Here is a 57,671-nt window from a genome sequence, read left to right on the forward strand (position 1 = left end):
GTATTAGCATTCCTTTCGGAATGTTGTCCCCCACTAATAGGCAGATTCCTAAGCATTACTCACCCGTCCGCCGCTAGGTCGTATAGCAAGCTATACTTCCCCGCTCGACTTGCATGTGTTAAGCCTGCCGCCAGCGTTCAATCTGAGCCATGATCAAACTCTTCAGTTAAAAATCATTAGTAGCTTATGGCTACAAATCTTGGCTCATCAATTTTCTGACAAATATTTCTCAAATAAACTTCGAGTAATTTTTACCATTCAATCAATGAAATATTTTCGATCGATCAATCAGTAAAAATCCACACAAGTTGTTCTTCATAATCTCTTAATGATCTTCTTGCTGATTCGTCACCAGCAAGCTAGGTCGGCTATACTACTCTCTTTCCAGAGAAAGTCAACTGGTTTTGTTAATTATTTTTAAACTTATTCAAGACTTCCAGATTCTACCACTTAGGCTAAATCCTTGTTTCTCAACAAGTTTTAATCAACATCACCGCCGATGGATGTGCATTCTACAGTATTTCTAATCCCTTGCAACACCTTTTTCTATTATTTTATTTCAAGCGCATATTTTTTGGTCAAAAATGTGTTTTTTGTCGATTATTAAAGCAATTTTAACCATCACTGTTTATTTTTCGTTAAAATAAGCTCACTTTCGCTGCCAAGCAAAATGAATAATGACAGCTTTTAAATACAAAATTTATTTAACCCTTTTGTCCTGCTTAATGATTTCTCAGGTACAGGCACAGCCACAACTAAATCTCCCTGCAACCACGTTGACGATTTTGAGCTATGTGCGTTGGAATACACCCAATCCTATTTCTTTATGCATTTTAAATAACAGCCAATTATCCAATCAGTTCATTCAAGTCAATCAGCAACTCAAGAGTGCGTATCAAATTCAAGCTGTCAGTTTGTCTGAATTAAATAAGGTTATGTGCAATGCTGTTTTTTTCTCAACCTACACACCACGTGAAGAGCAAAATATTATAAATAACCTAAAAGATGCTCCACTGACTTTTAGCTCTAACAATACTGAATGCGAATTAGGTAGCGCATTTTGCTTATATCAAAACAAAACGCGAACTTCCTTTAAGGTAAACTTGGCCAGCCTGTCCCAGTCCCAAGCACGTGTAGATCCACGTGTTTTATTATTAGCAAAATCTACGGAGCCTTAAGTCAATGTTTCGTAAAAGCTCTAATACTTCCCTACAAAAAATTTTTAGTCAGTCTCAATTGCTGATTTTTGCTCTTACTCTTGGAATTTGTAGTTTAATTTTCGTGGTGATTTCCATCTACACCATGAATACCTACGCCAAGCAAAGCCTTAATATTTTTAGCGCAACCTTAAGTGAGCAAATTCAACCTGCTGTCATTTTCAATGATCCTATTACACTACAGCAAACACTGAACAATCATATTCAGCAATATCCAATTCGCGCTATTCAAGTCATCAACCTACAAGGGAAACCACTGGCCGAAGCATACAAACCTACACCTGAGTTTGCTTGGATGGAAAATCTGTTTGATAAGGTCTTCTTTAAACACCCTGTGACACGCACTATCAAACATCAAAATAACCAGTATGGGACATTGATCATTTACGGTAGTGCCACTCAACTCATGAGCTTTTTCTTTCAGCTCTTGATTTGTCTCTCCGCTGGAATTTTTGTCATTCTGTTGATTATGTTGTGGTTGGTACATTCAACCTATCAAAAACTAATGCACTCGATTCAACCCATGGTCAATACTGTTGAAAGCCTTAATCTTGATACTCAATATCAAGCACGTCTTCCATCATCCCCCATTTATGAATTTCGCGTCATCAGTGGTGCATTTAATAATTTATTAGATAAAGTGCAGCGTACCAATGAAAAACTACAAAGCGAAAACTCTCAGTTATCACATCAAGCATTGCATGATCAGTTAACTGAACTCCCGAATCGTCATTATTTTTACAATATTTTGTTTAATCAATTTGAACACCCTGAGAAAAACCAGACAGCTCTCTTTTTTATCGACAACAATAACTTTAAAAACATTAATGATGTTTATGGGCACTTAGCAGGTGATGCCGTACTCAAAGAAATGGCTCAACGCTTAAAAAAGAATGTCAGAAGCCACGATGTGGTTGCTCGTTTAGGTGGTGATGAGTTTGCAATTCTGCTTCGTAATATCAAACACTATGATCATTTAGAACTAATTTGCGAGCATTTAATCGAATGCAGTAAAGCACCATTATATTTTGATCAACATCAGATTCATTTTAGTTTCAGTATTGGCGTTGCTTTCTCAAAATGTGCAACAACGCCTGAAGATTTGATTGCTGAAGCAGACAATGCCATGTATAAAGCCAAAAACTTAGCTCAAGGGTGGTACATCACACCTTGCCTAAATCCGGATCAGGAACCCTCATGTTAAAACATCTTTGTAAATTTATACTTATCGCAGGTCTTATCACTGCTTTATCTGGTTGCCTGAGTTTAGGGCATCTCAACTATAAACAAGCACGTATGCTGAAAAAACAAGGCTTCACCTTGACTGAAGAAGGCTGGACACTGAGACTGCCTGAAAAGTTATTGTTTGGTTTTGACCAATCTGATATTCAAGCAGCTCAAAAACCTGCACTCGAAGCACTTTCTAAACAGTTGCAGCAGTATAATTTGAATAAAATTAAAGTAGTTGGACATACAGATAATATTGGTGACCCAAGCTACAACCAAACACTCTCGGAGAAACGCGCATCAACGGTTAGCCAGATTTTTATCGAAACAGGGTTTAAAACTCAAAATATTCAGAGCATGGGTCGCGGTGCATCACAACCTCTGGTAGAAAATAGCAGCGAGGAAAATCGAGCGCTGAATCGTCGTGTGAATATTATTATTATTACTTAAGCATTTATTTTTTATCTTTAGCCTTCGTTACGAAGGCTTTTTTATGTACTTTACTAAATTTCAGGCATAAAAAAACCGCTTAACGCGGTATCTTTATCTCGACCATTTCAATAAATGGTCGGAGCAGTAGGATTCGAACCTACGACCCCCTGGTCCCAAACCAGGTGCACTACCAGGCTGTGCTATGCTCCGATTTCAACTTTTTAAAGTTGGGGTGAATGACGGGATTCGAACCCGCGACAACTGGAATCACAATCCAGGGCTCTACCAACTGAGCTACATCCACCATAACGTGTCGGTTCTTAATACCAAGCTACCTAATGGCGCGCCTGACAGGATTCGAACCTGTGACCATCCGCTTAGAAGGCGGATGCTCTATCCAACTGAGCTACAGGCGCATGACCAATAATACGAGGTATTATGGATAACCTTGCCTTGAAGAATTGGTCGGAGCAGTAGGATTCGAACCTACGACCCCCTGGTCCCAAACCAGGTGCACTACCAGGCTGTGCTATGCTCCGATTCATCTCAGCTTTTGTATCGAACATCTCGTTCGGTACGGTGTGCATTCTAGGCGTGACGCTTGATAACGTCAACACCTATATTTAAAAAAAATAAAAAAATCACGTCAAATGTATATTAATCAAGCGTTTCAGGCATTTTTTATACAAATTTTAACGTTTTAGCGATGCACTGAAATCCAACATGCGATCTAAAGGTAATTTCGCACGCTCAGCAAGTGCCGGGTCTACAAATATTTCCTGATCTCCACGCTGTAATACCTCTAAAATACCATCCAGCTCATTCATTGCCATCCATGGACAATGTGCACAAGAACGACAGGTTGCACCCTCTCCGGCTGTTGGTGCTTCAACCAAAATTTTGTTGGGCACCGCTTGTTGCATTTTGTAGAAAATACCCCGATCGGTTGCCACAATCAGTCGCTCATTGGGTAAAGTTTGCGCAGCTTTAATCAGTTGTGACGTACTTCCAACAGCATCAGCAACATCTACCACCGATTCAGGCGACTCAGGATGTACCAGCACCGCAGCATCAGGATAAAGCGCTTTCATTTGCGCGATGCCACGTGCACGGAATTCTTCATGCACAATACATGCACCATCCCAAAGCAACATGTCTGCGCCTGTTTTCTTTTGGATATAACGGCCTAAATGCTGATCGGGCGCCCAAATAATCTTTTCACCCAAACTGTCTAAATGCTCAATAATTTCGACTGCACAACTTGAAGTCACCACCCAATCAGCACGGGCTTTAACGGCTGCTGAAGTGTTGGCATAGACCACTACTGTATGGTCCGGATGGGCATCACAAAACTGACTAAATTCTTCAACAGGACAACCCAAATCTAAAGAACATGTAGCCTCTAAAGTGGGCATCAGAATGGTTTTATTCGGTGATAAAATTTTTGAGGTTTCCCCCATAAATTTAACGCCCGCCACCACCAAGGTCGATGCTGGATGATCACGACCAAAGCGGGCCATTTCCAATGAATCAGAAACACATCCGCCACTTAACTCGGCCAATTCCTGCACTTCAGGATCGCAATAGTAGTGCGCTACCAATACCGCATCGCGCTTTTTCAACTCGTCCAAGATTAAAGCAAATTTTTCTTGCTTCAGTTCCTCACTGAGCTTTGAGTCTTTGGTTTCACCCAAACGGTCCAAATGCGCCTGCACAATTGATTTTGCGTCATTGGCAATTAAATTGGTCGCATTGTTCATCATTCATTCATCCCTTCATGCTTGTCGGCAAGCAAGTCCCGCACTTAATTTATTGGCCAAATGGCTTCTCGGCTTTTGACCAATCATTCAAAAGTTCTTATGGTAAAAAAAGCCTCCAAAGGAGGCTTTTTTTACACTTGTTAAGATTAAGAGCGATAATCCGCATTAATCTTTACATAGTCATAAGATAAGTCACAGGTATACACTGTGTCTTTCGCTGCCCCGCGTCCTAGATCTACACGAATGGTCATTTCAGCTTGTGACATTACACGAGCACCTTCCGCTTCCGTGTAATCGGCAGCCGCGCCACCATCCTTACAGATTTGCACATCATCTAACCAAACTTGGATTTTTTCAACATCTAAATTTTTAACCCCAGCATAACCAATCGCAGCCAAGATACGTCCCCAGTTCGGATCTGACGCAAAAATCGCGGTTTTAACCAAAGGTGAATGCGCAATACTATAAGCAATATCACAGCATTCTTGCGTGTCATACCCACCTTCAACAGCAACCGTAATAAACTTGGTTGCTCCTTCACCATCACGCACAATTAGTTGTGCAAGACGTTTCATCATACGCGTGAGTACATCTAGCACTACGGTATAGCGTGCATCTTGGGCTGAGCTAATTTCAACACCACCCGCTTGACCCGTAGCCGCAAAGATACAGGAGTCATTGGTTGAAGTATCACCGTCAATGGTAATTCGGTTGAACGAAACATTAACCGTTTCGCTCAACAGTTGCTGAACCAACTCGCGACTGATAGGTGCATCGGTTGCAACATAGCCCAACATCGTTGCCATGTTGGGACGAATCATGCCTGCACCCTTAGAAATACCCGTCATGGTATACGTGACGCCATCCAATTCGAATTGCTCAGATGCGCCTTTCGGTGTGGTGTCTGTGGTCATAATCCCAGTAGCAGCGTCACCCCAAGCATCAGCGCTCAAACTATTTAATGCAGGCTGTAAACCATTTAACAAACGCTCCAACGGCAATTGTTCACCAATCACCCCTGTTGAAAACGGTAACACTTCCGTTGCTTGCACACCGGCAAGCTCAGCCAATTTTGCACAAGTACGTTCAGCATTCAGCATGCCTGTCTTGCCAGTACCTGCATTGGCATTGCCAGTGTTAATAATGAGGTAACGCGGATTCGCCACGTGTAAGTGCGCTTTTGACACATGCACGGGCGCTGCACAGAACGCATTTTGAGTGAAAACACCCGCAACATTCGTTCCTTCAGCAAATTCGAAAATGACAAGATCACGTCGGTTCTGATAGCGCACATAAGCTTCAGCCGTTCCGATTCTCACCCCTTTCACCACGTGCATTTGTGGCATTGATACGTCACCTACTGGCATTTTAAACGTCCAATTCATTTGTTAGAAAAAACACAGCTTATTAGAATTTTCAGAAAAAATCGAGCAGAAGACTTTGTTTGCTTTAACTTTTCAATGCACACTCATTTTTGACATAAAAAAACCAATCCGAAGATTGGTTTTATGCAGCAGCATTTGATTAATTTGAAGCAAGCTGTGCTGAGCTAGACAAAAGCGCTTGTTTAGCATTTTCTTGACTTACAGGAGAAAGCGCTGGGTTTGAAGCCACAATACGGTTCACCGTTGCTGCATTTACAGGAGCAATAGCAGCCGTTTGCAGAACTACTGGGCGTTGATTTGGGTTGGCAAAGGTATAACGAATACCTGTACGCGGACTTTGTACCGTAATATTACCATTGGCTTGTGCCGCAGGTGCTGTGGTTGCACCGCGCGCTTGTTGAACTTTAGCTGCGGTAGTGGTATCTGCAAATGCAAAAGTTGGAAGCGCTAAAGCTATAATCATGATTGGTTTTAATACTTTTTTCATTGTCTTTCCACTTTAGAGGTTTAGATGATGAGCAACTAAATAGCATTTAATGCCTAACACTGCAAATGCTATTCACATTATGCAACGCTTTAGCTGTAATCAAAATTGTATTTGGATTGATCTTAACGTCAATTTTTCAGTCATACCAATAAAAAGCAGAACCGAAGTTCTGCTTTTTCACTCGTTAACAGTTTAGATTTTACCGTGACACTGTTTATATTTTAGGCCTGAACCACATGGGCAAGGCGCGTTACGACTCGCAGGTGCAGTAAACTCTTCGACTGGCTCGTACTGTGCATCTACTTCTGCGAAGTGGCTTTGATCATCGGCCAACAAACCATCAAAGTCTGCATGCGACAAGTTCAATTGCATCGCTTCAGCTTGAGCTTGCTTTTGAGCTTCCATTTCAGCCAGCTCTTCAGCCGTTGGTACATGTACGCGAGATAAATCAGTCACAACATCCGATTTGATAATCGCCAACATATTTACAAATAAGTTATACGCTTCTTTTTTGTATTCTTGCTCAGGATTTTTCTGTGCGTAACCACGCAAGTGAATGCCTTGGCGTAAATAATCCATCGCCGCCAAGTGATCTTTCCAGTGACGATCCAGCGAGTTCAGCATGAAGTGACGCTCCAGCATAACTGCAGTTTCATCACCCATTTGTTCACGGCGACTACGGTAACGCTGTACTACTTCATCGGTAATACGCTCAACCAAAGATTCTTCATCTAAACGACGGTCATCTTCTAACCATTGGTTGATTGGCAAATCAATCGCGAGGTCTTCACGTAACGCTTTTTCAAGCCCATCAATATCCCATTGGTCATGAATTGACTCAGGTGGAATATAGTTAGAAATCACGCCTTGCATCACATCACGTTGCATCTCTTCGATATAATCTTGCAATGTGCTTTCAGCCAAAACTTCATCACGTTGTGAGTAAATAATTTTACGCTGTTCGTTGTTGACGTCATCGTATTTCAATAAGTTCTTACGAATATCGAAGTTACGTGCTTCAACTTTACGCTGCGCATTTTCAATCGAACGTGACACCATTTTATGCTCAATGGCTTCATCTTCTTGTAAGCCCATCGCACGCATCATGCCCACAACACGATCACCCGCAAAGATACGCATTAAGTCATCTTCAAGTGACAAGTAGAAACGTGACACACCAGGGTCACCCTGACGACCTGCACGACCACGAAGCTGGTTATCAATACGACGTGATTCGTGACGCTCAGAACCAATGATGTGTAAGCCACCAGAACTCAATACCATTTCATGGCTTTGCTCCCATTCAGCTTTTAAGCGCGCTTCATCTTCAGGGGTTGGGTTTTCAATTTTTGCCAGTAAAGCTTTCCAGTTACCACCGAGCAGAATGTCTGTACCACGACCTGCCATGTTGGTTGCAATAGTTACTGCACGCGGTGCACCCGCTTGCGCAATAATATCCGCTTCACGTTCGTGTTGTTTCGCATTTAACACTTCGTGCTGAATACCAGCATCACGTAATTTATCAGAAAGAATCTCAGAGGCTTCGATAGTTGCTGTACCAATTAAAATTGGGGCTACACCAGACTCATGCACACGTTGAATTTCTTGAATAATTGCGTTGTATTTACCATTACGATTTAAATAGATTAAATCGTTTTGGTCGAGACGAATCATTGGACGGTGCGTCGGAATGATGACCACGTCTAGACCATAAATTTCTTTCATTTCCGCAGCTTCAGTATCGGCAGTACCGGTCATACCCGAAAGCTTTTTGTATAGACGGAAATAGTTCTGGAAGGTTGTGGTTGCGAGCGTTTGGTTTTCAGGCTGGATTTCTAAGCCTTCTTTTGCTTCAACTGCTTGGTGTAAACCTTCTGACCAGCGACGACCTGGCATGGTACGTCCTGTGTTTTCATCGACAATAATGACTTCACCATCATTGATGATGTAATGCACATTGCGTTGATACAAGTAATGCGCACGAATGGCAGCGGTAACATGATGAACTAAATTTAAATTGGTCGATGAATACAGGCTTTCACCTTCAGCCAACAAGCCCATTTCAATCAGTTCATTTTCAACCGTTTCAAAACCAATTTCTGTCATTTCAACAGAACGTTGTTTTTCATCAATCCAGAAATGACCACCATCCGCGACTTTTTCTTCTTTCTGCGCATGCAGCTTGGGCGGAATGCTATTGATTGCAGCATACAACTGTGAAGAATCATCACTTTGCCCTGAAATAATCAAAGGCGTACGCGCTTCATCAATTAAGATCGAATCGACTTCATCGATGATGGCATAGATCAAACCACGTTGTTTTTTCTCAGCAAGCGAGAACACCATGTTGTCACGTAGATAGTCAAAGCCAAATTCGTTGTTGGTACCGTAGGTAATATCGGCACGATAGGCTTCAGCTTTCTCTGTTGGATCTTGCATGGAATAGATAATCCCGATGCTTAAACCCAAGAATTCAAATAGCGGACGGTTTAATTCAGCATCACGCTGTGCCAAGTAGTCATTCACGGTAATGACGTGAACACCTTGAGCACTAATCGCGTTTAAATAACAAGCCAAGGTACCCATCAGGGTTTTACCTTCACCTGTACGCATCTCTGCAATTTTACCTTCGTGTAAGGTAATACCACCGATCAGCTGTACATCGTAATGACGCATGCCCATTACACGCTTAGCTGCTTCACGGCAGACGGCAAATGCTTCTGGGAGTAATTTATCGAGGCTTTCGCCCTTGTTATATCGTTGTTTAAATTCTTCAGTTTTTGCAGATAAGTCTGCATCGCCAAGAGCGGATATCGTCGGCTCGAGCGCATTAATCTTGTCTACGATTTTACGCATGCGTTTGAGTTCGCGCTCATTTTTGGTACCGAAGATTCCTCCGATCAGACTTGCCAACATGAATAGACTCTCTAAATCTTGCTTGTCAAATGAATATGTTTTCTTAGTCGTTATTATGGTGCTAGAAATTTGAAGTACAAGGGCTTTACACAAAACCATTTAAAAAATCTATTCATTGTTTCTAGCCCGTCGAATCTAAGGCAAACTAATGTAACAAATTTTAAACAGCCGACATAGAGATTTCATCCGAACTCATCAGGATTCAACGGTCTTTTTTAAAGTAGCGACTTTAATTGTTTGCAGTTGTTCAAGGTTTTGCTTTCAAGCGCTTGATTTTGCCGCAGCGAGGCTTTCACCCCGTTATTGAATTGACTTGGATTCATGCTCTGTAGAAAACCCAAGAGTTGTTCATCATTGACTCGCATTGCGGTAAGAATCGGAACAAGCTGTACACAAGCAACTTGATAAATATTATTCGCATTCTGATCTCGAGCTAACTCCTGTTCGAGAGCTTGAGACAGTGCCACTTTCCGCTGTGTAAGGCTTTTTTGAGACGCTAGATATTGATCTGTAATTTGTTGTGGCGTTTGACGAGCAGTACTGACTTAGGCTTGTTTCAATTGCTCACCATTCTGCGCATGGGTTACTTCTAGTCCCCATAACACTACAGTCAGGACGATACCTATTTTTTTCATTGTTCTAATACTCAAGTTTTTTATACTTTGTGGAATTACTTTAAAAAACAACTATAAGTCAATCATGAAAAGAATTATAGCCAATCATAAACCGATCGTATGCTCAATCAATTCTATAGAGCGATACACTTCACAGAAGCAGAAAAAATCTCGTCTAAACACCGTTACCAAATATGCAAATAAGCGGTCTCTAAAGCAACAATGAGGTCATCTTTGGCATACCCAAATACAGAATACCTATCCGACCAATTATGAATATTTTGTATAAACAAATAATAAAACACTATTTTTCATGCAAAAGAAATTGCGCCATAGTGATGTTCATTCCATAGACATAAAGATAATTTGAGGTTCAACATGAGTTTACGTTTAGGCGACATCGCACCCAATTTTCAACAGACTTCGAGCGAAGGCGAAATCGATTTTTATCAATTTTTAGGCGATAGCTGGGGAGTACTGTTTTCACATCCTGCTGACTACACGCCAGTATGTACCACCGAGCTTGGCTTTACTGCAAAACTCAAAGATGAATTTGAAAAACGTGGAGTAAAAGCCATTGCCCTCTCGGTCGATGATGTCGAGTCACATCAGGGTTGGATTAAAGACATCAATGAAACCCAAAATACCACGGTGAACTTCCCGATCATTGCCGACCAAGACCGTAAAGTGTCTGAGTTATATGGTTTTATCCATCCAAATGCCAGTGAAACATTGACTGTACGCTCTTTAGTGATTATCGACCCAAACAAAAAAGTCCGTTTGATTATCACTTACCCTGCATCGACTGGTCGTAATTTCCATGAAATCTTACGCGTGATTGACTCACTCCAGCTGACCGATCATCACAAAGTTGCAACTCCTGCGAACTGGCAACAAGGTGAAGATGTGGTGATTGTGCCATCACTCAAAGATGAAGCTGAAATCGCACAGCGCTTTCCGAAAGGTTATAAAGCAGTCACCCCGTATTTACGCCTGACTCCACAGCCTGAGCAAGGATAAAATACTCTGCTGTTGCAGCAGACAAGTGAAGCCCGAAGTTTTGACCGAGCAGCCCCATTGAAAACAAAAATGGGGTATCGAACTCCAAGCAATCCAAAAGAGGAACCTAACCCATAAAAATACGTTCTAAGCTATCTTGTATGATCGTTTCAAACTCCAATGACGAGCCGAGTTTGAACTTTTGAAAGCCTGTCAATCGACAGGCTTTTTTCCGCTTAAAGCAGGCACATATGACTCTTTAACAAAATCAAACTGTTAAAACTCAAATCTTCCGTTATAACAGTCAAAACAATACGATAAAAATGACTTTATGATTTATAACATACACCATTTACATTGCGGCACCATGTGTCCGGTTTGTGCTCCGCTCTTTGGCCAAACAGGTTTTCAAGCTAAGGTGGTGTGCCATTGTCTTTTGGTTGAAACAGATCAAGGCTTAGTCCTGATTGATACAGGCTTAGGCATACAAGACTATCTACACACCAAGCAGCGTTTGGGGCAGTTGGTGGCTCGGATTGGAAAAATTGAACAAGACTTAGAATTAACCGCAATTGCACAAATCCAAAAACTTGGCTTTAGCCCAAAGGATGTCAAACACATTTTGGTTTCACATCTGGATTTTGACCATGCGGGGGGTATTTCCGACTTTCCCAATGCAACAGTACATATCCTGTCTAACGAATATAATGCGGCACAAAACCTGAAATCATTTAAAAATAAAGCCCGTTATAAAACACAACAATTTCAGCAGCATCGCCATTGGCACTTTATTGAGCCGATTCACGGTGACGCATGGTTTAATTTGACTCAAGTTCAAGGGTTTGACTTATTTCATAATGAGATTCTTTTGATTCCGCTGTTCGGGCATACTGAAGGTCACTGTGGCATTGCCATTAAAACCCAACAAGGTTGGAAATTCTTCTGTGGGGATGCCTACTACTCCCATCTAGAACTTAACCCTCAAAATAAACTTCGCAGCTTAAATGCGTTGGAAGTATTTTTTGCCGAAGATAATTCACAGCGCTTAAGCAACTTGCATAAAATTCAACACTTGGCACAGTCTGAACCAAGTATCGAAATCTTTTGCGCACATGACCCTGTTGAACTTTCACACCATCAGAGCCTGATCCTATGACCAAATATCTTGTTATGCTTTCTCTGTGTATCAGTGTTTCTGGCTGTATGACTACGCCTGCGCTGCCCGAGACAGAGCGTCCAAAACACTGGGGGCAGTCGATCCAACCTGCGCATAATTTCTATCAAATCAGTGAAACCATTTTTCGTAGTGAGCAACCTGATCAAGATTTAATTCAGAGTTTAAAAGCACAGAAAATTGATGTAATTATTAACTTACGCTCACGCAATCAAGACCTGAAAAAATTGTCCAACCAAGGGTTTAAACTGGTGCATATCCCAATTCATACATGGGCAATTGACCGAGAAGACTTGTTAAAGGTGATGCAGCAAATCCAACTTGCAGAGCAAAACCAGCAAAAAGTTTTACTGCATTGCTACCATGGTTCAGACCGTACAGGCGCAAGTGTGGCCATGTATCGCATTATTTTTCAAAACTGGTCTACCACTGATGCCTTGGCTGAGATGAAACATGGCGGTTATGGTTTTCATCCGATTTGGCAAAATATTGAGCCTTTATTTTGCCCCGAAAATATAAAATGGATTCAACAGCAACTGTTGAATCCATTTTAGTGAAGGCAATTGGGTTAACCCCGATCTTAACGTTTGTCGAGTGGCACCCAGTCAATCACCCATGCGGACTTCATACCGAGGCTCGCATCTGAAGTAATCTTCTTGCGGGCTGCATCGGCAGTATCACGGTCTTTAGATGGCCCCACCATAATCCGTACGCCTTTAGAGGTTGGACTTTTAGTGACCTTATAGCCCTTGGCACGAAGCTTAGCGGCCAGTGCATCCGCATTGGCTTCATTGGCAGCCAATGCCACTTGTACCATCCATTGCTTATCGCCATGTTCAAGCAAATCACGCGCTTTCTCAGCTTCCGCCTTTTTCTTGGCTTCATCAGCTTTACGCTTTTCATCTGCCTTACGTTTGTCTTCCGCTTTTTTATCAGCATCTGCTTTACGTTCAGCTTCTTTTTTCGCTTCAGCCTTACGCTCATCTTCTGCTTTACGTTTAGCCTCTGCTTCTCGCTTAGCTTTATCTTCAAGTGCTTGCTTTTCTGCTAAGGCTTTTTGCTCAGCAAGTTTTTTTGCAGCCGCTGCTTTTTCTGCTTCAGTACGCGCTTGCAGCTTTTGCTGTTCCACCTTCTTTACTTCAGCCGCTTTGTCCGCAGCAATTCGCTGTTGTTTGGCTTTTTCATCTTCAACCAATTCTGGTGGAATGTTGTCCGAGCTTTGCTGAGCAGCATTACGGTGCGCATTCAACGCAGCATATTCTTCTGCTGCTTTACGTGCAGCATCTGCTTCGGCTTGCTGTTGCATTGCTAAAAATTCGGCCGCACGAGCTTCTTGTTCAGCAACCGATTTTTCACGTGCTACACGTTGTTGTTCCAGTAAACGCTTTTCTGTTTCAACATCAACCGTTAACGGCTGAAGTTGAACCAACTCACCTTCGGCATTGCGTTGCACATTTTGTGTGACTAGCTCTGGTGTTTTAATATTATTTTGATGTATTTCTTCTTTGCCTTTAAGCAGTAATGCCGCCAAAAGGACACCACCACCTAATAAAACAACGCCACCCATCCAACGTTGTTTGCTATTCATTGACATTCTTCCAAATACTCCCATACCGCTTCTAAGGTATGAAATGAACCACATACCAAAATCAGCTGATTATTCTTTGTTTCGTCGAGCGCTGATTTAAAAGCCAATTTCACACTGTCAAAGTGCTGCACATTCTGCCCTTGCAGCGCTTGATCCAATTGTTCAATCGGAGCTGCACGCGGGACAGTTAATACCGCAATTTTCCACATTTGTATGGAGTCTTTCAATAACTCTGTGACAGATTTCACATCTTTATCTGCCAACATCGAGAAAACACTGACTACTTCAGTGTACTGTTTATTGTATTTTAGGAAATTTCGCAATTGATTTAATAAAAAAGCAACACCATGCGGGTTATGCCCTGCATCAAAAATTACGGTTTTGTTCTGTATTTGGCGAATTTCAAAACGACCTTGCAATTTTGCGTTTTGAATTCCTTCAGAAATAGCATGCTGAGAAACAGTCAAGCCACTAAGAAGTACTGCCGCAACTGCTGTTGAAATATTTTCAACCGCCAATGTGCCAAGGGGTAAATTTAAAGTAGTGCCGCTAGATGCAAACATCCAAGACTGACCATGCTCACTACGTTGATAAAAATAGTCACGATTCACTGCATAAAGTTTTGCAGCACAAGCATCCACTTTATCGATAATCGCTTGAGGGATTTGTTGTAAGCCACCAAACACCACAGGAATATTGGGACGGATAATGCCAGCTTTTTCAAAGGCAATCTTTTCAATGGTATCGCCTAACCAGTCAGTATGGTCTAAACCAATATTGGTAATCACCGCAACATCGGGTTCAATCACGTTGACCACATCTAAACGACCGCCTAGACCCACTTCAAGCACCCAAACATCACAGGCTTGGTCTTTAAAAATGACAAAAGCCGCGAGTGTGGTCGCCTCAAAGAACGAAAGGCTTAAATCACAATCACGGCGCGCTTGATCCACTTGTACAAAAGCATCGACCAAGCTTTGGTTATCGACCTCTACACCACGCAATTTAACCCGTTCATTAAAACGATAAATATGTGGTGACTGATACAGTCCCACCTTATAGCCTTGCGCATTTAAAATGGCAGCCAGTGTGGTGGTGGTCGAACCTTTTCCATTGGTTCCCGCTACGGTTAAAACTTTAGCATCGGGACGCGTCACACCGAGCTTTTCAGCTACAGGAATGACCCGTTCCAATCCTAAATCAATCCCCGTAACGTGAACATGGCCCCAATAATCGAGCCATGTTTCTAAAGAGTCTGTTGCAAGTGGTGCTGTGTTCAAGACAAATTCATCAGTTTCGCGACAATACGATAAACTGTATCACGTAATGCGTGACGGTGAACAATTTGATCGATTACACCATGATCAAGCAAGTATTCCGCACGCTGGAACGGCTCTTCTAGCTTTTCACGCACAGTTTGTTCGATCACGCGTTTACCAGCGAAACCAATCATCGCTTTCGGCTCAGCAATATGTACATCACCGAGCATTGCTAAAGATGCGGTTACACCACCATAAACAGGATGGGTCAACACCACCAAATAAGGTAAGCCAGCATCTTTCATTTTTTGGATGGCCGCTGAAGTACGCGCCATTTGCATCAAAGACAACATGCCTTCTTGCATACGCGCACCGCCTGAAGCAGCAAAGCAAATCAGAGGTTGCTTGTCCGCAATGGCTTTTTCAGCCGCTTGCACAAAACGGTCACCAACAACCGTACCCATTGAACCACCCATGAAGTCAAATTCAAAGGCACAGGCAATCAAAGGAATACCTTTGAGTAAACCTTGCATCACGACCAAGGCTTCAGTTTCACCTGTTTTGGTCTGTGCTTCACTCATACGCGCTGGATATGGCTTCGAGTCGACAAATTTCAACGGATCTTTGGCTTTAAATTCTTGTCCCAATTCTGTTTGCACTTGGTCAAAGAACCAATTCAAACGATCACGGGCTTTCATACGCAAATGTTCATCACACTGAGGGCAAACATAAGCGTTAAATGACATTGCAGTACGTGTAACAAGTGCATGGCACTCAGGGCATTCAATCGTTGGTTCTGTAAACGTCGCCTTGAGTGAGGTTTGCTCATCAGGTACTTGAATACCGGGTACACCACGTTCAGTCCATGGCGTCGATGGGCTTAGGATTTTCCCTGATTTAACATCTTGACTCATACTAACTCATCGAGCGCTGCTCGAAGCTCCTTGACTTTATTAACCGTTTCAACCACGGCTTGTTCTGGTGCTAAGCTTGCAAATTGCTTAACAAAAGCACTACCAACAATCACAGCATCAGCCACTCCGCCCATTGCTTTAGCAGATGTCGCATCACTGATCCCAAAACCAACACCGACAGGAATATCTGTTTCTGCTTTAATTTTCGCAATTCGGTTTGCAGCTTCAGCAACGTCTAAAGTTGCTGCACCTGTGACCCCTTTTAAAGACACGTAATAGATGAAACCACTCGCCTGTTTCACCACATGTTTAATGCGTTCGTCCGTTGAGGTTGGGGCTAGTAAAAAGATTTGATCCATATCAAATTGCTTCAATACAACATCAAGCTCTGCTGCTTCTTCTGGTGGTAAGTCCACCAGAATAATGCCATCGACACCACATGCATGCGCAGTCGATACAAACTTCTCATAACCAATAACTTCAACTGGATTCAGATAACCCATCAATACGACTGGGGTCTCTTGATCCTTTTGACGGAACTCTTTGACCATATTCAAAGCGTCTAAGGTATTGGTGCCACCTGCCAATGCGCGTTCTGCAGCAAGGGCAATCACAGGACCATCTGCCATAGGGTCTGAAAATGGAAGACCGAGTTCAATCACATCTACACCCGCCTCGACCATCTGATGTAACAAAGGAACTGTTACCTGTGGATGAGGGTCACCAGCCATAACATAAGAAACCAAAGCTTTACGCTGTTGAGATTTAAGCTGTCCAAAACGAGTGGCTAAACGTGACATAGGGTTGTGCTTTCCTTAACTTGTTTAAAATTAAAACTACTGAGGAGTTGGCTTTGTAAAAATACAAGACGCTGCATTGTAACGCTATTTTTTACTCATTGAATAGAGCACATCGCGTTCGCGTTCCAATTCGTTTTTCGTCAAATATTTCCAGAACAACCGTAAAGCACCATTTACTGATATTTCGGTTTTTTTCTCAATGATCAAAGATGCCTAATTTTAGGAAATACCAAAATGTCTAAGTTTTAGATAAACTTATTTTTATTTGCAAAAAAATGATAAAAATAGGCGGCTTAGCTTTTACATTTAAAGTTTTATGAAATAGCAAAACCTGCATTATACTACGCACATTCTTTCATTTCCCTATCTCCTATGACCACCGATAACTCAGGTTTAGTGCAAGCACGTGCGCTTGCGCTGTTACCGCTTATTGTTTTTTTAGCCATTTTCTTAGGCAGTGGTATTTACCATTCTATGATTGGAACCGAGTTTGCGTTCTATCAAATGAAAGCGCCTGTTGCGGCCATTCCTGCCATTATTTTGGCGGTATTGATTTATCGCGGTGAGCTGAATCAAGGCATCGAAACCTTTCTGCGCGGTGCAAGTCACCCGAACCTCATCTTAATGTTCATGGTGTTCATGCTGGCAGGCGCATTTGCCAGTACCACCAGCGCCATTGGTAGTGTAGATGCCACAGTGCAAATGGGCTTGTCTGCGATTCCACCAGCCTTTGTGCTGCCCATGCTATTTATTATTTCAGCGTTTATTGCAACGGCAATGGGCACCTCGATGGGCACCATCGCGGCCTGCGCCCCCATTGCCTTTGGTTTCTCTCAAGCCACTGATATTGCCGCAGTCTATGCCATAGGTGCGGTCGTAGGCGGTGCGATGTTTGGTGATAACCTGTCCATGATTTCGGATACCACCATTGCAGCCACCACTAGTCAAAAAGTTCAGCTTCGAGACAAGTTTCGCGTCAATGTCTGGATTGCAGTACCTGCAGCTTTAGTCACGATCGCAATTTATGTCTTTAGCATCCATCAAACCGAAACCATTCAGTCAAAAGACTATAACCCTTGGCTAGTGTTGCCCTATGTCGTGGTGTTTTTCCTCGCCTTCAGTCGTTTACACGTGCTTGCAGTACTTACAGTCGGCGTGGTGCTCTCTGGGGTGATGGGACTGATTGCACAACCAGAATTTACGGTCATTCAACTCAACACAGCCATCTATGATGGTTTTGTCGGAATGTTTGAAGTCGCGTTACTGTCGATGTTTTTGGGCGGTCTTTCGACCATTATGCAAAAAGAAGGTGGTCTCGACTGGCTTATTCAACGCATTTACAGCCTAACCCGTTTATTTAAAGTTGGTCGTGAGCGCGCAGGTGAAATCGGATTGAGCTTTTTGGTGGTTTTCTCCAACATTTTTGTGGCCAACAATACTGTAGCGATTATTTTATCGGGCGATATGGCGCGCGAAGTCGCTAAAGAATATGGTGTAGACCCAAAACGTGCAGCCGCTTTGCTCGACATCTTTTCATGTGTTGTACAAGGGCTTATTCCCTATGGCGCACAGCTTTTATTGGCCTGCTCGATTGCAAAGCTTTCGCCAATTGAACTCATCGGCAGCATTTACTACTGTTGGATACTGGCGATCTTTGCCATCCTTGCGATTGTATTTCGTTTTCCACGACTGAAATCAATCTGATCATTGTATACATTTTAGCGCCTCCCCAAAGGCGCTTTTTTATGCCTGTTGTTATTTCAGTTGTCGTTTCAACTGTAATAAGGTCTGTCCACTGTACTGTTTATACGCACGTGCTAAAGCCGACTGCCCCGAATAGCCGAGTTGTAAGGCGATTTCAGTCAAACTCAAGCCTTGCTGTAATAAATATTCACATCTCTTCATGCGCTCTGACTCAAGTACTCGCTTAAATGAACTATCCCAGTCTTGCAACTGGCGTTGTAAGGTTCGCGTTGACAGGTGTAATTCATTGGCAATCTGTTCGATTTTAGGGGCTTCCGCATGTGCTTTAAGATAATCAGCCACGGCGCTATGAATCTGTTGTAATACGCTTTCATAACGAGGCTTGAGTGCGATTGCTACTTCTGCTTGTTTCAGTAAAAGCTGCGTTAAGGAAGGATCAGCAAAACCCGATTTTAAGATCAAACTGTCCGCACTCATCACATAGGCATAGCAGGCTTGATTAAAGCTCACTTCACAGCCATAAAATTTTTGATAATGATACTGTGCCATCTGGGCTGGATGCGCCATTTGGATTTTTAAGAACTGTAATTGATCGGGAAAAATTTTCTTGGCCAAATGCACAATGGATGCCATGGTCATTTCATTCAGTGAAGCATATTTCTCATTGAGAAAAGGCCAAGTCAGCCAAATCTCACCGCCCCTTTGCTGCATCTGCATGGGACTAACTTCAGCACCATCAATCACCAAACGACTAAAACGCATCACATAACTCAGTGCTTCAGCCACGCTATTACTGCGTGTGGCCATATAACCTAAAACACCAAAATGCTCAGGTTGAATAAATTTTGCCATCTCCATAATCAACTGAGGACAATCCAATTGTTCTCGCGTCAGTTGTAAAATCGTTTGAAAGAACGAAAATGGCGATTGGGTATCGATTGGCAGTTGTAATACATGCTCCAGTTCATACTGATATGGCGCTAAAAAACCGAGTTGATGAAAATCAATTCCTTGCTCTATAAGATACATATTCCAGAGCTGAAAATAACCATTGGGGATTTGTAATTCTTGCATGACGGCTCACCCGCTATTTGACATGCGATATTTTCACATTGGCGTAAAATGTATAAAAAATGGCAATATCTGTCAAAACAAACTGCATTTTCTCCGACATACTGCAATCATCCAAGGCAAATGAAGTAAAACAAAATGAATGCCATTGTTACAGCCCCTGTTGAACCGATTGTGCGAACCCAACTGAATTTTAAGCTCGATGAAGTACCCCGTTTTTGGTTTGGCGGCGACCCATTTCGGACGCGCATGTTCGATGCACTCAGCCTCACTTTCCCCGATGGAGAACGCTATTTTATTCAAAGCGTGCGTTTGTTTCGGGACCATATTACAGACCCAAACTTAGCAGCTCGTATCAGCGATTTTATTAAGCAAGAAGCACAGCATGGCATTGCCCATGACAAAATGAATCAGGTCATGCGAGAACAAGGCATGCCTGTCGATCAGTTTATTCAGCGTTTAAATAAAATTTTTAAGTTCGAATTAAGCAAACGCTCGCCGCAGTACAACATTGCCATGACGGCTGCGGCAGAACATTTAACTGCACTGATGGCCGAGACTTTTTATAGCCATAAAGCCACGTTGGCTGAGGCTCACCCTTATGTGCGTGCTTTATTTGCATGGCATGCCATTGAAGAAATGGAACACCGCGATGTGGCGTTTGATGTGATGAAACAAGTCGGACATGTACCCGAAACAACGCGTCTATTTGCATTGGCCTTTACTACGGTGATGATGTTTGGTTTCACCACCTATCGTGCAGATGTCATGCTTAAACATGATGGCTTTAACCGTATTCAGCGCTTGCAAATGATGCGTAAAGGGCTGCCCTGGTTTTTTGGGAAAAAAGGGATACTGTCTCGGATGCGTGGTCAATATCTCGATTGGTTTAAGAAAGACTTTCATCCCAATCAACATCCTGTGATTGAACAGTACGATGTTTGGATCGACACCCTAGCAGAAAGTCATGATCCGATTTTAGCGGGTGAAGCTTTTTGGCAAGCTGGGAAATAATTCAATAAGCGCAATGAATGATAAGAAAAACCGGCATGATGCCGGTTTTTCTTATCACAAGTGTTTTTACCACTTTGCATAGTGCTGTTCGAGCAGTCCATATTCATTTAGCAATACAACCTCTTGATCACCCTGCTGAATCGTACCGCTAATCTTGGCTTGCCACTGACTAAACTGACTACCGACAAGCCGTAAATTTAGATTTTCAAAACGGCGCCATCCCGTGGTCACTGTTAAATTTAAGCGTTCATCTAACGAGCGAATGCTCCAACGCCCTTCTTCTTCCATTTGAAACAGAACATCACTCACGGTATAGAGCTTTCCATTCATCCACAGACAGTTTTCATTGCCAAAACTTTCATTCACACCAGAAGCTAAATTGAGCCCAATGCGTCTGCCCTCAGCATCCCAAAAACTACAAGAGAGCCAAAACCAAGCTGTTTCCGGTCGGAGGAAACCACAGGTATCATCTAGCGCAGCTAAGGTCCGCTCATTAAACTGAATAATCTGCCCGGCTTTATTGGTAAAAAAACCCTCACAAGCTAAGGTGGTCAATTTCTGAGTATAAGTCCAGCCATTAATCCCTGTTGGACTACACATACTCAATGGATCAGTGCCTGCGCAGAAAATACGGGCACTCAGCTTAATTTCACCATACTTGGTGACTTGAACATAACGCACCCCATTGGCATGCTGAATTTCAATTTGAAAAGGTGAATTTGCAAATACACTTTGATTATATAAAGGCTGTTCATCTAATACGGTTTTACGCGCCAGAAAATTCACGGCGTTCCATTCAAGTACTTCATTTTTGAGATGATCATAAATATAAACGAAACCGTGTCCAGCCCAAGCAATATCAGCAATCGCTAAGCCAATGGTGTAGTGTTCATGTTGAATGCTACAAAACTTAAATTTCTTATATTTTAGCTTTTTCCGCCAGCCAGTGAGCACTTCACCATATGGGGTTTTATACTGATACTTATTTAAATCAATGGTTTTTGGAAGTTCGCTAAACCGACCATAATGTGGTTGTCCGTTGGACTGTATCAAATCCATTGATGCTTTATCCTTAAGCAAAAGTTAATTAATATCCATAAGCCTATTATGCCTATAATTTTAAAGGTGAAAAGTGTTTAGTTTGTTTTTTCATCAAATTATTCGTTAAACCTGCTTTTCGTTTTAATACATCACTTAAAAGGATTAGGAATAGTTCAAACTTAATTTAACATGAGATATGTATTTTCCCATGTGTTTACATCAAACTCAGCTTCAACCAATGCCACATAACGACCATGTACACAATCAATCGCAATACAGTCATCGACGTCTAAAACACGATCTGTATGTTGCTTTTGCCACTTTTGATCAAAATATTGTTTGCCAAGTTGTTTGGCTTCTGCGGCATACGGCGCAACGACGAGTACATAACGATGTAATTCACCAAATTCACGTGAGTCATAGCCACCTAAATTTATGAGCCACAGTTTTTCATCTTCTGCTTGGGGTTGGGCATCACTAAACTGTATTTGGTATTTTTTCCCTCGACATTCAATACCATTCACTTGCATCCAAGCATCAATATGTAAGCCTTTTTGTTCACCAAACCATGCATTTTTAAGTTGCGGGTAACTCTCTTCTAGACTGTCAGCGACTGCAAATACAACATCATGGACTTCGGTATTGGCGCGGGCATGACGACCACCAAGCATGACCATAAATAGGTTGGGCATTCTATTTCCTTTCTTTTGAAACATTTTTACAGCTAACATGCGATTCACGGAAACGTCATTCGCAATTGTTCGAGGTAGACCACACCTCGAGAGAAATGTTTTTGAAACAACATTAATCACATGAAAGTATAGGACGAGTTTTGCGAATAACAATGCCTTTGGTTACTTTGGGCTTATCCAAAGTAACATTATGAACTCCTTACATTTGAGGTGTAAGCAGCAAGACTCCGTCAAAATGTAGATAACGTTACATGACCAGTAAGATAAATTTGACCAAAGTTTTCATTAGTAGGAAATATCTTACTTTTGTTGCGGCAAAAGTAACAAAACCATCTTATTGAGCAGACATTACATCCCTGTAAGGCTGCTCAACGGCCAACATCTAGGTCGCCTGTCCTTATTCATATTTTCGATAAACATCTATTTCAAAAAAATCGTACTAAATTACTTCAGCACGATTTTAATATTGTATAACCTTCTCCACAGAGAGAAGCTTCACACCAGAGGAAAATTACATCTCAACCATTTCTACGCCATCAATACGTGCCACAGTCATTAAGTCCTTATCACCACGACCTGAAACCGTCGCAATAATAATTTGATCTTTTGACATCGTTGGCGCAAGTTTAGTGACATACGCCATGGCATGAGAACTTTCCAGTGCTGGAATAATCCCTTCAATCTGGGTTAAATCACGGAAACCTTGTAAAGCTTCATTGTCATTGATTGGCACATATTCAACACGATGCATATCTTTCAAGAAGCTATGTTCAGGGCCTACACCTGGATAATCCAAACCTGCTGAAATCGAATGTGTTTCAATGATCTGACCTTGTTCATCCGACATCAAATAAGTACGGTTACCGTGTAAAACTCCGACATGACCAGCATTCAATGGTGCAGAATGTTTACCTGTTTCAATGCCATAACCTGCGGCTTCAACACCATACATTTTGACATCTTGGTCATTCAAGAATGGGTAGAACAAGCCCATTGCATTTGAACCACCGCCTACACATGCCACTAAAGCATCAGGCAAACGACCTGCTTGTTCCTGAATTTGCTTACGTGCTTCACGACCAATAATTGACTGGAAGTCACGTACCAATTGTGGATATGGATGCGGCCCTGCAACTGTACCAATGACATAATAAGTTGAATCAACATTGGTGACCCAATCACGCATGGCTTCATTCATCGCATCTTTCAATGTTTTAGAGCCACTTTCCACAGGCACAACAGTTGCGCCGAGTAAACGCATACGATAGACATTCATGGCTTGACGTTTCACGTCTTCTGCACCCATGAATACCACACATTCAAGCCCTAAACGCGCTGCAATCGTAGCCGTTGCAACACCGTGCTGACCTGCGCCAGTTTCAGCAATAATTCGTTTTTTACCCGACAGTTTTGCCAGTAAAGCCTGACCAATGGTGTTATTCACTTTATGTGAACCTGTATGATTCAGGTCTTCACGTTTTAAGTAAATTTGTGCACCACCCAACTCTTTCGACCATCGCTCAGCATAATATAAAGGACTAGGACGACCTACATAGTAGGCGAGGTCACGGTCGAATTCTGCCAGAAACTGCTCATCATCTTTCATACGGAAATAGAGCTTTTCTAAGTCTTCTAATGCTGCCATTAGAGTTTCTGACACAAAACGTCCGCCATGGATACCAAAATGCCCACGTTCATCTGGGTATTGGGTATAGTCAATCACATTACTTTGCTGATCCACGATGGACTCCTTGCATGAAGTTTTCTATAAGTTGTTGGTCTTTTATACCTTTAGCGGATTCGACGCCTCCGCTGACATCTACAGCATAAGCCCCAGTCGTCTTTATAGCGTCTTCAACATTAGTTGGGGTTAAACCACCAGCTAAAATTAAAGGAATATCCAGTTTGGGGAATTGTGACCAGTCAAAACTGTGTCCTGTTCCCCCTTTCAGTTCAGGATGCCATGCATCTAAGAGCACTGCACTTGCCCCGGCCTGTTGAAAGCGTTGAACTTCTGCCACCACATCCTGTTCAGGTTTCACTTGAATGGCTTTATACCAACGACGTCCTACTTGTGCCGCAATCGCCTGACAGTCTTCTGGTGTTTCATCACCATGAAACTGAATGATATCGAGCGCCACTTGTTTTAACACATCGGCAATGTCATCCGCAGTGGCATTCACAAAAAGTCCAACAGTTTGCACATAGGCAGGCACATGTTGAATCAATTCTTTAGCCTGAGCTACACTGACATGGCGTGGACTGGGCGGGAAAAATACAAAACCAATTGCATCAGCCCCGGCATTGACCACAGCTTGAATATCTTGGCTACGGGTAATCCCACAAATTTTGGCACGGGTTCGCATAGATTATGACTCTGGCTCAACCCTATTTATAGCTGATCTATAAATAACAGGGCGAATCATTGTAATGCAATTTTTTCGCCTTGCGTAAAGTTCATCCTGAAAAATCTTTACATAGATTGTTTAATTCACATACAAACCTTATACTTCGCGCAAATGCAATAAGTCTAAGCATTATGCTTTAGGGAAGTTGGTGAGAGTCCAACACTGCCCCCGCAACGGTAAAACGAAACGTATATCTTTATAAGTGTTTGCACTTACATCACTGCACTCGTGTGGGAAGATGGATATACCAATATTGTTCGCAATATTTATATTTAAGTCCGGAGACCTGCTTATTGCGCCATTTAACTCAATCATTCACGGGGGGTGAATGTATGGAGCCAGCATGTCAAATTTATTTCAGCCTACAGCTTTAGTAGGCGCAATCGCTATTGCGATGGGTTTCTCCGTTTCTGCATCTGCACAAGACAGCATTAATGCGTCTTTAGATACATTGGTTGTCACTGCAACACGTTCTGAAGAAAAGATTAAAGACGTACCAGCACGTATTTCTGTAATCGATGAAAAAACCATTGAACAGTCTCCAATTACAGATCTTCCAACCTTACTTACTAAAGAAGCAGGGCTAACTGTTAAGCAAGTCGGCGGCTACGGACAAACGGCATCAGTATATTTACGCGGTACCAATGCATCACATACTTTATTTCTACAAGATGGGATGCGCTCAAATATTGCAACTGTAGCTGGGACTAACATTCCCCTTTTTGATCTTTCGGATGTGAAACAAATTGAAATCCTTAAAGGTCCAGCCTCTGTCCAATATGGTACTGATGCAATTGGGGGGGTGATTCAACTCATTTCTAAGATTCCAACAGAAAACTCAATATTTACAACTGTTGAAGCTGGTGAACGTAGTACTTATAAAACCATTTTAGGTGTTGATGTTGCAGAAGACGGTTTTTATGCTCAGCTCCGCGGTCAACGTTTTGAAACTGATGGCGATCAAATTATTGCCAATGATGACCGTAAAGCAGGCTTTGACCAAAAAGGCTATAGCGCGAAAGTAGGTGTAGAAAAAGAAGCTTATGATCTTTCTGCTGAAGTTAAAGAAAATAAAGGAACTGGCGATTATTTTTCTTACGGCGCTCCTGAAGCTTATGATTTCCTTAACCGCTTATACAATGTCCAAGGCCGCTTAAACTTTAGCGATAACCTAACTTGGAATACTCGTCTTTCTCAATTTGAAGACCAATATGAAGTAGTAAAAGGCTCATATCCGTCTATTGTAAATACTGAGCAGCAAGAAATTGACTCCAACTTAAAATGGCAATTCACCCAATACCAAAACGTACTTTTTGGTGTTGAATACAATAAAACTGAAGCAGAAAAAGTTGCAGCTTATGTAGGTGATGAAGGTTTTAAATCAGACAATGAGACGATTGGCTATTACGTACAACACCAGTTTAAAAATGACCTATTCTCAACCCAAGCAGGTGTTCGTGTAGAAGATAATCAGCAGTTTGGAACACACACTGTTGGTCAACTCGCTGCTCGCTACTTTGCCACACCCAACACAAGTTTTTATACCAACGTAGGTACAGCATTTAGAGCACCTGTTGTAGGCCAAATTATTTCTGAACCATCATGGTGGGGCGGTAACCCAGACTTAAAACCAGAAGAAAGTATTTCTTATGAACTAGGTTTTGATCATTCCCTTAATTACGGTATTCAACTGTATGGTTCTGTTTATCAAACCAAAGTCGATAATCTCATGGTATCTGATGCCTCTACAGGATTTAAGTTTTATAATCTGAAGAAAGCAACGTTCACTGGATCCGAGCTTGGTTTAAAGTGGAAACAGGATAGCTTATTTGCAAATGCAGAATATGCTTATGTACAACCCAAAAATGATGATACGGACAAAGATGCTCCAAACCGTCCACGTCAAAACTTTACATTATCTGCTGGTTGGGATAATGGCGTTTATGGCTTTACAACCTCTTTAGTTGCTAAAGGTCCATCTAAAGATGTTCAAGAGATTCCTGGATATGCAACAATTGATATGAATGCTTATTGGCAAATTAATCCACACGTCAAAGTTTTCTCAAACATTCATAACCTTGGTGATACAACTTATAAAGCAGCCTGGAATAACGAAGTTAGTTCGTACTACCTTGCAAGTGGCCGCCTGGCTACCGCAGGAGTCACTTTCCGTTATTAATTTAATGTAAAGACTCAAAAAAAATTTAAAACAGCGCAGTTTATGGATAATGTTTTGACCGGCATTATCCTTTTTTTCATTCTTTAGGCAGGACAAATTATGGGCCACCGTTTAAGTAAAATTTATACCCGTACTGGCGACTCAGGCACCACAGGTCTGGGTGATGGATCACGTGTGACTAAAGATGATCTAAGAATTACCGCACTTGGTGATGTGGATGAACTTAATTCAACAATTGGCGTACTTCGTGCTCAAATTACCGCAAGTCAAATCACGGACAAAGCAACATGGGATAAAAGCTTAAGCCTGATTCAGCATTGGCTTTTCGACTTAGGCGGTGAAGTCTGTATTCCCAACTATCACTTGCTCCAACCGGTTTGTATTGAGTTTCTTGAACAAGAAATTGACCGCATGAATGAAGACTTACCCATGCTTAAAGAATTTATCTTACCTTCGGGTTCTTTAGCATGTAGCTATGCACATCAAGCACGAGCAGTATGTCGCCGAGCTGAACGTAGCTTAATGTCGGTGCACACTCGTGATCAAAATATTCAAAGCACAGCTCTACAGTTGCTCAACCGCTTATCGGATTGGCTTTTTGTTGCATCGCGTGCTTTACAGCGTGCTGAAGGTGGCTCAGAAGTACTTTGGCAAAAAAATATTAATGAAACCATTTAAACCGTTCTAAGTATTTAGAACGAAATAGATTTTTTCAGAGTCTTCCAGTGAATTAATCACAGGAAGACTTTTTGATATTATTCTTCTTTTGGGAAAAGAAACCAAAACCATTTTCCAAGCGTAAAACTCGTCAAATACCATCAGTTAAAGTGAATATCACAGAAACATTTCATTCAAATTCAATTCTGCCAAAAACCATTACGAATCGCATTTACGCATATCTGATATCTCCACCTTAGAGTCTATCCCAATCAGATATTTTTAGCGCTACAATCACTCAAAAGACGTATATAGATCAGGTTCAATATGAGAATTATCGGACATCGTGGTGCACGTGGCGAAGCCCCAGAAAATACACTCGGCGGTTTTCAATATATTCATGATCTAGGCATACGTGCGGTCGAATTTGATGTTCGTCAGCTCAAAGACCATGAACTGATCATTATGCATGATGACAACATGCTCCGAACCACAGGTATCGACCAAGCGCTCTACCCATTAAACAGCACACAACTCGATACCTACAATCAAGCACATATTTGGTTAGACTGGAAAAAGCAAAGTACCCCAACATTGCTACAAGCCCTTCAGATTATGCAGGACTTCGAACATCTTGAAGTTGAAGTCAAAGCTGTAGAAACACAAGCTGAAGCTGAGCGACTGACGCAACATTTAACACAGCAACTTAGAGGCTTTGAACGCACTGCAGTCATCACTAGTTTTGATCTTAAAATCCTACAAGCACTCCAAGATCAACACTCAACATTTAAACGTGGTTTATTGATTGAAGACGATATTCAACATCTTGCGATTGAACAAGCGCTCAAATACGACTGTTGCCAAATCGGCTGGATGAACCAACTGGCAACTGATGACTTGTTAAAAGCCACACAACAAGCGAATTTAGCCATTAGTGTTTGGACAGTGAATGACATCGAGCGCGCCAAACATTTACGTGACTGTGGCATTGATGGATTAATTACCGACTTTCCTAAAATGATGCTACAACATTTGACCGATGTGCATTGAACAGGCCACAGATTGACTTGAGTTTTACATGAGCAGTGGCACTGAAAATGGTTATTTGTCATATTGATCGCTCTGCTACGATAAAGCCTAGAAATGCTTCGATAATTTCGATATCTAAACATTCGTATTCTGTTACTGTTTAGTACAATACATCTGTACAATAATGCTAGTGAAGCATGGTTCGCTCATGCTAATATGCTGTGGCTTAATCCATGCAAAAAGTAATGGATTGACCTTCCATTTATACCTCCCAAGGTTTCAGGAGTGCTGTTGGAGATGAATGCTCCCCTACCCAAAGCCCCATTTAACTGGGTTGCAATTTTTGCATTGGTTTTTCTTCCCATTGTGGCTGTGATTGCAATTCCCTTATATGCCTTTCAGCATGATTTCAGCTTAGCCGCTTGGATCAGTATGTTTGTATTACTGGGTGTTAGTAGCTTAGGTATTACCGCTGGCTATCACCGCTTATGGGCACACCGTGCTTATGAAGCAAGCTTACCTTTAAAAATCATTTTGATGATTATGGGTACCTTTGCCGTGCAAAACAGTATTTTATTTTGGAGTTCAGGTCACCGAACCCACCACCGCCATGTCGATGATATCGAGAAAGATCCGTACTCGATTAACAATGGCTTTTGGTATGCGCACATGGGTTGGATGCTTCGTGACTATCCATCAGCAGAACCGGACTTTAAAAATGCACCCGATTTGCTCAATGACAAATTGGTAATGTTCCAACACAAATACTATGTTCCTTTAGTGATCATCGTCCACACTGGTATTTTACTACCAATTGGTTGGGCTGTAGGGGACCTATGGGGCGTGTTATTATTGGGTGGATTAATGCGTTTAATCCTCAGCCACCATGTCACATTCTTTATTAACTCTTTATGTCATATGTGGGGCAAGCGTCCATATACCGATGAAAATACTGCACGTGACAACTTCTGGTTAGCCATTGCCACTTGGGGTGAGGGTTATCATAATTACCACCACATTTTCCAATACGACTATCGTAACGGCGTGAAATGGTGGCAATATGATCCAACAAAATGGTTGATTTGGTCATGCTCAAAACTCGGTTTAGCTAAAAACTTACGCCGTATTCCAAGCTTTAATATTAAAAAAGCTGAACTTGCGATGAAGTTTAAATACGCAGAACAGGACTTAGAAGTTCATGGTCTAAATGTCAGTGATGACATTAGTTCTGCTAAAGCTCGTATTGCACAAGAGTATGATGCGTTCACCCAGACCTTGAATGACTGGGCAAAATTGAAAGAACAAGAAATTCAAGCCAAGAAAACGGCTGTGGCAGAAAAAATTCACCAGATGGATGAGAAACTCAAAATTGAGTTTCAGTTAGTCGAACAGCGCCTCGGTCATCATCGTCAAACCTTGACCACCTTGATGCGTAGCATTAAAAAAGCCACTGTTTCTCAGTAATTAATTATCTGATTCACCATTTCAAAAGAAAGCTCCGCAAGGGGCTTTTTTTAGCAGTTAATAAAGGATAACAACATGGATATTAAGAATATTCCTTTCGGTCTCACCAACTGGGCCGAGATACCAACCACCCGTCATACAGGTGATCAAGGTTATGCCCTATGGCGTACTCAGCAATTTGACACAATTCGCGTGCGTATGGTGGAGTATTCTGAGAACTATCTGGCCGACCATTGGTGTTCTAAAGGGCATATCCTGTTGTGCTTAGAAGGTGAACTACACACCGAACTAGATGATGGTCGTAGCTTTACCCTCACGGCTGGCATGAGTTACCAAGTTGCGGATCAAGCCGAAGCTCATCGCTCGTCCACCTCAAAAGGTGCCAAACTGTTTATAGTTGACTAAAACAGTTGGATATATGTCTTAACACTAAAACTTTGCTATATTGATAGGGTCATGGCTTATCCCTTGTGATCCTTCACTATGCAGTTCAATTCACGCTATTCTCTCCTTCCGTCAAAGCTTTATCACCATCAACACCCCCTGCCACTGAAAGAAGCAAAAGCAGGTCATTTCAATGCCGCTTTAGCAGAACAGTTGCAATGGTCTGAAGCCGACAAACAGTCTTGGGTAGAGATTTGTAGCGGACAAAAAACCTTTAGTGAATTTGAACCATTGGCAATGGTCTATGCAGGACATCAATTTGGTCAGTGGGTAGGACAGCTCGGTGATGGTCGGGGTTTATTGATCGCACAAATCCTCGATCAACATGGGCAAACCATTGACCTGCATTTAAAGGGTGCAGGCTCTACTCCTTACTCGCGTATGGGAGATGGTCGTGCGGTACTTCGTTCTGTCATTCGTGAGTACTTGGCTGGACATGCGCTGAATAGTTTAGGCGTGGCTTCAAGCAACGCGGTGGGCTTTACCTCATCGGCTCAAGGCGTGCAGCGGGAAAAATTGGAACTCGGTGCGATGATGTTACGTACGTCAGACTGTCATATTCGCTTAGGACATTTTGAGTGGATTAATCAGTATCAACCTGATTTACTCGACGAATTCACCCAAAGATGTATCGCATGGCATTACCCCGAGTGTTTAGATGCGGAACAACCTGTTTTGGCATTTGCAACCCAAGTGATTCAACGGACTGCGGTAATGATTGCCAAATGGCAACTGGTCGGCTTCGCACATGGAGTGATGAATACTGATAATTTAAACATTACAGGTTCAACCCTCGATTTTGGTCCTTATGGCTTTATGGAGCGCTTCCGTCCGAATTGGATTAACAATCACTCCGACTACCAAGGCCGCTATACCTATCAGCAGCAGCCAAGCATTGGACATTGGAACTTATGGACATGGTTGAATAACCTCATTCCGCTTTGTCCGCAAGACTATGACAAAGAACAATGGAAGCAAGACCTTGCCGATTGCCTAGAGCACTATGAACCCACATTCTTGGAGCACTACAAACTGGGTTTAAGTCAGAAAATGGGCTTACCTCATTTCCACACTGACAGTTTTGACTGTGCCATGACCTTCTTACGAATTCTACAAACCGAACAGCTCGACTACACACAAAGCTTTACGCGTTTACAGAATCAACACTATGAAATGATTAAAGATGACTGCCTTGACCGTCGTCAGTTTGAAAGTTTCCTCGCGCAATATGAACAGATTCGTGCAAATCAAGACACAACAGAACTCAATGCAGCTATGCAGCAAGCCAATCCTGTTTATATCCTACGCAATCACATGGCACAAAAAGCGATTGAGCTGGCTGAACGGAATGATTTCTCAGAAGTCGAACGCTTATTTGACCTGCTTAGCCACCCATTTGAGCGAAATGTAGCACTAGAGAAAGCGGAAGATTTAGCACCTTTGCCAACGGATGTTCCAGAGGTGATGGTGAGTTGTTCCTCTTAAGCGTTTGGCTTAAACTGTGGATAAATTAAACAATATCCACAGGGCTTCGCCCACTAGAGTGATGATCACCATGTCCTTACACCTTATTGCTGCAAAAGCTGCACTTGCCCTGCCAGAAGTGACGTGTAGTCAGCCCTTTGGTGAAGGCTGTGATGTCTATAAAGTCATGAATAAAATGTTTTTGCTCAATTCATCTTTAAGTGGTGCAGCTTTAAGTAACTTAAAAGTTACGCCTGACCACGGCGCGATGCTACGTGATATTTATCCTTATATTCATGCAGGATGGCATATGAATAAAAAACATTGGATTTCAATTTATGAGCATGAAGACTTAGATTCAGATTTAGTCATTGATCTAGTACATAGCTCTTATGAGCTCGTGGTATCCAAGCTGAATAAACGACAAAGACAGCGAATCGCTGCACCTCAAGCCATCACCTAAATATGTATTGAATGAAAAAGATTTGTAATTATTCCTTTTACATTTTCTAAAGCGCAAGCCTATCACCGCATCAAGCAGATCATAGGTTTGAATGCATATTGTGTCTACTGAGCAGCTTTTCGACGTTTTCTAGTATTGCCCACTTTGGAATAAAAAATTCGAAACTAAAAGCGAAGTGAGCAATTAAGAACTCATAAAAAAAGCCCGACATCCTGTCGGGCTTTTTCGTATTGGTTAGCTAGGTATAACTCCTGTCGTACCTCACATCCTAGTGTTGAACTTATCATTTTTGTTTTATGTTTTGGAACTTCCTGTTCTCTATGTCTGCATCATATAAAAAATCTTGGGACTGACCTAGAGGCAATCCGCTTGAATTGGTGTAAGCCAAAACGTACATAGAAAAATAAGCTTAATTAGACTTACCCCCAAAATTATCCGCAGAAATTGTGGATAGTTTTCAGGATGACTAAAGCTGAGCCTTACCCCTAAAAATTACTTTTTGAGTACTTTAAAATCAAATTAATACCTTTCCATATTAATCTGTCCAAAATACCGGCTATCTTTTCTAAGTGTCACCGACTTAAGGGTGTATAAACAGCAATACGATAAAAGGAAGTATAAAGTAGATCATTCCCCACACAACCTAACTAAAAAATGATGATGAACGTCATACTAGGACGTTCTCAGATTGAATAAATACTTCATAACAGATGTAATTCTTTCAGATTATATTTTGAGATTACCCCCCATGACTAATAAGCAGATCATTCAGTTTGATGAATTTACACGTGAACAATTGATTCATGCATTAAAGAAATACACGATGAAAGAGCTTGAGTTAGATCTTGGAAATTTCCCCGCTCAATTTTTATTTGACTTTATTGTCGAGGAATTTGGGCCTCACTTTTACAATCAAGCCCTAACTGACACCCATGAATGGTTAGCAGAGCGCTTCGCTTATTTAAATGATGACTTATTTATTTTGACCAAAGAAAAAGTTAAAAAACAAACTAAAAGCTGATTGGAAATATTTATCATTTATATATCAAGCTAAATCCTAAAATATCAAAAAGCCTATAAAAAAAAGGACTCATATTGAGTCCTTTTCAACATCATCACCTGCGCTTTAGCTTTTCCTCGGCTTCAATGTTTTAAATAAAACAAATAACACGAGGATCCAGACAGGAAGCATCAACACGGAAAGCATAAAACCCTGATTCCACATAATATATAAAATCATCAGCATAAATACTAAAACAAAATAATTGCTAAACGGTGCAAATAACGCTGGAAACTTGGTTTGAATGCCCTGTTTTTTCATACTCTGTCTAAATTTAAGATGGATCAAACTAATCATCATCCAATTCAGCACCGCAGCACTGACCACAATATAAATCAGATAACTAAGCGCTTTTTCAGGCAAAAAGTAATTCAACAGTACGCAACCAAAAATCAGTAATGCTGAAAATAAAACCGCCGCAATTGGTGTCCCTTGTCGATTCACCTGCTTAAAAACTTTCGGGGCATTGCCTTGTTCTGCCAGACCTAACAGCATGCGACTATTGGCATACATCCCACTATTACAAACAGAAACCGATGCAGTCAGAATAATAAAATTCAGTAAATGCGCTGCCCAATCAATGCCAATTTGCTTAAAAATAAGCACAAATGGACTTTTATCTAAGCCACCCAAATCCAATTGACTCCAAGGCACTAAAGACAAAAGAATCGCCAGTGAGCAAATATAGAACAGGAAAACCCGAATCACCGTTTGATTGACGGCTTTTGGAATGTTCTTTTCAGGATCTTCGGTTTCCGCAGCCGCCATACTGATTAGCTCAATGCCGCCAAAGGCAAACATCATAAAGGCCAACATATAAAACAAGCCTTCAAAGCCATGTGGGAAAAACCCGCCATGTGCCCATAAGTTCGTGACGGATGCGGTTGAACCGACATCAGCCGTCAACAACAGATAAACCCCGAAGATGATCATGGCGATAATCGCCACAACTTTAATCATCGACAGCCAAAACTCAGACTCCGCATACAGTTTGACATTGGCAAGATTGGCCAGTGTGATCACCACAAAAAACACCAGCACCGAGACCCACGCAGGAATATGTGGCCACCAGTAATTCACATACTTGCCAATCGCGGTCAGTTCAGTCATCACCACCAAGATATACAGTACCCAGTAGTTCCAGCCCGTTAAAAAACCTGAAAACCGCCCCCAATATTTAAAGGCAAAGTAGCTGAATGAACCCGTCACTGGCTCATGCACAATCATTTCACCGAGCTGACGCATAATTAAAAATGCAATCAAACCGCCAATCATATAACCCAAAATAATAGATGGGCCAGCAGACTCAATAATATGTGCTGAACCTAAAAACAGACCTGTACCAATTGCACCGCCCATGGCGATCAATTGAATATGGCGGTTCTTTAAACGGCGCTGAAGTTTAGGCGTCTCGCTGCTCAAAACACATGCTCATCTGATAAAAAAATGAATTGTACCGTTTGCACAGACGATCAACCAGTCTTGTCCTTTAAAATCGCAGATTGTTAGGTTTCATTTCACAAGCTAGAGATTTAAGCGAACTGTTGATTTTGATTACCGCCTTGACTTCATCCCATAAAAAAAGCGGATAAACCTACGCTTATCCGCTTCTTCTATTGTTCAGAAAACTGAATTAATCTTCAGGATATTCAAAACGGTAGCCTACTCCATATACCGCCTGCACCCATTCATGACGGTTACCTGTTTCAGCAGCATCCGAAATTTTACGACGTAAGTTCTTAATATGGCTATCAATCACACGGTCAGCCACTTCAAAGCTGTCTGGGTTGATATGATCCAGTAACTGTGCACGTGAATACACTTGACCCACATGCTCTAAAAACAACTCCAGTAAACGAAACTCGGTCGGTGTTAGGTTTAAAGGCTTTTGTTGATACCAAATGCGTTGCTGCGCTTTATCCATACGGAACAAAGACTGATCTTCAGGCTCAGCCTTACGCTCTAAACGACGTAACACGGCTTGGACACGCGCTACCAATTCTTTCGGGCTAAATGGTTTACACACATAGTCGTCTGCCCCCATGTTCAAGCCAAGCACGCGGTCGATTTCTTCCGTACGCGCGGTGACCATAATAATCGGCAAATCCGACTGTTCACGGACTTTACGGCAAATGGTCAAGCCATCCATACGCGGCACCATCAAGTCTAAAATCATCAGACTCGGTTTACGCTGCGTAAAGCTATCAAATGCGTCCTGACCATCGTGAAACATACTGACTTCAAAGCCCGCTGCTTCAAGATAATCGCGGACCAATTGTGCAAGTTCTACTTCATCTTCAACCAGCATAATATGTTTCATACATACTTCCTTTTGTGTTTCATTTTTTTGGGAACGTTAACTTGCAACGTAAACCACCCAAAGGCGAATGATCAAAACTCAATTCGCCGCCTAAAGCCTGTGCCAGTTTAGCCGATAAAGCCAAACCTAAACCCGTACCACCTGTGCTCCGCGTACGCGAGTCATCTACTCGGTAGAAACGCTCACCGAGCCGTGCCAACTGCTCATCGCTTAAACCATATGGACTGTCATCGACATAGACCGTCCAGTCTGTTGCAGACTGTTCCGTATGAACCCGTACCTGCCCACCCGCTTCGGTATAACGAATGCTATTGCCCAACAAATTGACCATGATTTGCTTAAAGCGGTCAATATCAAGTTGTAACTCGGCGCCCTCACCTTCAACACTGATGCTTAAATGGGCTTGTTCAAATTTAGGCTTAAAGTTTTCCACTTCTTGCTCAATCACCGCCCACGGGTTCACGGTTGCAAAGTAACAGTTTAATTGCTGTGCTTCCGCTTGTGCCAAATCGGCCAAGTCATGCGTGAGTTTTTTCAAGCTGGTGACTTGGCGTAACATCGATTCAAAATGCTCAGGTGTTGGTTTTCGAATACCGTCTTGCATCGCTTCGATCTGCGCTTGTAAAACTGCTAGCGGTGTTTTCAACTCGTGTGAAGTATCTGACACCCACTGACGACGTGAAATTTCATGCTGATCTAAAATCACCGCCAACTGGTTCAGTTCATTGGACAAATCACCCAGCTCATCGTTTCGATTCACTTTAACTTGATGCTGAAAATTACCCTTGGTTAATTCACGCGTACCATTCAACAAGCGTTGAATCGGTGTCTTAAAATAAGTCGCAAGCAACAACGCAGCAATTAAACTAGCAAAAACGGTTAAACCATAGACCAGCAATAAATAACGTTTTTGGTTACTAAAGAAGTTGATACTCAACGCATCATCTTGATCGAGAACTGGTTTCAGCCCCAAATACCCCACCACTTGGTTATTCACCACAATAGGCCGGAAAGAAACTTGATCATCCGAGGGTTCACCGACCACAAACTGACGCTGCGTATCGTATAAAGACAAACGCGAGCTAAGACCTAAACGGTCAGGCGTGGAAATAAACTGTTTTTTGCCTGTGTTTTGTTTGCTCTCTTGTTCAATCTCTTCTTTTTTACGATCTGGACGGAAAACATTTTGATTGGCGCTGAGCGGGAACTTTAAACCTTCGAAGGGTTGAAACTCCGAAGGTAAGTTCTCCTCCAAAGCTTGCAATTCTTGTTCAGTTAAAATCTGTTTTTCATGTTTGACTTCAGTGGTAGAGACATCACTGAGTAAGGTTTTGGTATTTTCTTTAAAATAACGCTGTTGCAGAGCAATGTCGTACTGGCGACGTAACCACCAACGAGAGAGACGGTCATAATCATCTGGCGCAGCATGTCCTTCAATCTGCAAAATTTGTGCTTGAATGGCATTGCCCCAGTCATGATAAGTGCTATAAACGCCAGCCAAGTTATCAATCAGATGATCGAGCTTTTGCATTTCCACGTCCGCCACATATTTGGCAAAATTCTTTTGCATCGTCCAATGCAACACACCTAAACTCACCGTGGTAATCACCAAAGTGGTCAGCAATACAGTGAGGAATAAGCGTAAAGCAATCGGTACGCGGCGAATCTTCAAAAGCAATCTCTCGGTCGTTCTTTTGCCTTGTTATTGTATAGAACACTGCACCAAAAAACTCTCCATTGTTTCTACATCTTTATTATTTAATCTTTAATCATCCAAAATCACATGCTCTTGTATGGGGGAGTTGTAGAATGAATAAGATGACAAAAATTGCGTTAGCCACTGCCAGCGTTTTATCTGTAGGTGCGTTGACTGCCTGTCAATCCACCCAAGCACCAAAAGATATGGAGCAGTCGCAACATATGCATGGTCATTATCAAAAAGACCGTCACGTGACGCCTGAACAACGCGAACAATTTGAAAAAATGCGTACTGAACGCAAACAGGTCATGCAAGACATTAAAAAAGCCTGCGATGGCAAAGCAGTGGGTTCAGCAGTCCAAGTTAAAGCAGGTGAACAAACACTAGATGGTACATGTACGATTTCGTTTAAACCGAACCGTGATGAAATGAAACGTGGTGAACACCGCCCAATGCGTGGTGATCAAGCCGATCGTGGTGAATTCCGTGGCATGCATATGCAACGCGGCGAACCCCTAACCGATGCAAAACGTGCTGAGTTAACCCAGCAATACGATCAACGTTTAGCTGAACGTCAAGCGCGTCAACAAGCCGCAACCAAAGCCTGCCAAGGTCAAACCGATGGTAAAGCCGTGCAGTTAAAAGTCGGCACACAAACAGTAGATGGCAAATGTATGGTTCACTTCCAGCCTAAAGCCCCTGTTTCAGCACCGAATAAGGCCGCTTAAACCACTCTAAAAAGCATAAATAGATAAAAAAGGCGCAAATTGCGCCTTTTTTATTGGACATAACTTTTTACGCTTTTTGACTATTTATGTCATGCCAAAAGCAGCAAAACTGTTTACACTCAGTGCACTTAGCGATTTTGAATAATATTTATTTGACTTTACAGTCACCAAGAAAAGCACCCGAACCGCTTGTACCAAATTAGAAGATGTTGCACGATTAAGTTATTCCAATCCGTGTCAAAGAAGACACGTTTTTATGTTTATTAGGATTATAAGCTGGTTAAACCAGTATTGAGGAAACCGATATGCCACAATACAAAGCGCCCTTACGTGATATGCAATTCGTACTGCATGAGCTATTGAATGCAGAAGAACACTATTCTAAATTGCCTGCATTTCAGGAAACCGTAAGCCGTGAATTGGTTGACCAATATTTAGAAGCTGCTGCAGATTTCTGTGAAAACGAATTGTCTCCAATCAACCAAAGTGGCGACCGCGAAGGTTGTACTTGGAATGATGGCGTTGTTACAACTCCAACAGGCTTTAAAGAAGCGTATCAAAAATATATCGAACTTGGCTTCCCGTCTCTTTCTGCTGAAGAGCAATACGGTGGTCAAGCATTACCTGTTTCTTTGGGTAACGTGATTTCAGAAATGGTCGGTACTGCAAACTGGGCATGGGGCATGTACCCAGGTCTTTCTCACGGTGCAGTTCGTACTTTAGAACATCACGGTTCAGCTGAACAAAAAGATGCTTACTTACCAAACCTTGTTTCAGGTGTTTGGACAGGTACGATGTGCTTGACAGAATCTCATGCAGGTTCTGACTTGGGTATTATCCGTACTAAAGCTGAGCCACAAGCTGACGGTAGCTATGCAATCACTGGTGAGAAAATCTTTATCTCAGCGGGTGAACATGACATGGCTGAGAACATTGTTCATATCGTCCTTGCTCGTCTTCCTGGCGCACCTAAAGGCACCAAAGGTATTTCTTTATTCATCGTACCGAAGTTTAACTTAAACGCAGACGGTACTGTGGGTGAGCGTAACGCGGTGCGCTGTGGTTCAATCGAACACAAAATGGGGATCCATGGTAACTCAACTTGCGTAATCAACTTTGATAATGCAAAAGGTTTCCTGATTGGCCCTGAAAACCGTGGCTTAAACTGCATGTTCACTTTCATGAACACCGCACGTATTGGTACTGCTGTTCAAGGTCTTGCTGCATCTGAAGGTGCATTCCAAGGTGCATTAACCTATGCGAAAGACCGTCTGGCAATGCGTTCTTTGACAGGTCCTAAAGCACCAGAAAAAGAAGCCGATCCAATTATTGTTCACCCTGCTGTTCGTAACATGCTGTTAACTCAAAAAGCATTTGCTGAAGGTGGTCGTGCACTGGTTTACTTATTGTCTCTACATGCGGACGTGGTTGAGCAAGGTGCAACTGAAGAAGAGCGTAAATCTTCTGACAACATCTTGTCACTCCTTACGCCAATTGCAAAAGCATTCTTGACTGAAACAGGTTCTGAATCTGCAAAACACGGCGTTCAAGTGTTTGGTGGTCATGGCTTTATTTCAGAGCATGGTATGGAACAAATCGTTCGTGATACACGTATTGCGTGTCTATACGAAGGAACAACTGAAATCCAAGCGCTTGACTTGTTAGGTCGTAAAGTTTTGGGTACTCAAGGTGCAATGTTGAAAGACTTCACTAAGATTATTCACAAATTTGTTGAAGCAAACAAAGACAATGCTGCAATGAAAGAGTTTGTTGAACCTCTTGCTGCTCTAAACAAAGAGTGGGGCGACTTAACCATGCAAATTGGTATGAAAGCAATGCAAAACCCAGATGAAGTGGGTGCTGCTGCAGTCGATTACCTCTACTTCTCTGGTTATGTAACGCTTGCTTATCTATGGGCACGTATGGCACTTGTGGCTCAAGAAACATTGGCTGCAGGTACAACTGACGTTGACTTCTATAATGCGAAAGTAACGACAGCTCGTTTCTACTTCAAGAAGATTCTTCCACGTGTTCGCTCACACGTTGACGTGATTGCTGGTGGCGTAGAACCGTTACTTGCATTAGATGCAGAGCACTTTGCATTCTAAGTAATTAATAACTAATTCGATATTCGAAATAGTTGTACTCTTGAGTACAGAAATGAAAAAGGACAGTCATAGCTTTGGCGGTCCTTTTTCTTTATAAATAGAGCGTTATTTCGCTTGGGTCATTTAACAACACTCTCCGTTGTTAATTAAGCTGTCCTAAGTCTACAGAGATTCAAACAATAAACAGGTGAACGAACATGCCAATTTATAATGCCCCACTTGCGGATATGAAATTTATCCTCAATGACGTTTTCAATGCAGATCAGTTCTGGCAGTCTAATGAAAATCTAGCTCATGTAGACAGTGCGACAGCTGAAGCGATCCTCGAGGAAATGGCTAAATTTGCGCAGAACGTAACCCTGCCTTTAAACCGTACAGGTGATGAAGAAGGTGCAACATTTAGCAATGGAGCAGTGACTACACCTGCTGGTTTTAAAGAAGCGTTTAAGCAATATGCTGAAGGCGGCTGGATTGGCTTAGCGGCTGATGAAGAATGGGGCGGTCAAGGCATGCCAAAAATGCTGACAGTTCTAGCAGATGAAATGCTGTTCGCAACTAACCCATCATTCATGCTCTACCCGCTTCTTTCTGTCGGTGCTGGCATGGCGCTAAACAGCTACGCATCGCAAGAACAAAAAGAAACCTATTTACCTAAAATTTACTCAGGCGAATGGTCTGGGACCATGTGTTTAACTGAGCCACATGCAGGTACAGATTTAGGCATTATCAAAACTAAAGCTGAACGTAACGAAGACGGCACCTATAACATTACAGGGACCAAAATCTTTATTACTGGTGGTGACCACGACTTAGCTGAAAACATCATTCACTTGGTTCTAGCTAAAACACCAGATGCGCCTGCGGGTTCCCGTGGTATTTCATTATTCATCGTACCTAAATTCTTGGTGAATGCAGATGGTTCTGTGGGCGAGCGTAATGCGGCAGGTCCAGGTTCAATTGAACACAAAATGGGGATCAAAGCGTCTGCAACTTGTGTAATGAACTTTGACGGTGCCAAAGGTTACTTGGTCGGTAAAGAAAATGAAGGCCTTGCGGCAATGTTCGTGATGATGAACTACGAACGTTTGTCGATGGGTATTCAAGGGTTAGGCGCATCTGAATTTGCTTACCAAAATGCGGCACAGTACGCAACAGACCGTCTACAAGGTCGTAGCGCTTCTGGTGTTCAATCGCCTGCTAAACCTGCAGACAGCATTCTTGTGCATGGTGATGTGCGTCGTATGTTGCTGAATGCACGTGCGAACAACGAAGCATCTCGTGCCTTTGCAGTATATGTCGGTCAACAACTCGATATCACCAAGTTCTCAACAGACCCTGAAGCTGTGAAAGCAGCCAATGACCGTGTTGCCTTGTTAACCCCAATTGCAAAAGCATATTTAACCGACACTGCATTCCAAGCAACTTTAGATGCACAAATGGTCTTCGGTGGACATGGTTACATTCGAGAATGGGGCATGGAGCAATGTGTACGTGACTTACGTATTGCACAAATCTATGAAGGCACCAACGGCGTTCAGTCTCAAGATTTAATCGGTCGTAAAACCATTAAATGCGGTGGTGCATTCATCGCAGACTACATTACTGAAATCCGTGACTTTGCTAACAGCTTAGATGCAGACCTAAACTTCATTAAAGATGCAACACTCGATGCGGCAACTGAAGTGGAAGAAGTGACTAAGTATATCCTTGAACGTGCTGCTGAAAGTGCAGAGTTCCCGAATGCAGCAGCAGTAGATTACTTACATGCAGTCGGCCTACTCAGCTTTGCCTATATGTTTGCAAGAATTGCCAATGCTGCAAAAGCTAAAGATGGCGACTTCTATCAAAACAAACTGGCACTTGCAGCTTATTTCGCTCAACGTATTTTGCCTGAAATCGACTTACGTATTGCAAAAGTAAAAGCAGGCGCAGAAGTCATCATGAACTTCTCTGAAGACTACTTCACCAGTCAAGCTTAATCGCTTAAAGACTGAATAAAAAAACGCCTGCTTCGTCAGGCGTTTTTTTATGGCTCAGCTTTATTTTTGCTTTTATACGTCACGTGCATGAAATTTGCTTATGATGCAATAAACCACCATCAACATATCAGGAGGCAGCCATGACTAACCGTGACCCTAAAATAGAGAAAATAGAAACCCTCCTCGATAAACTGGGCAATACTGCAGTAGAAAGCTTTCACTATGTGGCTTTATTTATTATTGGCTGTATGGTGATTTGGTCGGCAGGACATACCGTTTATGAGATCCTGACGATTAAACAATATGCCTCAATTGATGATATTTTACTGTTATTCATCTACTTAGAACTGGGTGCAATGGTTGGTATCTATTTTAAAACCAACCACATGCCTGTCCGCTTTTTAATTTATATCGCCATCACCGCCCTCACCCGTCTTTTAATTTCCGATATCCAGCATGACCACAAAGCGGATATGGATTTGGTGATTATTACGGGTTCAATTTTAATTATGGCGATTGCAATTTTGGTGGTGCGTTATGCATCGTGGAATTATCCTTCAGTAATTCGGGATAAACATGCCGACAAGCCTTTACCTGAAGGGAAAACACCACGCCCACAAGATGATGAACTCGCTTAATTCTTTATTGACCACTAAAAAACCCTCCGTCTAAACAACGGAGGGTTTTCTATATCGATCAAAGATTCATTTATTTTGAATCTGGTTCTAAAGCGTAGCGCCCATTTTCAAAAATCCAGTGCATGCCTTCAGGTGGGTCTGGCAGTCCCAAACGTCGCCAATCGGTAATCAACACATAATCACGGCTTTCAATACTGGAGTCGCCATCCCCATACACATAGCTATTGGTTTCCGGACTATAGGTTGAATAGCTGGGTGCTCGGTAAATAATACTCACACCCGGTCGCATCGGATATCCGCCATGTGGTGGATGGTGTGGAGGTGGTCTGTGATGAGGGGGCTCAATTTGAGGCGGTGATGTAGGTCTGGGCATTGCACCTTGATACGGCCCTGCATAGGTTGGGAAACGCTGGGTTTGCGAAGTCAGCGGTTTTCCATAATAACGCGTCGCGGGTTGAGCAAAACTCAGTGCAGGAAACAAGCTGAGTATGCTTATTCCATAGATTATTTTTAAATATTTCATCATCTTCCTCCACTGAGGTGAATATTATTATTTTAAACCTATTTTATGGATAAAAAATGTACAAGTTGTCAATTTTAGATCACTGCCCATTATCACCGCTATAAGGTTTGAAGCAGGATTTCTTTGAAAAGCAAAAAACCGTATATGTTTTCAGTTTATACTTAATCTTTGTTTATAAATGTATTGGATGAACAATCGTGGCTGAATTAAGTTTTGATCGACTCTATGAATATTTTGCAAAAGTGCCCAGTATTCAAAAAAATCTGATTGATGCTTATGGCACAGATGGAAAAAGTGCATGGTGGTTTAAGTTTCAAATTGATGTAGATCACCCGTTGGCATGGCAAACGGTACAAGAGCTGGGACATGTACTGAACTATATTTCTAAAAATGAGCGCCTACCGACGCAGTTTTTACCTGTTTCACCGCCGCCGTATATGAATGGTGAAGCCAAGCAATTCTTGGCATGGGTCATTCAGTGTAACCATCCTGATTTTCCACCCGATGTCATTTGCGACTGGTTAGAAGCACGTCTACCGAGTCCAGTGGAAAATGCCGAAAAATGGAAAATCAAAACCGATCTACATGAACTCGATAAGATGACCGATAAAGATTTGGATCAAATCATCCCGCCAAATCCTGAACAGTAAGTCCAAATAAAAAAAGCGAATATTGCGCTTTTTTTATTTTAGTTTTTCTCTTAGCTAGCTGTGCTACGCCTTTTCTAACAAGGAATAAAAAAATCTCTAAAACGTCGATAAACCACTCCACTCCATAAAGCGGTATAGCCCATATTTGAGTTTTGACTCATCTTTATATTGCTCATAGCCCACACTCATTTGACGACCATTTAAGTTCGACCATGCCCCATCAAAATATTGCTGTGCATCTGTAAACACCGCTGCGTTAGACTGGCCAATCACACGTAAATTGGTCTCTAAGTTATAATTCTTCAAATTCCGTGCGGTAAAATTCGCTGAACCTAAAATGAGCTCTGCTTCTTGCGCATGGCGTTTTAAAATCATTTTACTATGACACTGCTCTCCTTGTGTATTACACCACCGCACTGTAATTCCTGCATCGTTAAGCTCAGACGCAACTTGACGGTTCGGAATTCCATTCTTTTGACGACCAAATGCATCTTTATTGGGGTCGAGTAAGATCCGAAGTTTAACGCCGCGGTTCTGTGCATCTTTTAAAGCATTGATAATTTGACGCTCAGATAAATAGAACATCGCCAAATCAATCTGATCATTGGCTTTTGCTGTATTCAACAAATTGAGGGTTGCATCTAGGATTGCTTTTTCAGTCAGCACCTGCACCTGAGGCTGCGATGGATTGCCTGCAATTTCGCCTAGAATCACCATTGGTACATCGCCCTGAGACATATGTGCTACAGTTTGCTCTGTTTTCAACACATCAATTGCGGTATTGCCTGTCACCAATAGCGCCACATTGGAATGTCGCGAACTGCCATCATGTGGATTCGCTGATGTGACCAAGGTTTTCCAACCTTCCGCGGTATCGACCACCAAAGTTTTGCGATGGTTGGCTTTAAAGTTAAATAAGTTTAAATAACTACGTAGGGTGATTTTTTCATCCCCAAACGGGTTTCTTAACCAACCGCCGTCGGGATTATTACCTGCATTTTGACAACAGATATACCAAAAACCTGACCAAATAGGGTTAGAAGCACGTAGCGGACGTAAATCGGTTTCAATCACATCCACACCTGCCTGACGCAATTTACGGTAATGCTCAGGTAATAGCCCGCCATACACCGAGTTAATCGGGTCGGTGATGACTTTGATTTCAATATTCGGATGTAAGCTTCGCTTGACAATCAACGCATCGGTCAGCTGACGAGTCAACGCCCGTTGTGATGCTTGAGATGTCCCCACTTCATCGTTAAACAAGAACATATCCAACACAATCGTGGTTTGTGCATCTTCAATCAGTTTAAACACTGCGTTGAAAATATGATGATCTTGTTGCTGCTTGCCTTGTGCATCAATGTAGGTTTGATCTGCAATAAATTTGACATCGGCATGACGTAACTTGCCCGTATAGTCCAGCCCATCAGGCAGTGGTTTAACGCTATGGTAAACTGCGGAGGTTAAATAAGTCAGAGCCAATAAACCCACCACGACACCGACATAACGGGTCGATGTCCAGTTGAGTTTTTGATGTAATTTTCGAAAGATACGCATAACAAAAAACCTAATCCAATATACTCAGACTAGGTTTTATTGTTTGATTTTTCAAGAGGATTTCTGTTGTCAATGTTTTGGCAACCTCTCCCTAACCCTCTCCTTTAAGAAGAGGGAGCACCTCCTCTTTACGGAAAAGGTTGGGTTGAGGCTTGAAATAGCACTTAGAAACTAAAGTCCAGTCCAACTGTGAAGTTACGCCCAACTTGTGGAATGGTCGATAAGAAAGAGGTATGCGAATAAACCGTCTCATCTAAGAGGTTATTGGCTTTGAAATACACGCGATAATCATTACCCTGCATATACTGACCATTATACGCCAAGCCCAAATTCACCATGTTATAGCCCTCGGTTTCGGTCTCATAGCTTGCAATTCGATCTTGCTCAAACACATGGTAGTACTCTGCCGTTCCTGACCACGTGTCACTAAAGTTAGCATTCACTTTTGTTCCTAAACGGCCAGCAGGCACCCGTGGCGCATTTTCATTGTCAATTTTGCCACGTACATAATCACCAAAGACACTCATTTTATATACATCATTGATGGCATAAGACGCTTCTGCTTCAGTCCCATAAAAACGCGCTTTGTCTTGGGTGTAGTCTACTAGGCGGAAGTTTTCGTATCGGTCTGCGGTTTGAGCATAAATGTAGTTGTCATACCAGTTGTGGTAAACATGAACGTGATAATCAATTTTATCCGTATCGTAATGGAAACCTAACTCTAGGTTATTGGACTTTTCGACATCGAGATTTTCATTGCCACGCTCGTAGGTATTGGTTGCAAGATGCTTACCATCAGCATAAAGCTCTTGCGCCAAAGGTAAACGCTCTTGATGTGATCCAACCAAAGACAGTTTATAGTTCGGTGCAAACATCCAATTCACAGCACCCGAATAGGACACGGCATAATCATCATAGTCTTTTCGATCAGATTCAATATCAATCGTCTGCTGATCGACACGTGCCCCTAACTCAAAATGGAAGTCATTCCACTGCTTGTGTTCTAAACCAAATACGCTCCACTTTTGCGTCTTGGTCGGCTCTAAAATAGACTCTTCACCCGTGATATCTAATTTTTGTTGATTATACTGTACGCCAACCACACCTTCCCAATCTGCTATCGGCTGATGCACCATTTCTAGACGTGCATCATAACCTTTACTTTTAAAAGTAGTTGCAACACTATCGCCTTCAATTTCATCATGTTGATAGTCGGTATAACTGGCATGGGCACGTAACTTCTCAAACCCTGCAATCGGATTTAAAATTTCTGTACGGAAGTCATAACGCTCCGACTTTAAGTCAACCCAAGGCCCTGTCTCATGTTCATCATGTACATGGTCGTGTCCTGAGTGATCATGTTCATCCGTATGTCCATGATTATCGCTTCCGTCACAGTGCAAATGATCCTCATGCGGATGACAGCTCTCATATTCATGGCTGTGCCCAGGTAAACCGTATTGATCTTGACGATTGGTATAGGCGATACCCGCAAAACCACGCTCACCAATCCATGAACCACCAACACTAACGGTTTCAGCTTTAGCAAAGGTATTTCCAACACGACGCTCTTTTTCGAGTTCACCCTCATGTTCATGGAAATAGTTCGGCGCAATATAGTCATTCGCTTCACGCTTTGAACCTTCAACCCGCAAAGCAAACTGACTCCCCAAAGCAACCGTAGCCCCAGCGCTGGCCAACTTTTCATCACTGCCAGAGTTATAGCGTAATCCAGCCGTACCTTCTAAACCTTTTTCAGGCATGCTGGTTGGAATTTTTTGATCGGTGACATTGACTAAACCGCCCACGGTACCTGCACTATATAACAGGGTTGAAGGGCCACGGATGATTTCAATTTGCTTGGCCAAAATCGGATCGACCGTCACGGCATGGTCTGGCGATAAAGTCGAGACATCAGCAGTTTCTGAAGCATGTTGTAAGACTTTCACGCGTGGGCCATCTTGACCACGAATCACGGGTCGACTTGAACCTGAACCATATTGATTTGAATATACGCCTAGCTCATCGGCCAAAGCATCCCCGATGGTCGGTGCACGTTCTTTTAAGCTTTTTTGCTCGATAACCTGATCGGCGACTGCAAAATCAGCAGCGGTCTGAACGAGTGGATGCGCTTGGCTGGTCAACGTTTCAAGTTGTTGTGTTGTTGTATCATCTGCAAAAACGGCAGGTGCAACCACCGCCAAAATAGAGAGCGTTATCAAATTTTTATGGAAAGCCATGGAACTCACTCAAGCGTACAATTTTTGAATATTGTTATAATATAACATTTCAAATTCATTGCAATAAAAAACATTCCAATGGTAGAAAAAAGATAAACTGCCCTATCCATCTAAGTCGATGCCAACGCCAACAGATCAATGCCCTTTACCATTTCACATGCTGTTCTCGCGCCTCCTCTAGCCAAACTCAGTGGTGACCGATTACCCATTGCTGCCATTGCTATTGGTAGTATGACCCCCGATCTTTATCGACTGTTTACACAAGCCAATTCAAATACTACCCACTACTGGACTTCACTGATTCACCCCGATCTTTGGATTGGACTCAGTTTTTGTGTTTTGTGGTACGCGCTATTGCGGCCCTGTTTTTATCGTTTTTTAGGTATTCAGCATGAGTTAAGGCTGAGCAGTATGCTACGTTTTTTTAAATTTTCTGTGGCCGTTATTCTCGCGATCCTGCTGGGTACAGCAACGCATCTGTTATGGGACGGACTCACCCATGCTGACTTCCGCACCTTGTTTGGACATGCATTTTTAAGCCAAGAGATCTCTTTGTTAGGGCACGGCTATCCGCTACACCGCATTTTACAAATTGGCACATCGGCACTGGCTTTGCCCTTGTTGGCGTGGATGGGTTGGCGCTATTACCAAACCTATCAGCAACATTTTCCAGTGAGTTTAAAAATCAAATGCTTTGCAATTGGACTGTTCATACTGAGCCTTTTAGGCGGTTTCGTCAGTGTTTGGGACTATGCACGTTATATTCCCACGCAAGTTTGGCAGTCAGACCTGTATTATTTTACAGGGCGAAGTATTAATGAGTTTAGCCAAGTCGCTTTACTGATTTTAATCTTTGGCTGCATTCTGTTTTTATTTTTAGATCGAGACTATCGTTTAGGCTGAATTTAGATCAATGCTTAAATGCTATTTCATGCCTTTTTTAAGCTATACCTTGAGAGTCAATGCCCAAAGAGGCATAATCCTACCTTTATTTCTGGCGGTACGCTGTTTACGTATTCGCTACCTTTAGCCATATAGTTGGATTTTTAACGCCATGATGCGAACTCATTACTGCGGTTCTTTAACCGAAGCTCAAATTGATGAAACAGTAACCCTCTGCGGTTGGGTACACCGTCGCCGTGACCACGGTGGTGTCATCTTCCTTGATATGCGTGACCGTGATGGTCTTGTGCAAGTGGTTATTGACCCAGACACTCCTGAAGCATTTGCAACTGCAGACAAAGTACGTTCAGAATTCGTATTAAAAATTACAGGTCGTGTACGTCGTCGCTATGCAGGCACAGAAAATGCAAATATGGTGAGCGGTCAAATCGAAGTTTTAGGTAAAGAAATCGAAGTTCTTGCTGCATCAGAAACTCCGCCGTTCCCATTGAATGACGACAACACCAATATTTCTGAAGAAATTCGTTTGAAATACCGTTTCTTGGACATCCGTCGTCCTGAAATGTTAGATCGTTTACGTTTCCGTTCTAAGCTAACCAACCTCATTCGTAACTATTTCGAAGACAATGGTTTCTTAGACGTTGAAACCCCGATTTTAACCCGTGCAACGCCTGAAGGTGCACGTGACTACTTAGTGCCAAGCCGTGTTTCAAATGGTAGCTTCTATGCACTTCCACAATCACCACAATTATTCAAACAATTGTTGATGGTGGGTGGTATTGATCGTTACTACCAAATCGCAAAATGTTTCCGTGATGAAGACTTACGTGCAGACCGTCAGCCTGAATTCACCCAAATCGACGTTGAAACATCGTTCATGAGTGACGATGACATCATGGATTTAATGGAAACCTTGACCGTTAAGATGTTCAAAGAACTTCTTGATGTTCAATTCGATAAATTCCCACGCATGACTTATACAGATGCTATGCGTGACTATGCATCGGACAAACCAGACTTACGTATTCCTTTGAAATTGGTTGACGTTGCAGACTTGATGCAAGACGTTGAATTCAAAGTATTTGCAGGTCCTGCTAAAGATCCTAAAGGTCGTATCGTTGCATTACGTGTTCCGGGTGCAGGTTCTTTACCACGTAGCCAAATCGATGAATACACGAAATTTGTCGGCATCTACGGTGCAAAAGGTTTAGCGTACATTAAAGTGAACGAGCTTGAAAAAGGCATCGAAGGCTTACAGTCTCCAATCGTGAAATTCATCGAGCCAATCGTGCTTGATCTATTGAAACGTGTTGGCGCAGAAAATGGCGATATCGTGTTCTTTGGTGCAGACAAAGCTAAAGTTGTGAACGATGCCATGGGTGCTTTACGTATTAAAGTTGGTCATGACTTGAAAATGTCGACTTGCGAGTGGGCACCGCTTTGGGTGGTTGACTTCCCAATGTTTGAAGAAACAGATGATGGAAAATGGACCTCTGTTCACCACCCATTCACACTGCCTAAATCAAGCGTTGAAGATGTGAAAAATAACCCAGGTGCTGCACTTTCTGTGGCTTATGACATGGTGTTAAACGGTACTGAAATCGGTGGTGGTTCACTTCGTATTCATAACCTAGAAATGCAAAAAGCAATCTTTGAAGCTTTAGGTATTGGCGAAGAAGAAGCTGAAGAGAAATTCAGCTTCCTACTTAACGCATTACGTTATGGTGCTCCTCCGCATGGTGGTTTAGCATTCGGTCTAGACCGTTTAGTCATGCTCATGACGGGTGGTGCTTCTATTCGTGATGTGATTGCATTCCCGAAAACCAAGACTGCTGAATGTCCATTAACGCAAGCGCCTGCACCAGTTGAATCAAATCAACTACGTGATTTAGGTATTCGCTTACGTGAAAAACCAAAAGCTGAAGAAACTAAATAATCTTTAGATTTTGATTAAAGAAACCCTGCCATGCGCAGGGTTTTTTTATTTAAGACAAGGCGATCTCCTCCCCCCTAGAACCGATTTTTCGCTTCAAATTTTCCAAAATTTCCTTTGAACTTTTAATCTATCCCCCTTACAGTGATTGACGATAGTCTATATTTTATTGCAGCAGTTCTGGCACTGAATCACTCTATTGATTTATTCATTTATTTTGTTCTTAAGACGCTCATCTTTTTTTGATTTTACCTATCTTAGATTTTTAAGTCTCTTTGCAAAATTTTCTCTCATCTCATCTTTTAAAAAGATTTCTGAGTCAAAATATGGCTATTTATTATCTACTTAAAATCATCTCACTTTTTCCATTGTCCTTTTTACAATACATCGCACGCGGAATTGCGCACCTGCTTTATTATAGTGACTCTTCAATCAAGCGTATCACCACCATTAATCTGCAGTTGGCCTACCCTGAACTCGACCCAATAACACTCCAGAAACGCGTTCATCTCAGCATTCAAAGCCAGTGTCAGACCTATATTGAATTTTTAAAATGTTGGGGAATGCCACCACAATACAACCTTGATTTATTAAAAAATATTCATGGGGAATCTGTTCTAACAGAGGCTTTAGCCAATAAAAAAGGCGTAATTGTGGTCATTCCACATTTTGGCTGTTGGGAGCTGTTAAATGCATGGTTAAATGTCTATACGCAACCAATGATTATGTATAAACCCTATAAAATTAAAGGGATTAACCGCTATATTTTAGATGCACGTCAAAAGTTTAATGCCACCCTTGTCCCCACCGATGAAACGGGTATCCGCAGTATCTTCAGACACTTAAAACAAGGTGGGTTGACGGTGATTTTACCGGATCATCTACCCAAACCTAGCGGGGGTATTTATTCATATTTTTTCCGGCAAAATACTTTATCCACGACACTGGTCTCTAAAATGGCAGCTAAAACACAATGCAATGTGATTGGATTAAGTTGTATTCGTAATACTGATGCTGCGGGTTTTGATGTGTACTGTACAGAGTTATCTCAAGATATTTTATCGAAAGATCTACAGCTATCGGTGGACAGTTTAAATCTTGCCATGCAAGACATAATTAACCAAGCACCTGAACAGTATATTTGGTCCTATAAACGTTTTAGAAATTGTTATGGCAATATCAATGCTTATCAGATACAGCCACCAATGTAGGCTCCACAAACCAACACGTGATCTCAAGTAATTCGAAAACAATAATGTATGTTATTTCCTAGAGGCCTGAATAGAATACTTTTATTCATTTGAGATCAATTCTCAGCAGTGGCATAATAGCGCACTGTTTTAGATAAGTTGTGAGCAACCAAATGGCTATGCGTCCTGAAGTCCGTCGTCGCGGTATTGTGCTAATTGTTTTTGCAATAGTACAATGGTTTTTCATGCGCTATATTTTAGACAATCAATTATTTAATTTGACAACCTATGACCGCATTGTCTTTTTCTGTGTAAGTAGCTTGGCAGGTGCTTTTGTCATTTTTGTCGGCTTAATTTATATGGTCTTAAAGGGAAATGCGGATAAACCTAATTAGGTCCCTTAAAAAGTAAATAAATACTTACTTTTTAAAGGGAATTTACAAGATTTATTAATTCAAAATTTCTTTAAAAATTGGCGTTAACAGTTTATTACCATACTCACTTAAATGATCACCATCTCGATATATGGGTCTTCCATTAAATTGACTGATGCACTCTCCATTTTTACATAAGATTTTGGCAGGATCGAGAACCTTTGCATTGCAGCGTTGAGCACTGAAGTTAATGGCATCTCTAAATTTTCTAGATCTCTGCATATAACCTATATATGGGACAGAAGTTACAAATTTAGTTCCAAGAAGCTGGTTTCTAGCTAACGTTTTGGGGACATGATTCGGCATTTCTGGGATAGGTTGCACAATATATAGCGGGTTTGTTTTTGTTATTTGGCAGAACGTCTCTTCTAATTTCAATGAAAAAATCTCAAAAACTTTTGATCTAGGCATCTCTAGATCATTATTAAAGTAAATTGCAGGTTTTTCATCTTCCACCCTACGTCTAGATGGATCTGTCTCTCCATCAATATATAAGGGAAATCTTGCAATTAGAATGATAGGAACATTTTCAAACTTTTTTGAGTTGATGAAATTAAAGCGTTTTTGATTAATCTCAGCGCATTTATTTTGATGACTGCGAAATTGAGCATCAAGTAAAAGTGGGCATGCATCATTTGTTATGAACAATATACCTTCGTGATTAAGGTTTAAACTGGCTGATACAGAGGTGCTGAGCGCTGTCGCATGGCTATCACCGATCACAATGGCCTTTATTTTTTTATCATTTCCAATTTTGCAAATATTTGAGGTTTGAATATTTTCATTACAATCATATGGATTCATATCTTCAACCTCAGAAAGTATACTTAGTACTTTATCTGAATAATGGAATTTCATCCCATCAGTTTCTTTAATAATATATCCACAAGCTAAAATAATTAGAAAAATATATAAAGGCGTAATTTTATAAATTTCTCTCCACGAAGAATATCTAGGGAAATTGATTTTTTCAATAAGTTGATAACTTAAACACCCGAGTAAAATTGAAAGTGGTATTCCATACATCCACCAATCAGGAAGCACAAAGTAGAATCCCAAGACAGCCAATGGCCAATGCCAGACATATATTGAATATGACCATTTTCCAATGTAACTAAAAATAGGATTGCTAATCAATAAATTGTTCTGGTAATTGCTTACAATAATAAGATAGGCTCCCAATACTGGAATCAATGCCATATAGCCTGGCCACGGTGTATCTTTTGAAATCAAAAAATACGAAGTGCCTATTAAGCTTAGTCCGAAACACTGTGTGCTGATTTGTTGTAATTTATTCTTTAATGACCAAGGATAGAGGAATGCTAATCCACCAAATAACATCTCCCAAGCACGACTGGTTAGTAAAAAGTAAGCTGTTTTACTGTCTTTGTATGTTGCATACATACTAAAGATAAAACTTGCTATAAATAAACTAATTACAGCACGCTTAAGATTAGTGAAATTTAAATATTTCTTCAGTGTAATAATGATAATTGGGAAAAAAATATAGAATTGCCATTCTACAGAAAGTGACCAAGTATGTAGCAACCATTTAGTATGTTCTGCTGTATCGAAATACCCACCACCTTCCGCAAATAGAAGGTTTGAGATGAATAAAGCGCTTCTTTCAATCTGTTTGCCCAGATCACTGTAATCTGTAGGCAGTAAGTAGAACCAACCAAAAATAATTAATACTGCGGATACTGCGGCAAGTACTGGAATAATACGATTAGCGCGAGCATTGTAGAATTTGAATAAGTTAAAAGAGTCTTTCTCTACACCATTAAAAATAATGGAGGTCATTAAAAAGCCTGAAATGACAAAAAAAACATCAACTCCAGCAAATCCACCAGGTAACCATTGTGGCTTGAAGTGGAAAAGTACAACTGCAAGAACTGCAATTGCACGAAGTCCATTTATATCGTATCTAAAGTTCATTTATAGCAACTTATTCAATTACAGAATGCTGAATTTTTTCAGCAAAGAGGAGAGATGTGATTCAAGAATATTATTGAGATCACTAAGAAACAACTACCTTCTATAAAAGATGTAAGGAAATCTATCTCGAAAAACACCTAGCATCTTTATGCAGATAATAGCAAAATCATAACCTCACTCAAGAATACTGCATTTCATGTGGCCCAGTCCTTGTTCAACATTATGCAAATCATTCGATAAAAGTAGGTTTTTCCTAAATCAAACTTTATGTATGGCTAGCACATAAAGTTTGGTCACTTACATTCTCTTCACATCTATGGGAAAGATTCATATCAATGAACAAAAAAGTAAAAAATTATATAAATAATAACTATCTATATTAAATCCTGAAGTTCTAACTGTATATCGATCCCCAATTGTTTCGTACGAGCATTAACAACAGCATGTCGAGTCAAAATTTTCCGTGTACTTTTAGCTAAATTTGTTGAACGCATAAACCAGCGGTAAAAAGCATTCCTACGCTGATATTTTTGAACCCAACGCTTATCACGACTGGCCTGTAAGTGCTCAATAGCAGGCTTTACAGAGTCTCCATATGCTTTTCGAGAGGTATCAAAAATGAAAGTATACTCAGGAGGAAGATTTTTCAATGTAATTTTCTTTTCTTCTACCCACTCAAGTATCAACTTCTGAAGAATAATTTGATCCCACACATCAGGTTCAGCCAACATCCTTTTCTCCCACTCATCCATAAGAAGGTATGCATTAGGCGTATTATTGATGAACATTGTTCCACTTAATAATCGATTACCATTAATAAAATGAATTGCAATATCTTCAGTAATAGAATTAAAATACGGTTTAATATCCTCCAGAATAATTGCATCAACATCAATATAAAGAACTGGCTCTTTTAATTTTCTATGAAATTCAGCAATAAAAGAAGGCTTTAATGCAATAATTCTCTGCCATTCATCTTGAGGTAGGCTTTCAAAATGAAATTTTATTCCAAATTTTATTGCAGAACATTCTAAAATTTTGGCATGTTTCGTATAAAGACTATCATCCGTATGAAATCCAAAAATTGTTAGCATGAAAGCCCTATATATATAAATAATAAAGAATAATCTTAAATAGTCATTGGGGCTTCGTCAACGAATAGGAAGTTCAAAATAACCAAATTACATAAATTCAGATAGCCAGCAATACTATCTGAATTTAATTTTAACAATATATTCCACCTTCCTAAAGCGTATCAGTTGAGCTAAAAACTGCCTAAACTCTTTTGTAAACTTACCTTTAAGCGTTAACCTTTCCTCAACTTTAGAAATATTTACTTTTCTTAATTTACGCTCTTGTGCTAAATAGCTAGGTAGACTGGTTTTGCCTCTCATTAAGATAAAATCTTGGACAGAAAGCGCGGGTAACATTTGATAAACCTTATGTTCACCACTCACTAGATAGTCTTTAAACATAATATGATCGATTGGAATTAACTTATTATATTCTTTAATAAAAGCCAATAATGCACGAGCACCCTGATTTGACAAAATATAGCCCCCTGTCCCCATATTCTTTGATTTAAAAGCAACCAATTTTCGAGTAGATGACAGGATACGCTTTGAATAAATAGAAGCACTTACTTTGGGATAAAATGCTTCTACTTTTATGATATGACTATCTTTTGGAACCCACACTCGGTTCTAGCTAGAAATAGTTGCCGCCTGTTGTCCTAAATGAATATCATCTTCAAATATACCAATGAAGTCTAGATTGTCATCACTGCTTTTTACCACAGTACAACATAGCTTAATAAACAACCAATTTCACTAAGCTTTAAGTCTAAGCTCCCGATATCTAAAAATAAATCTTTTGCTACCTGATCAATTAAATCAGGAGTAATTGCATTAAAAAAACTGAATACTATTCCTTACTTACTAAATTCCGATGTAATATGTTCATTCGCAGAAACGAGACTAATAACAAAGTTTTGCATAATTGTACTGAACGATTTGTACAACTAAAAAGGATTCATACGAGCGTAATCTCATATTTTCAACTATTTTACAGTATTTCGCCCAAGATTCATACAATCTTGAACTACCAATTACCCTATCTTACTTTCAAATGCATCTTATCTCACCTCACAACAAATACCACTAAGCGTATGATTTTAATAACTATAAAAATAAGAATTTTCAATACACTAGAAAAGTTAAAGTAGTATAATTACAATAGCAATTTAAACATGGGTATGCAGTTTATTAAAGATAGTGATTCTCTTTTAATTGCACTCATTCTTACCATTTATGAAAAGTGTTGTCAAAATGAATAGTGAAGTAATTCAAGTATTTGTAGGTTGTGATCCAAATAATTGTGACTTAGAACAAATGATGGTGCTTGAATACAGTCTTCGTAAGCACACTTCTCATCCTGTAAACATTACCTGGATGCAACTTAGTCACGACACAAACAGTCCTTGGTATACCAATCAGACAACAAGTGAGGGATGGCGTACAGAGAAATGGGCTACTCCTTTTTCAGGGTTCCGTTGGGCCATTCCGGAATCGTGTAACTTCGAAGGTCGCGCAATTTACATGGATGCCGACGTCATTGTACTTTGTGATATTGCAGAGCTTTGGTCTCATCCAATGCAGGACGATGCCATTGTTATCGCTAAGGGCGGCAAAAGCTCAGCACGCCTATGTACTTGTGTATGGGATTGTGAAAAAGCCAAACAATATCTTCCAGCATTGAAAGACATTCAAGCCAATCCAGATGCACATAAGAATTTAATGCGCCTTCTAAAAGAAAAACCAAATCTCGTACAACCTTATCAAGATTCTTACAATAATATTGATGGCGAAGGAATGTCGATTGAACAAATCAAAATTCTACATTACTCAGATATGGGCACGCAGTTCAGTCATAAGTATTCATTAACTCGTCTTGAAGCAACAGGCCAAAAGCACTGGTTTGATGGTGAAATCATGCCTCACCCTAGGGCAGATCTAATAGCACTTTTTGATCAATATTATGACGAAGCGCTAGCTGCTGGATATAAACCAGAACAATATATGATTGAACCTTTTGGTGCTTTTACCAAAGCAACTCAAGCCAACTATCACGGCAATAAAATAACACGCCCAGGGCAGAAAGAATCTTGGTTCACTCAAAAGCTCAATAAATTAAAGTCTAAACTCAGTAGCAACAAATTTAGACTAGATGACTAAAGCTTAAAGTGACTGTTTTAGTCACAACTTAGCCTATTTTTTAAAACGTTCAACCTTAATGACTTATTTATGATTCCTAAAAAGCTACAGACCTTACAATTATTTTTTTCAAACTTGTGTTTTAGAAATATTT

At 41.3% G+C, this 57,671-nt stretch carries 50 protein-coding genes, 4 tRNA genes, 1 rRNA gene and 1 riboswitch (1 of these 56 running past the window's edge); of the genes, 27 read left to right on the forward strand and 28 right to left on the reverse strand.

Annotated features, from left to right (window positions below; translation table 11 throughout):
- Positions 1–169, reverse strand: a 16S ribosomal RNA gene (locus WH214_RS02555); the annotation flags it as partial.
- 508 nt (positions 170–677) lie between these two features.
- Between WH214_RS02555 and WH214_RS02560 the strand changes: the two genes are divergently transcribed.
- From WH214_RS02560 to WH214_RS02570, 3 genes are read left to right on the forward strand one after another with little or no spacing between them, the layout of a single operon-like run.
- Positions 678–1,178: a YfiR family protein gene (locus WH214_RS02560; protein WP_005401945.1), complete on the forward strand. Its 501-nt coding sequence runs from the start codon at positions 678–680 to the stop codon at positions 1,176–1,178.
- Between the two features lie 4 nt (positions 1,179–1,182).
- Positions 1,183–2,421: a sensor domain-containing diguanylate cyclase gene (locus WH214_RS02565; RefSeq protein ID WP_339422212.1), complete on the forward strand. Its 1,239-nt coding sequence runs from the start codon at positions 1,183–1,185 to the stop codon at positions 2,419–2,421.
- Positions 2,415–2,894, forward strand: a complete 480-nt coding sequence (locus tag WH214_RS02570) for an OmpA family protein (protein WP_339992799.1) — start codon at positions 2,415–2,417, stop codon at positions 2,892–2,894. Before WH214_RS02565 ends, WH214_RS02570 begins: the two co-directional genes overlap by 7 nt.
- Positions 2,895–3,009: 115 nt before the next feature.
- Here WH214_RS02570 and WH214_RS02575 read toward each other — a convergent pair.
- The 9 genes from WH214_RS02575 to WH214_RS02615 all read right to left on the reverse strand — a co-directional run bounded on the left by WH214_RS02575 (position 3,010) and on the right by WH214_RS02615 (position 9,891).
- Positions 3,010–3,086, reverse strand: a tRNA-Pro gene (locus tag WH214_RS02575).
- An 18-nt stretch (positions 3,087–3,104) separates the two neighbouring features.
- Positions 3,105–3,180, reverse strand: a tRNA-His gene (locus tag WH214_RS02580).
- A gap of 35 nt (positions 3,181–3,215) precedes the next feature.
- Positions 3,216–3,292: transfer RNA gene (locus tag WH214_RS02585), tRNA-Arg, on the reverse strand.
- A gap of 46 nt (positions 3,293–3,338) precedes the next feature.
- A tRNA-Pro gene (locus WH214_RS02590) sits at positions 3,339–3,415 on the reverse strand.
- Positions 3,416–3,568: 153 nt separating this feature from the next.
- Positions 3,569–4,636, reverse strand: a complete 1,068-nt coding sequence (gene nadA, locus WH214_RS02595; RefSeq protein ID WP_151836119.1) for a quinolinate synthase NadA — start codon at positions 4,634–4,636, stop codon at positions 3,569–3,571.
- A gap of 146 nt (positions 4,637–4,782) precedes the next feature.
- The gene (gene argJ / locus WH214_RS02600; protein ID WP_339422211.1) at positions 4,783–6,003 is read right to left on the reverse strand and encodes a bifunctional glutamate N-acetyltransferase/amino-acid acetyltransferase ArgJ; all 1,221 of its coding nucleotides are present in this window, start codon (positions 6,001–6,003) and stop codon (positions 4,783–4,785) included.
- 157 nt (positions 6,004–6,160) lie between these two features.
- Positions 6,161–6,508 carry a hypothetical protein gene (locus WH214_RS02605; RefSeq protein WP_339422210.1) on the reverse strand — a complete coding sequence of 116 codons (348 nt, stop codon included), beginning with the start codon at positions 6,506–6,508 and terminating at the stop codon, positions 6,161–6,163.
- A 192-nt stretch (positions 6,509–6,700) separates the two neighbouring features.
- On the reverse strand, positions 6,701–9,424 hold the full coding sequence (gene secA / locus WH214_RS02610) for a preprotein translocase subunit SecA (protein WP_339422209.1): 2,724 nt from the start codon (positions 9,422–9,424) through the stop codon (positions 6,701–6,703).
- A 215-nt stretch (positions 9,425–9,639) separates the two neighbouring features.
- A complete protein-coding gene (locus tag WH214_RS02615) occupies positions 9,640–9,891 on the reverse strand; it encodes a hypothetical protein (protein WP_339422208.1) in 252 nt (83 codons plus the stop codon).
- 525 nt (positions 9,892–10,416) lie between these two features.
- Here WH214_RS02615 and WH214_RS02620 point away from each other — a divergent pair.
- The 3 genes from WH214_RS02620 to WH214_RS02630 all read left to right on the forward strand — a co-directional run bounded on the left by WH214_RS02620 (position 10,417) and on the right by WH214_RS02630 (position 12,765).
- Positions 10,417–11,058 (forward strand): peroxiredoxin, encoded by a 642-nt coding sequence (locus WH214_RS02620; RefSeq protein WP_339422207.1) that lies wholly within the window; start codon positions 10,417–10,419, stop codon positions 11,056–11,058.
- Positions 11,059–11,368: 310 nt separating this feature from the next.
- Positions 11,369–12,193 carry an MBL fold metallo-hydrolase gene (locus WH214_RS02625; RefSeq protein ID WP_339422206.1) on the forward strand — a complete coding sequence of 275 codons (825 nt, stop codon included), beginning with the start codon at positions 11,369–11,371 and terminating at the stop codon, positions 12,191–12,193.
- A complete protein-coding gene (locus WH214_RS02630; RefSeq protein ID WP_339422205.1) occupies positions 12,190–12,765 on the forward strand; it encodes a dual specificity protein phosphatase family protein in 576 nt (191 codons plus the stop codon). The genes WH214_RS02625 and WH214_RS02630 overlap by 4 nt, the downstream gene beginning before the upstream one ends.
- A gap of 26 nt (positions 12,766–12,791) precedes the next feature.
- Here WH214_RS02630 and WH214_RS02635 read toward each other — a convergent pair whose 3' ends face one another.
- From WH214_RS02635 to trpA, 4 genes are read right to left on the reverse strand one after another with little or no spacing between them, the layout of a single operon-like run.
- The gene (locus WH214_RS02635; RefSeq protein ID WP_445206344.1) at positions 12,792–13,805 is read right to left on the reverse strand and encodes an SPOR domain-containing protein; all 1,014 of its coding nucleotides are present in this window, start codon (positions 13,803–13,805) and stop codon (positions 12,792–12,794) included.
- Positions 13,796–15,079 (reverse strand): bifunctional tetrahydrofolate synthase/dihydrofolate synthase, encoded by a 1,284-nt coding sequence (folC, locus tag WH214_RS02640; protein WP_339422203.1) that lies wholly within the window; start codon positions 15,077–15,079, stop codon positions 13,796–13,798. Before folC ends, WH214_RS02635 begins: the two co-directional genes overlap by 10 nt.
- Positions 15,076–15,972: an acetyl-CoA carboxylase, carboxyltransferase subunit beta gene (gene accD, locus WH214_RS02645; protein ID WP_005401957.1), complete on the reverse strand. Its 897-nt coding sequence runs from the start codon at positions 15,970–15,972 to the stop codon at positions 15,076–15,078. Before accD ends, folC begins: the two co-directional genes overlap by 4 nt.
- Complete coding sequence (gene trpA, locus WH214_RS02650; protein ID WP_339422202.1) at positions 15,969–16,772, reverse strand: tryptophan synthase subunit alpha; 804 nt, start codon at positions 16,770–16,772, stop codon at positions 15,969–15,971. Before trpA ends, accD begins: the two co-directional genes overlap by 4 nt.
- A 372-nt stretch (positions 16,773–17,144) precedes the next feature.
- Between trpA and WH214_RS02655 the strand changes: the two genes are divergently transcribed.
- Positions 17,145–18,476, forward strand: coding sequence for a Na+/H+ antiporter NhaC family protein (locus tag WH214_RS02655; protein ID WP_339422201.1), 1,332 nt, complete (start codon positions 17,145–17,147; stop codon positions 18,474–18,476).
- 51 nt (positions 18,477–18,527) lie between these two features.
- Here the strand turns inward: WH214_RS02655 and WH214_RS02660 are convergent, their stop codons facing one another.
- On the reverse strand, positions 18,528–19,550 hold the full coding sequence (locus WH214_RS02660) for an AraC family transcriptional regulator (protein ID WP_339422200.1): 1,023 nt from the start codon (positions 19,548–19,550) through the stop codon (positions 18,528–18,530).
- A gap of 135 nt (positions 19,551–19,685) precedes the next feature.
- Between WH214_RS02660 and WH214_RS02665 the strand changes: the two genes are divergently transcribed.
- Positions 19,686–20,561: a metal-dependent hydrolase gene (locus WH214_RS02665; protein WP_339422199.1), complete on the forward strand. Its 876-nt coding sequence runs from the start codon at positions 19,686–19,688 to the stop codon at positions 20,559–20,561.
- Positions 20,562–20,627: 66 nt separating this feature from the next.
- Here WH214_RS02665 and WH214_RS02670 read toward each other — a convergent pair whose 3' ends face one another.
- From WH214_RS02670 to WH214_RS02685, 4 genes are all read right to left on the reverse strand, one after another.
- Positions 20,628–21,620 (reverse strand): DUF2804 domain-containing protein, encoded by a 993-nt coding sequence (locus tag WH214_RS02670; protein ID WP_201952462.1) that lies wholly within the window; start codon positions 21,618–21,620, stop codon positions 20,628–20,630.
- A gap of 161 nt (positions 21,621–21,781) precedes the next feature.
- Positions 21,782–22,294: a DUF1543 domain-containing protein gene (locus tag WH214_RS02675; RefSeq protein ID WP_339422198.1), complete on the reverse strand. Its 513-nt coding sequence runs from the start codon at positions 22,292–22,294 to the stop codon at positions 21,782–21,784.
- A 511-nt stretch (positions 22,295–22,805) separates the two neighbouring features.
- Positions 22,806–24,035 (reverse strand): tryptophan synthase subunit beta, encoded by a 1,230-nt coding sequence (gene trpB / locus WH214_RS02680; RefSeq protein ID WP_184118567.1) that lies wholly within the window; start codon positions 24,033–24,035, stop codon positions 22,806–22,808.
- Entirely contained in the window at positions 24,019–24,660 is a 642-nt protein-coding gene (locus WH214_RS02685) for a phosphoribosylanthranilate isomerase (RefSeq protein WP_184118568.1), read from the reverse strand. The genes trpB and WH214_RS02685 overlap by 17 nt, the downstream gene beginning before the upstream one ends.
- A 143-nt stretch (positions 24,661–24,803) precedes the next feature.
- Positions 24,804–25,010, forward strand: a riboswitch (cobalamin riboswitch).
- A gap of 35 nt (positions 25,011–25,045) precedes the next feature.
- Between WH214_RS02685 and WH214_RS02690 the strand changes: the two genes are divergently transcribed.
- From WH214_RS02690 to WH214_RS02725, 8 genes are all read left to right on the forward strand, one after another.
- Complete coding sequence (locus WH214_RS02690; RefSeq protein WP_339422197.1) at positions 25,046–26,881, forward strand: TonB-dependent receptor plug domain-containing protein; 1,836 nt, start codon at positions 25,046–25,048, stop codon at positions 26,879–26,881.
- 99 nt (positions 26,882–26,980) lie between these two features.
- Complete coding sequence (locus WH214_RS02695; RefSeq protein WP_078388464.1) at positions 26,981–27,559, forward strand: cob(I)yrinic acid a,c-diamide adenosyltransferase; 579 nt, start codon at positions 26,981–26,983, stop codon at positions 27,557–27,559.
- Between the two features lie 306 nt (positions 27,560–27,865).
- Complete coding sequence (locus tag WH214_RS02700) at positions 27,866–28,588, forward strand: glycerophosphodiester phosphodiesterase (RefSeq protein WP_339422196.1); 723 nt, start codon at positions 27,866–27,868, stop codon at positions 28,586–28,588.
- 276 nt (positions 28,589–28,864) lie between these two features.
- On the forward strand, positions 28,865–30,031 hold the full coding sequence (locus WH214_RS02705) for an acyl-CoA desaturase (RefSeq protein ID WP_339422195.1): 1,167 nt from the start codon (positions 28,865–28,867) through the stop codon (positions 30,029–30,031).
- 75 nt (positions 30,032–30,106) lie between these two features.
- Complete coding sequence (locus tag WH214_RS02710) at positions 30,107–30,436, forward strand: DHCW motif cupin fold protein (RefSeq protein ID WP_339422194.1); 330 nt, start codon at positions 30,107–30,109, stop codon at positions 30,434–30,436.
- Between the two features lie 78 nt (positions 30,437–30,514).
- Complete coding sequence (locus WH214_RS02715; RefSeq protein ID WP_339422193.1) at positions 30,515–31,960, forward strand: protein adenylyltransferase SelO; 1,446 nt, start codon at positions 30,515–30,517, stop codon at positions 31,958–31,960.
- Between the two features lie 70 nt (positions 31,961–32,030).
- Positions 32,031–32,402, forward strand: coding sequence for an MmcQ/YjbR family DNA-binding protein (locus WH214_RS02720; RefSeq protein ID WP_339422192.1), 372 nt, complete (start codon positions 32,031–32,033; stop codon positions 32,400–32,402).
- Positions 32,403–33,150: 748 nt separating this feature from the next.
- Positions 33,151–33,423, forward strand: a complete 273-nt coding sequence (locus tag WH214_RS02725; protein WP_339422191.1) for a DUF2164 domain-containing protein — start codon at positions 33,151–33,153, stop codon at positions 33,421–33,423.
- Between the two features lie 105 nt (positions 33,424–33,528).
- On the opposite strand, the gene WH214_RS02730 is transcribed toward WH214_RS02725, so the two are convergent.
- The 3 genes from WH214_RS02730 to baeS all read right to left on the reverse strand — a co-directional run bounded on the left by WH214_RS02730 (position 33,529) and on the right by baeS (position 37,454).
- On the reverse strand, positions 33,529–34,884 hold the full coding sequence (locus tag WH214_RS02730; protein WP_339422190.1) for an amino acid permease: 1,356 nt from the start codon (positions 34,882–34,884) through the stop codon (positions 33,529–33,531).
- A gap of 211 nt (positions 34,885–35,095) precedes the next feature.
- Positions 35,096–35,782 (reverse strand): response regulator, encoded by a 687-nt coding sequence (locus WH214_RS02735; protein ID WP_004983596.1) that lies wholly within the window; start codon positions 35,780–35,782, stop codon positions 35,096–35,098.
- Positions 35,783–35,801: 19 nt separating this feature from the next.
- Positions 35,802–37,454 carry a sensor histidine kinase efflux regulator BaeS gene (gene baeS / locus WH214_RS02740; protein WP_078425720.1) on the reverse strand — a complete coding sequence of 551 codons (1,653 nt, stop codon included), beginning with the start codon at positions 37,452–37,454 and terminating at the stop codon, positions 35,802–35,804.
- A gap of 137 nt (positions 37,455–37,591) precedes the next feature.
- Here baeS and WH214_RS02745 point away from each other — a divergent pair, with 137 nt between their 5' ends.
- The 4 genes from WH214_RS02745 to WH214_RS02760 all read left to right on the forward strand — a co-directional run bounded on the left by WH214_RS02745 (position 37,592) and on the right by WH214_RS02760 (position 42,934).
- A complete protein-coding gene (locus tag WH214_RS02745) occupies positions 37,592–38,209 on the forward strand; it encodes a hypothetical protein (RefSeq protein WP_339422189.1) in 618 nt (205 codons plus the stop codon).
- 305 nt (positions 38,210–38,514) lie between these two features.
- Positions 38,515–40,317 (forward strand): acyl-CoA dehydrogenase C-terminal domain-containing protein, encoded by a 1,803-nt coding sequence (locus tag WH214_RS02750; RefSeq protein ID WP_004983590.1) that lies wholly within the window; start codon positions 38,515–38,517, stop codon positions 40,315–40,317.
- 197 nt (positions 40,318–40,514) lie between these two features.
- Positions 40,515–42,296 carry an acyl-CoA dehydrogenase C-terminal domain-containing protein gene (locus WH214_RS02755; protein ID WP_004983588.1) on the forward strand — a complete coding sequence of 594 codons (1,782 nt, stop codon included), beginning with the start codon at positions 40,515–40,517 and terminating at the stop codon, positions 42,294–42,296.
- A gap of 140 nt (positions 42,297–42,436) precedes the next feature.
- The gene (locus WH214_RS02760; protein ID WP_004983586.1) at positions 42,437–42,934 is read left to right on the forward strand and encodes a phosphate-starvation-inducible protein PsiE; all 498 of its coding nucleotides are present in this window, start codon (positions 42,437–42,439) and stop codon (positions 42,932–42,934) included.
- 70 nt (positions 42,935–43,004) lie between these two features.
- On the opposite strand, the gene WH214_RS02765 is transcribed toward WH214_RS02760, so the two are convergent.
- Positions 43,005–43,460, reverse strand: a complete 456-nt coding sequence (locus tag WH214_RS02765; protein ID WP_339422188.1) for an RcnB family protein — start codon at positions 43,458–43,460, stop codon at positions 43,005–43,007.
- Positions 43,461–43,654: 194 nt separating this feature from the next.
- On the opposite strand from WH214_RS02765, the gene WH214_RS02770 reads away from it, so the two are divergent.
- Positions 43,655–44,107, forward strand: a complete 453-nt coding sequence (locus tag WH214_RS02770) for a hypothetical protein (protein WP_281963334.1) — start codon at positions 43,655–43,657, stop codon at positions 44,105–44,107.
- Between the two features lie 96 nt (positions 44,108–44,203).
- Here the strand turns inward: WH214_RS02770 and WH214_RS02775 are convergent, their stop codons facing one another.
- Together WH214_RS02775 and znuD are read right to left on the reverse strand one after the other, a co-directional pair.
- Complete coding sequence (locus WH214_RS02775; protein ID WP_339422187.1) at positions 44,204–45,667, reverse strand: phospholipase D family protein; 1,464 nt, start codon at positions 45,665–45,667, stop codon at positions 44,204–44,206.
- 164 nt (positions 45,668–45,831) lie between these two features.
- Positions 45,832–47,907, reverse strand: coding sequence for a zinc piracy TonB-dependent receptor ZnuD (znuD, locus tag WH214_RS02780; RefSeq protein ID WP_339422186.1), 2,076 nt, complete (start codon positions 47,905–47,907; stop codon positions 45,832–45,834).
- Positions 47,908–48,045: 138 nt separating this feature from the next.
- On the opposite strand from znuD, the gene WH214_RS02785 reads away from it, so the two are divergent.
- From WH214_RS02785 to WH214_RS02800, 4 genes are all read left to right on the forward strand, one after another.
- Positions 48,046–48,810, forward strand: coding sequence for a DUF4184 family protein (locus tag WH214_RS02785; protein WP_339422185.1), 765 nt, complete (start codon positions 48,046–48,048; stop codon positions 48,808–48,810).
- Between the two features lie 151 nt (positions 48,811–48,961).
- Positions 48,962–50,746 carry an aspartate--tRNA ligase gene (aspS, locus tag WH214_RS02790; RefSeq protein WP_058870282.1) on the forward strand — a complete coding sequence of 595 codons (1,785 nt, stop codon included), beginning with the start codon at positions 48,962–48,964 and terminating at the stop codon, positions 50,744–50,746.
- A gap of 323 nt (positions 50,747–51,069) precedes the next feature.
- A complete protein-coding gene (locus WH214_RS02795) occupies positions 51,070–51,954 on the forward strand; it encodes a lysophospholipid acyltransferase family protein (RefSeq protein ID WP_339422184.1) in 885 nt (294 codons plus the stop codon).
- 152 nt (positions 51,955–52,106) lie between these two features.
- Positions 52,107–52,328: a hypothetical protein gene (locus WH214_RS02800; protein ID WP_010327507.1), complete on the forward strand. Its 222-nt coding sequence runs from the start codon at positions 52,107–52,109 to the stop codon at positions 52,326–52,328.
- Positions 52,329–52,382: 54 nt separating this feature from the next.
- On the opposite strand, the gene WH214_RS02805 is transcribed toward WH214_RS02800, so the two are convergent.
- From WH214_RS02805 to WH214_RS02815, 3 genes are all read right to left on the reverse strand, one after another.
- Positions 52,383–54,305, reverse strand: a complete 1,923-nt coding sequence (locus WH214_RS02805; protein WP_339422183.1) for an acyltransferase family protein — start codon at positions 54,303–54,305, stop codon at positions 52,383–52,385.
- A 374-nt stretch (positions 54,306–54,679) separates the two neighbouring features.
- Positions 54,680–55,399, reverse strand: a complete 720-nt coding sequence (locus tag WH214_RS02810) for a putative nucleotide-diphospho-sugar transferase (protein WP_010327509.1) — start codon at positions 55,397–55,399, stop codon at positions 54,680–54,682.
- 114 nt (positions 55,400–55,513) lie between these two features.
- Positions 55,514–56,002 (reverse strand): glycosyltransferase family 25 protein, encoded by a 489-nt coding sequence (locus tag WH214_RS02815; RefSeq protein WP_339992814.1) that lies wholly within the window; start codon positions 56,000–56,002, stop codon positions 55,514–55,516.
- A gap of 630 nt (positions 56,003–56,632) precedes the next feature.
- On the opposite strand from WH214_RS02815, the gene WH214_RS02820 reads away from it, so the two are divergent.
- Both WH214_RS02820 and WH214_RS02825 read left to right on the forward strand, forming a co-directional pair.
- Positions 56,633–57,538: a glycosyl transferase gene (locus WH214_RS02820; RefSeq protein ID WP_339422181.1), complete on the forward strand. Its 906-nt coding sequence runs from the start codon at positions 56,633–56,635 to the stop codon at positions 57,536–57,538.
- Positions 57,539–57,607: 69 nt separating this feature from the next.
- On the forward strand, positions 57,608–57,671 hold the 5' end (the start) of the coding sequence (locus tag WH214_RS02825) for a lipopolysaccharide biosynthesis protein (protein WP_279744882.1). It continues 866 nt past the right edge of the window; the window shows 64 of its 930 coding nt (coding positions 1–64); the start codon lies at positions 57,608–57,610; the stop codon falls past the right edge of the window.

The organism is Acinetobacter sp. MYb191 (assembly GCF_037572605.1).
GTDB lineage: Bacteria > Pseudomonadota > Gammaproteobacteria > Pseudomonadales > Moraxellaceae > Acinetobacter > Acinetobacter johnsonii.

Excerpts from the sequence above, each read along its gene's own strand:
- WH214_RS02560 (WP_005401945.1), top strand. The coding sequence starts at position 678 with ATGACAGCTTTTAAATACAAAATTTATTTAACCCTTTTGTCCTGCTTA.
- WH214_RS02565 (WP_339422212.1), top strand. The coding sequence starts at position 1,183 with ATGTTTCGTAAAAGCTCTAATACTTCCCTACAAAAAATTTTTAGTCAG.
- WH214_RS02570 (WP_339992799.1), top strand. The coding sequence starts at position 2,415 with ATGTTAAAACATCTTTGTAAATTTATACTTATCGCAGGTCTTATCACT.
- nadA (WP_151836119.1), bottom strand. The coding sequence starts at position 4,636 with ATGAACAATGCGACCAATTTAATTGCCAATGACGCAAAATCAATTGTG.
- argJ (WP_339422211.1), bottom strand. The coding sequence starts at position 6,003 with ATGCCAGTAGGTGACGTATCAATGCCACAAATGCACGTGGTGAAAGGG.
- WH214_RS02605 (WP_339422210.1), bottom strand. The coding sequence starts at position 6,508 with ATGAAAAAAGTATTAAAACCAATCATGATTATAGCTTTAGCGCTTCCA.
- secA (WP_339422209.1), bottom strand. The coding sequence starts at position 9,424 with ATGTTGGCAAGTCTGATCGGAGGAATCTTCGGTACCAAAAATGAGCGC.
- WH214_RS02620 (WP_339422207.1), top strand. The coding sequence starts at position 10,417 with ATGAGTTTACGTTTAGGCGACATCGCACCCAATTTTCAACAGACTTCG.
- WH214_RS02625 (WP_339422206.1), top strand. The coding sequence starts at position 11,369 with ATGATTTATAACATACACCATTTACATTGCGGCACCATGTGTCCGGTT.
- WH214_RS02630 (WP_339422205.1), top strand. The coding sequence starts at position 12,190 with ATGACCAAATATCTTGTTATGCTTTCTCTGTGTATCAGTGTTTCTGGC.
- WH214_RS02635 (WP_445206344.1), bottom strand. The coding sequence starts at position 13,805 with ATGTCAATGAATAGCAAACAACGTTGGATGGGTGGCGTTGTTTTATTA.
- accD (WP_005401957.1), bottom strand. The coding sequence starts at position 15,972 with ATGAGTCAAGATGTTAAATCAGGGAAAATCCTAAGCCCATCGACGCCA.
- trpA (WP_339422202.1), bottom strand. The coding sequence starts at position 16,772 with ATGTCACGTTTAGCCACTCGTTTTGGACAGCTTAAATCTCAACAGCGT.
- WH214_RS02655 (WP_339422201.1), top strand. The coding sequence starts at position 17,145 with ATGACCACCGATAACTCAGGTTTAGTGCAAGCACGTGCGCTTGCGCTG.
- WH214_RS02660 (WP_339422200.1), bottom strand. The coding sequence starts at position 19,550 with ATGCAAGAATTACAAATCCCCAATGGTTATTTTCAGCTCTGGAATATG.
- WH214_RS02665 (WP_339422199.1), top strand. The coding sequence starts at position 19,686 with ATGAATGCCATTGTTACAGCCCCTGTTGAACCGATTGTGCGAACCCAA.
- WH214_RS02670 (WP_201952462.1), bottom strand. The coding sequence starts at position 21,620 with ATGGATTTGATACAGTCCAACGGACAACCACATTATGGTCGGTTTAGC.
- WH214_RS02675 (WP_339422198.1), bottom strand. The coding sequence starts at position 22,294 with ATGCCCAACCTATTTATGGTCATGCTTGGTGGTCGTCATGCCCGCGCC.
- WH214_RS02685 (WP_184118568.1), bottom strand. The coding sequence starts at position 24,660 with ATGCGAACCCGTGCCAAAATTTGTGGGATTACCCGTAGCCAAGATATT.
- WH214_RS02690 (WP_339422197.1), top strand. The coding sequence starts at position 25,046 with ATGTCAAATTTATTTCAGCCTACAGCTTTAGTAGGCGCAATCGCTATT.
- WH214_RS02695 (WP_078388464.1), top strand. The coding sequence starts at position 26,981 with ATGGGCCACCGTTTAAGTAAAATTTATACCCGTACTGGCGACTCAGGC.
- WH214_RS02700 (WP_339422196.1), top strand. The coding sequence starts at position 27,866 with ATGAGAATTATCGGACATCGTGGTGCACGTGGCGAAGCCCCAGAAAAT.
- WH214_RS02705 (WP_339422195.1), top strand. The coding sequence starts at position 28,865 with ATGAATGCTCCCCTACCCAAAGCCCCATTTAACTGGGTTGCAATTTTT.
- WH214_RS02710 (WP_339422194.1), top strand. The coding sequence starts at position 30,107 with ATGGATATTAAGAATATTCCTTTCGGTCTCACCAACTGGGCCGAGATA.
- WH214_RS02715 (WP_339422193.1), top strand. The coding sequence starts at position 30,515 with ATGCAGTTCAATTCACGCTATTCTCTCCTTCCGTCAAAGCTTTATCAC.
- WH214_RS02720 (WP_339422192.1), top strand. The coding sequence starts at position 32,031 with ATGTCCTTACACCTTATTGCTGCAAAAGCTGCACTTGCCCTGCCAGAA.
- WH214_RS02725 (WP_339422191.1), top strand. The coding sequence starts at position 33,151 with ATGACTAATAAGCAGATCATTCAGTTTGATGAATTTACACGTGAACAA.
- WH214_RS02735 (WP_004983596.1), bottom strand. The coding sequence starts at position 35,782 with ATGAAACATATTATGCTGGTTGAAGATGAAGTAGAACTTGCACAATTG.
- WH214_RS02745 (WP_339422189.1), top strand. The coding sequence starts at position 37,592 with ATGAATAAGATGACAAAAATTGCGTTAGCCACTGCCAGCGTTTTATCT.
- WH214_RS02750 (WP_004983590.1), top strand. The coding sequence starts at position 38,515 with ATGCCACAATACAAAGCGCCCTTACGTGATATGCAATTCGTACTGCAT.
- WH214_RS02755 (WP_004983588.1), top strand. The coding sequence starts at position 40,515 with ATGCCAATTTATAATGCCCCACTTGCGGATATGAAATTTATCCTCAAT.
- WH214_RS02760 (WP_004983586.1), top strand. The coding sequence starts at position 42,437 with ATGACTAACCGTGACCCTAAAATAGAGAAAATAGAAACCCTCCTCGAT.
- WH214_RS02765 (WP_339422188.1), bottom strand. The coding sequence starts at position 43,460 with ATGATGAAATATTTAAAAATAATCTATGGAATAAGCATACTCAGCTTG.
- WH214_RS02775 (WP_339422187.1), bottom strand. The coding sequence starts at position 45,667 with ATGCGTATCTTTCGAAAATTACATCAAAAACTCAACTGGACATCGACC.
- znuD (WP_339422186.1), bottom strand. The coding sequence starts at position 47,907 with ATGGCTTTCCATAAAAATTTGATAACGCTCTCTATTTTGGCGGTGGTT.
- WH214_RS02785 (WP_339422185.1), top strand. The coding sequence starts at position 48,046 with ATGCCCTTTACCATTTCACATGCTGTTCTCGCGCCTCCTCTAGCCAAA.
- aspS (WP_058870282.1), top strand. The coding sequence starts at position 48,962 with ATGATGCGAACTCATTACTGCGGTTCTTTAACCGAAGCTCAAATTGAT.
- WH214_RS02795 (WP_339422184.1), top strand. The coding sequence starts at position 51,070 with ATGGCTATTTATTATCTACTTAAAATCATCTCACTTTTTCCATTGTCC.
- WH214_RS02800 (WP_010327507.1), top strand. The coding sequence starts at position 52,107 with ATGGCTATGCGTCCTGAAGTCCGTCGTCGCGGTATTGTGCTAATTGTT.
- WH214_RS02805 (WP_339422183.1), bottom strand. The coding sequence starts at position 54,305 with ATGAACTTTAGATACGATATAAATGGACTTCGTGCAATTGCAGTTCTT.
- WH214_RS02810 (WP_010327509.1), bottom strand. The coding sequence starts at position 55,399 with ATGCTAACAATTTTTGGATTTCATACGGATGATAGTCTTTATACGAAA.
- WH214_RS02820 (WP_339422181.1), top strand. The coding sequence starts at position 56,633 with ATGAATAGTGAAGTAATTCAAGTATTTGTAGGTTGTGATCCAAATAAT.